The organism is Methylobacter marinus A45 (assembly GCF_000383855.1).
GTDB classification, from domain to species: Bacteria; Pseudomonadota; Gammaproteobacteria; order Methylococcales; family Methylomonadaceae; genus Methylobacter; species Methylobacter marinus.
This window is the reverse complement of record NZ_KB912877.1, coordinates 1244316-1301846: the sequence shown is the minus strand read 5'-3', so window position 1 is coordinate 1301846 and position 57531 is coordinate 1244316. Positions and strand designations below refer to the sequence as shown.

The 57531-nt window shown below is 50.0% G+C and carries 55 protein-coding genes, 1 tRNA gene and 1 pseudogene (2 of these 57 running past the window's edge); 32 read left to right on the top strand and 25 right to left on the bottom strand.

Going from position 1 to position 57531, the window contains the following annotated elements:
* From pilQ to METMA_RS0105895, 9 genes are all read left to right on the top strand, one after another.
* Positions 1-832, top strand: the 3' portion of a protein-coding gene (gene pilQ, locus METMA_RS0105935; RefSeq protein WP_020158155.1) for a type IV pilus secretin family protein. Its footprint begins 1469 nt before the window's first position; the window shows 832 of its 2301 coding nt (coding positions 1470-2301); its start codon lies beyond the left edge, outside the window; the stop codon is at positions 830-832.
* A 77-nt stretch (positions 833-909) separates the two neighbouring features.
* A complete protein-coding gene (gene aroK, locus METMA_RS0105930) occupies positions 910-1443 on the top strand; it encodes a shikimate kinase AroK (RefSeq protein ID WP_020158154.1) in 534 nt (177 codons plus the stop codon).
* Positions 1440-2519, top strand: a complete 1080-nt coding sequence (gene aroB, locus METMA_RS0105925; RefSeq protein WP_020158153.1) for a 3-dehydroquinate synthase — start codon at positions 1440-1442, stop codon at positions 2517-2519. The genes aroK and aroB overlap by 4 nt, the downstream gene beginning before the upstream one ends.
* Positions 2509-4101 carry an ATP-binding protein gene (locus METMA_RS0105920; RefSeq protein ID WP_020158152.1) on the top strand — a complete coding sequence of 531 codons (1593 nt, stop codon included), beginning with the start codon at positions 2509-2511 and terminating at the stop codon, positions 4099-4101. Before aroB ends, METMA_RS0105920 begins: the two co-directional genes overlap by 11 nt.
* Before the next feature lie 148 nt (positions 4102-4249).
* Positions 4250-5314, top strand: a complete 1065-nt coding sequence (gene hemE / locus METMA_RS0105915) for a uroporphyrinogen decarboxylase (protein WP_020158151.1) — start codon at positions 4250-4252, stop codon at positions 5312-5314.
* A 574-nt stretch (positions 5315-5888) separates the two neighbouring features.
* On the top strand, positions 5889-6350 hold the full coding sequence (locus METMA_RS0105910; RefSeq protein WP_020158150.1) for a DUF411 domain-containing protein: 462 nt from the start codon (positions 5889-5891) through the stop codon (positions 6348-6350).
* Positions 6347-7345: a glucokinase gene (gene glk / locus METMA_RS0105905; protein ID WP_020158149.1), complete on the top strand. Its 999-nt coding sequence runs from the start codon at positions 6347-6349 to the stop codon at positions 7343-7345. Before METMA_RS0105910 ends, glk begins: the two co-directional genes overlap by 4 nt.
* 12 nt (positions 7346-7357) lie before the next feature.
* Complete coding sequence (gene ald, locus METMA_RS0105900) at positions 7358-8458, top strand: alanine dehydrogenase (protein WP_020158148.1); 1101 nt, start codon at positions 7358-7360, stop codon at positions 8456-8458.
* 25 nt (positions 8459-8483) lie between these two features.
* A tRNA-Thr gene (locus METMA_RS0105895) sits at positions 8484-8559 on the top strand.
* Between the two features lie 63 nt (positions 8560-8622).
* Here METMA_RS0105895 and METMA_RS0105890 read toward each other — a convergent pair.
* Entirely contained in the window at positions 8623-9060 is a 438-nt protein-coding gene (locus tag METMA_RS0105890) for a hypothetical protein (protein ID WP_027147074.1), read from the bottom strand.
* Between the two features lie 291 nt (positions 9061-9351).
* Here METMA_RS0105890 and amoC point away from each other — a divergent pair, with 291 nt between their 5' ends.
* The 5 genes from amoC to METMA_RS0105855 all read left to right on the top strand — a co-directional run bounded on the left by amoC (position 9352) and on the right by METMA_RS0105855 (position 13376).
* Entirely contained in the window at positions 9352-10104 is a 753-nt protein-coding gene (gene amoC, locus METMA_RS0105880) for a bacterial ammonia monooxygenase, subunit AmoC (RefSeq protein WP_020158145.1), read from the top strand.
* A 117-nt stretch (positions 10105-10221) separates the two neighbouring features.
* Complete coding sequence (gene amoA, locus METMA_RS0105875; RefSeq protein ID WP_020158144.1) at positions 10222-10965, top strand: bacterial ammonia monooxygenase, subunit AmoA; 744 nt, start codon at positions 10222-10224, stop codon at positions 10963-10965.
* A 104-nt stretch (positions 10966-11069) separates the two neighbouring features.
* Positions 11070-12314, top strand: a complete 1245-nt coding sequence (amoB, locus tag METMA_RS0105870) for a bacterial ammonia monooxygenase, subunit AmoB (protein WP_020158143.1) — start codon at positions 11070-11072, stop codon at positions 12312-12314.
* A 425-nt stretch (positions 12315-12739) separates the two neighbouring features.
* Positions 12740-13024, top strand: a complete 285-nt coding sequence (locus METMA_RS0105860) for a helix-turn-helix domain-containing protein (protein ID WP_152564991.1) — start codon at positions 12740-12742, stop codon at positions 13022-13024.
* A gap of 145 nt (positions 13025-13169) precedes the next feature.
* Positions 13170-13376, top strand: coding sequence for a hypothetical protein (locus tag METMA_RS0105855; RefSeq protein ID WP_040590400.1), 207 nt, complete (start codon positions 13170-13172; stop codon positions 13374-13376).
* A gap of 209 nt (positions 13377-13585) precedes the next feature.
* On the opposite strand, the pseudogene METMA_RS24055 reads toward METMA_RS0105855, so the two are convergent.
* Positions 13586-14825: pseudogene (locus METMA_RS24055) on the bottom strand (IS256 family transposase).
* Positions 14826-15074: 249 nt separating this feature from the next.
* Here METMA_RS24055 and METMA_RS0105840 point away from each other — a divergent pair.
* Positions 15075-15305, top strand: a complete 231-nt coding sequence (locus METMA_RS0105840) for a hypothetical protein (protein WP_040590397.1) — start codon at positions 15075-15077, stop codon at positions 15303-15305.
* 472 nt (positions 15306-15777) lie between these two features.
* Here METMA_RS0105840 and METMA_RS0105835 read toward each other — a convergent pair whose 3' ends face one another.
* Entirely contained in the window at positions 15778-17682 is a 1905-nt protein-coding gene (locus METMA_RS0105835) for a DCC1-like thiol-disulfide oxidoreductase family protein (protein ID WP_020158136.1), read from the bottom strand.
* A 149-nt stretch (positions 17683-17831) separates the two neighbouring features.
* Complete coding sequence (locus tag METMA_RS28000) at positions 17832-17963, bottom strand: hypothetical protein (protein ID WP_006890565.1); 132 nt, start codon at positions 17961-17963, stop codon at positions 17832-17834.
* A 221-nt stretch (positions 17964-18184) separates the two neighbouring features.
* On the opposite strand from METMA_RS28000, the gene METMA_RS0105825 reads away from it, so the two are divergent.
* Together METMA_RS0105825 and METMA_RS0105820 are read left to right on the top strand one after the other, a co-directional pair.
* Positions 18185-18571, top strand: coding sequence for a hypothetical protein (locus tag METMA_RS0105825; protein ID WP_020158135.1), 387 nt, complete (start codon positions 18185-18187; stop codon positions 18569-18571).
* A gap of 22 nt (positions 18572-18593) precedes the next feature.
* Entirely contained in the window at positions 18594-19022 is a 429-nt protein-coding gene (locus METMA_RS0105820; protein WP_020158134.1) for a hypothetical protein, read from the top strand.
* Positions 19023-19351: 329 nt separating this feature from the next.
* Here the strand turns inward: METMA_RS0105820 and METMA_RS0105810 are convergent, their stop codons facing one another.
* Entirely contained in the window at positions 19352-19543 is a 192-nt protein-coding gene (locus tag METMA_RS0105810; RefSeq protein WP_020158132.1) for a DUF2970 domain-containing protein, read from the bottom strand.
* Positions 19544-19662: 119 nt separating this feature from the next.
* On the opposite strand from METMA_RS0105810, the gene metH reads away from it, so the two are divergent.
* The 4 genes from metH to METMA_RS0105790 are packed head-to-tail and all read left to right on the top strand — an operon-like array spanning position 19663 to position 25496.
* Positions 19663-23331, top strand: coding sequence for a methionine synthase (gene metH / locus METMA_RS0105805; RefSeq protein ID WP_027147073.1), 3669 nt, complete (start codon positions 19663-19665; stop codon positions 23329-23331).
* Between the two features lie 23 nt (positions 23332-23354).
* The gene (locus METMA_RS0105800; protein WP_020158130.1) at positions 23355-23861 is read left to right on the top strand and encodes a TIGR00645 family protein; all 507 of its coding nucleotides are present in this window, start codon (positions 23355-23357) and stop codon (positions 23859-23861) included.
* On the top strand, positions 23861-24118 hold the full coding sequence (locus METMA_RS0105795; protein ID WP_020158129.1) for a glutaredoxin family protein: 258 nt from the start codon (positions 23861-23863) through the stop codon (positions 24116-24118). Before METMA_RS0105800 ends, METMA_RS0105795 begins: the two co-directional genes overlap by 1 nt.
* The gene (locus METMA_RS0105790) at positions 24111-25496 is read left to right on the top strand and encodes a class II fumarate hydratase (RefSeq protein ID WP_020158128.1); all 1386 of its coding nucleotides are present in this window, start codon (positions 24111-24113) and stop codon (positions 25494-25496) included. Before METMA_RS0105795 ends, METMA_RS0105790 begins: the two co-directional genes overlap by 8 nt.
* A gap of 637 nt (positions 25497-26133) precedes the next feature.
* On the opposite strand, the gene METMA_RS24050 is transcribed toward METMA_RS0105790, so the two are convergent.
* The 6 genes from METMA_RS24050 to METMA_RS0105755 form a co-directional block, all read right to left on the bottom strand.
* Positions 26134-26574: a hypothetical protein gene (locus METMA_RS24050; RefSeq protein WP_020158126.1), complete on the bottom strand. Its 441-nt coding sequence runs from the start codon at positions 26572-26574 to the stop codon at positions 26134-26136.
* 110 nt (positions 26575-26684) lie between these two features.
* Entirely contained in the window at positions 26685-27437 is a 753-nt protein-coding gene (locus METMA_RS0105775) for a lysophospholipid acyltransferase family protein (RefSeq protein WP_027147071.1), read from the bottom strand.
* The gene (gene gmhB, locus METMA_RS0105770; protein ID WP_020158124.1) at positions 27403-27942 is read right to left on the bottom strand and encodes a D-glycero-beta-D-manno-heptose 1,7-bisphosphate 7-phosphatase; all 540 of its coding nucleotides are present in this window, start codon (positions 27940-27942) and stop codon (positions 27403-27405) included. The genes METMA_RS0105775 and gmhB overlap by 35 nt, the downstream gene beginning before the upstream one ends.
* Positions 27943-27951: 9 nt before the next feature.
* Positions 27952-30021, bottom strand: coding sequence for a glycine--tRNA ligase subunit beta (gene glyS / locus METMA_RS0105765; protein WP_020158123.1), 2070 nt, complete (start codon positions 30019-30021; stop codon positions 27952-27954).
* Between the two features lie 2 nt (positions 30022-30023).
* The gene (glyQ, locus tag METMA_RS0105760; RefSeq protein WP_020158122.1) at positions 30024-30938 is read right to left on the bottom strand and encodes a glycine--tRNA ligase subunit alpha; all 915 of its coding nucleotides are present in this window, start codon (positions 30936-30938) and stop codon (positions 30024-30026) included.
* A 131-nt stretch (positions 30939-31069) separates the two neighbouring features.
* Positions 31070-32239, bottom strand: a complete 1170-nt coding sequence (locus METMA_RS0105755) for a PilT/PilU family type 4a pilus ATPase (RefSeq protein ID WP_020158121.1) — start codon at positions 32237-32239, stop codon at positions 31070-31072.
* Between the two features lie 124 nt (positions 32240-32363).
* Between METMA_RS0105755 and METMA_RS0105750 the strand changes: the two genes are divergently transcribed.
* From METMA_RS0105750 to METMA_RS0105730, 5 genes are read left to right on the top strand one after another with little or no spacing between them, the layout of a single operon-like run.
* Entirely contained in the window at positions 32364-33410 is a 1047-nt protein-coding gene (locus tag METMA_RS0105750; protein ID WP_027147070.1) for a tRNA (5-methylaminomethyl-2-thiouridylate)-methyltransferase, read from the top strand.
* Positions 33407-33634 (top strand): sulfurtransferase TusA family protein, encoded by a 228-nt coding sequence (locus tag METMA_RS0105745; RefSeq protein ID WP_020158119.1) that lies wholly within the window; start codon positions 33407-33409, stop codon positions 33632-33634. Before METMA_RS0105750 ends, METMA_RS0105745 begins: the two co-directional genes overlap by 4 nt.
* Positions 33634-34779, top strand: a complete 1146-nt coding sequence (locus METMA_RS0105740; protein WP_020158118.1) for a cation diffusion facilitator family transporter — start codon at positions 33634-33636, stop codon at positions 34777-34779. Before METMA_RS0105745 ends, METMA_RS0105740 begins: the two co-directional genes overlap by 1 nt.
* A gap of 13 nt (positions 34780-34792) precedes the next feature.
* Positions 34793-36013 (top strand): bifunctional glutamate N-acetyltransferase/amino-acid acetyltransferase ArgJ, encoded by a 1221-nt coding sequence (argJ, locus tag METMA_RS0105735; RefSeq protein ID WP_027147069.1) that lies wholly within the window; start codon positions 34793-34795, stop codon positions 36011-36013.
* 48 nt (positions 36014-36061) lie between these two features.
* A complete protein-coding gene (locus METMA_RS0105730; RefSeq protein ID WP_020158116.1) occupies positions 36062-36991 on the top strand; it encodes a Nudix family hydrolase in 930 nt (309 codons plus the stop codon).
* Here the strand turns inward: METMA_RS0105730 and yacG are convergent, their stop codons facing one another.
* From yacG to METMA_RS0105685, 9 genes are all read right to left on the bottom strand, one after another.
* A complete protein-coding gene (yacG, locus tag METMA_RS0105725) occupies positions 36992-37198 on the bottom strand; it encodes a DNA gyrase inhibitor YacG (protein ID WP_020158115.1) in 207 nt (68 codons plus the stop codon).
* Positions 37198-37968, bottom strand: coding sequence for a cell division protein ZapD (gene zapD / locus METMA_RS0105720; protein ID WP_020158114.1), 771 nt, complete (start codon positions 37966-37968; stop codon positions 37198-37200). The genes yacG and zapD overlap by 1 nt, the downstream gene beginning before the upstream one ends.
* 13 nt (positions 37969-37981) lie before the next feature.
* Complete coding sequence (coaE, locus tag METMA_RS0105715) at positions 37982-38578, bottom strand: dephospho-CoA kinase (RefSeq protein WP_020158113.1); 597 nt, start codon at positions 38576-38578, stop codon at positions 37982-37984.
* A gap of 4 nt (positions 38579-38582) precedes the next feature.
* Entirely contained in the window at positions 38583-39488 is a 906-nt protein-coding gene (locus METMA_RS0105710) for a prepilin peptidase (RefSeq protein WP_020158112.1), read from the bottom strand.
* A 49-nt stretch (positions 39489-39537) separates the two neighbouring features.
* The gene (locus METMA_RS0105705) at positions 39538-40758 is read right to left on the bottom strand and encodes a type II secretion system F family protein (RefSeq protein WP_020158111.1); all 1221 of its coding nucleotides are present in this window, start codon (positions 40756-40758) and stop codon (positions 39538-39540) included.
* 2 nt (positions 40759-40760) lie between these two features.
* Positions 40761-42476 (bottom strand): type IV-A pilus assembly ATPase PilB, encoded by a 1716-nt coding sequence (pilB, locus tag METMA_RS0105700; RefSeq protein ID WP_020158110.1) that lies wholly within the window; start codon positions 42474-42476, stop codon positions 40761-40763.
* Positions 42477-42580: 104 nt separating this feature from the next.
* Complete coding sequence (locus METMA_RS0105695; RefSeq protein WP_020158109.1) at positions 42581-45388, bottom strand: valine--tRNA ligase; 2808 nt, start codon at positions 45386-45388, stop codon at positions 42581-42583.
* 51 nt (positions 45389-45439) lie between these two features.
* Positions 45440-45895 carry a DNA polymerase III subunit chi gene (locus METMA_RS0105690; protein ID WP_020158108.1) on the bottom strand — a complete coding sequence of 152 codons (456 nt, stop codon included), beginning with the start codon at positions 45893-45895 and terminating at the stop codon, positions 45440-45442.
* A gap of 6 nt (positions 45896-45901) precedes the next feature.
* Positions 45902-47392, bottom strand: coding sequence for a leucyl aminopeptidase (locus tag METMA_RS0105685; RefSeq protein WP_020158107.1), 1491 nt, complete (start codon positions 47390-47392; stop codon positions 45902-45904).
* Positions 47393-47460: 68 nt separating this feature from the next.
* Here METMA_RS0105685 and lptF point away from each other — a divergent pair, with 68 nt between their 5' ends.
* The 3 genes from lptF (at position 47461) to METMA_RS0105670 (ending at position 51590) form a co-directional block, all read left to right on the top strand.
* Positions 47461-48657 carry an LPS export ABC transporter permease LptF gene (gene lptF / locus METMA_RS0105680; protein ID WP_020158106.1) on the top strand — a complete coding sequence of 399 codons (1197 nt, stop codon included), beginning with the start codon at positions 47461-47463 and terminating at the stop codon, positions 48655-48657.
* Positions 48654-49721 carry an LPS export ABC transporter permease LptG gene (lptG, locus tag METMA_RS0105675; protein WP_020158105.1) on the top strand — a complete coding sequence of 356 codons (1068 nt, stop codon included), beginning with the start codon at positions 48654-48656 and terminating at the stop codon, positions 49719-49721. The genes lptF and lptG overlap by 4 nt, the downstream gene beginning before the upstream one ends.
* Positions 49722-49880: 159 nt before the next feature.
* Positions 49881-51590: a hypothetical protein gene (locus tag METMA_RS0105670; protein ID WP_020158104.1), complete on the top strand. Its 1710-nt coding sequence runs from the start codon at positions 49881-49883 to the stop codon at positions 51588-51590.
* A gap of 27 nt (positions 51591-51617) precedes the next feature.
* Here the strand turns inward: METMA_RS0105670 and METMA_RS0105665 are convergent, their stop codons facing one another.
* Together METMA_RS0105665 and METMA_RS0105660 are read right to left on the bottom strand one after the other, a co-directional pair.
* Entirely contained in the window at positions 51618-51896 is a 279-nt protein-coding gene (locus tag METMA_RS0105665) for a hypothetical protein (RefSeq protein ID WP_020158103.1), read from the bottom strand.
* Between the two features lie 207 nt (positions 51897-52103).
* Positions 52104-52754 (bottom strand): TFIIB-type zinc ribbon-containing protein, encoded by a 651-nt coding sequence (locus METMA_RS0105660; protein WP_020158102.1) that lies wholly within the window; start codon positions 52752-52754, stop codon positions 52104-52106.
* Between the two features lie 208 nt (positions 52755-52962).
* Here METMA_RS0105660 and METMA_RS0105655 point away from each other — a divergent pair, with 208 nt between their 5' ends.
* On the top strand, positions 52963-53502 hold the full coding sequence (locus METMA_RS0105655; RefSeq protein ID WP_020158101.1) for a gamma carbonic anhydrase family protein: 540 nt from the start codon (positions 52963-52965) through the stop codon (positions 53500-53502).
* A gap of 229 nt (positions 53503-53731) precedes the next feature.
* Here METMA_RS0105655 and aroE read toward each other — a convergent pair whose 3' ends face one another.
* The 3 genes from aroE to hemB all read right to left on the bottom strand — a co-directional run bounded on the left by aroE (position 53732) and on the right by hemB (position 56182).
* Positions 53732-54565: a shikimate dehydrogenase gene (gene aroE / locus METMA_RS0105645; protein WP_020158099.1), complete on the bottom strand. Its 834-nt coding sequence runs from the start codon at positions 54563-54565 to the stop codon at positions 53732-53734.
* On the bottom strand, positions 54562-55095 hold the full coding sequence (locus METMA_RS0105640; protein ID WP_020158098.1) for a hypothetical protein: 534 nt from the start codon (positions 55093-55095) through the stop codon (positions 54562-54564). Before METMA_RS0105640 ends, aroE begins: the two co-directional genes overlap by 4 nt.
* Before the next feature lie 73 nt (positions 55096-55168).
* Complete coding sequence (gene hemB, locus METMA_RS0105635; protein WP_020158097.1) at positions 55169-56182, bottom strand: porphobilinogen synthase; 1014 nt, start codon at positions 56180-56182, stop codon at positions 55169-55171.
* A 163-nt stretch (positions 56183-56345) separates the two neighbouring features.
* Between hemB and METMA_RS0105630 the strand changes: the two genes are divergently transcribed.
* Entirely contained in the window at positions 56346-56993 is a 648-nt protein-coding gene (locus tag METMA_RS0105630) for an MlaC/ttg2D family ABC transporter substrate-binding protein (protein WP_020158096.1), read from the top strand.
* Positions 56994-57142: 149 nt separating this feature from the next.
* On the top strand, positions 57143-57531 hold the start of the coding sequence (gene cmoB / locus METMA_RS0105625) for a tRNA 5-methoxyuridine(34)/uridine 5-oxyacetic acid(34) synthase CmoB (protein ID WP_408605830.1). 583 nt of this gene lie beyond the right edge of the window; the window shows 389 of its 972 coding nt (coding positions 1-389); the start codon lies at positions 57143-57145; its stop codon lies beyond the right edge, outside the window.

The window sequence follows — 57531 nt, the reverse complement described above, 5'->3', positions numbered from 1 at the left end:
AAAACGATTGGAAGAGATAAAGAAACTGATCCGAAAACTGGACGTGCCTGTGCGTCAGGTAATGATTGAATCAAGAATAGTCATTGCTACGAATGAATTTGCGAAGGAACTGGGCGTACGGTTTGGTGTCGCAAAGCAGGCTGAAGTGGGTTCCGGTAAAGTCTTCGCGGTTGGCGGCCGAGGCACGCAAGGCAATGGCAATGCCCAAGTGGATGAGGAAGGTAACATAGGCGTGCTCAATGATGCACTGGTGGAACTGGCGACATCTTCAAACCCTTATGGAGCTTTAGGCATGACCCTGGCAAGGGGCGCGGATTACGTGTTGAACCTCGAACTATCGGCATTACAGGATCAAGGGCGTGGTGAGCTTGTTTCCAACCCCAGAGTCATGACTTCCGATCGCTGCCAGGCGACGATCAAGCAGGGTTTTGAAGTGCCATATCAAAGCTCAAGCGCTAACTTAGGAACAAACATTCAGTTTAAAGAAGCCTTATTGCAATTGGATGTAGTACCACAAATAACACCTAGCGGCAGTGTCATCATGGCTTTAAGAATTTCCAAGGATTCTCCGGAATTTACCGCCGGAACAAGCGTGCCTTCCATTAATACTCGAGAAATTGAAACGAATGTGCATGTGATGGATGGTGAGACGATAGTACTGGGAGGCGTGTTTGAAGGAGAGCAAAATAATACAACTAATAAAGTACCGTTTTTTGCAGACCTGCCGGGGATAGGTTTCCTGTTTAAACGGACATTCAATCAGGATGATAAAAGAGAATTGCTGATTTTTGTCACACCTAAAATCATCAAGGACACCTTATCATCTTATTGATAGCTTCTACTCGGAGCAAAAAGGGGGCATAATGCCCCCTTTTTTTATATTTAAATTTATATAGAATCAAATAACTCATGATGCAATCAGAAAATATCTATTTAATTGGCCTCATGGGTGCCGGAAAAACCACTATAGGCCGGCAGTTGGCGAAGGCCCTCAAACTGCCTTTTTATGACAGTGATAAGGCAATTGAAGAAAGCACCGGTGTTGATATCCCTACTATTTTCGAATTTGAAGGCGAAGACGGATTTAGGGACCGCGAACAGAAAATGATTCAACAGCTGACCCAAAAAAAAGGTATCGTACTGGCTACTGGTGGCGGTGCGATTTTGCGGGAGCAAAATCGCAAACTCTTGAAGGAAAATGGATTTATTGTCTACTTGCAATGTTCGGTAGACAGGATTCTGGAACGAACGCGCAGAGATTCGCAACGACCGTTATTGCAAATAGAGAACCCCAAAGAACGTCTAGAAAGCCTGTTTGCACAGCGGGAGCCCTTATATTTGTCTTGTGCCGATTACAAAATCGACACAGGGGTAATGCAAAGCAAAACGGTTGTCAATCATATCCTGGAAAAATATAGATCAGTTAATCGTTTACACAAATGAAAAAATTACTAGTACAGCTGGGTGACCGCAGCTACCCCATTTATATTGGTTCTGAGTTATTGAGTCGAGCTGAGCTGTTCTCTCAGCATATAAAGTCCAGGCAGGTTCTGGTCGTTACCAATGACACTATAGCGCCGTTATATCTGGACGCGGTTTTGAAGAACCTGCGGGATTATACCGTTGAAACAGTGATTCTGCCTGATGGTGAGCAATACAAAACATTAGACTTCGTCACTAAAATTTTTGATAAATTATTGGCCGGCAAGTTTAGTCGAAACGCGACGCTGATCGCTTTGGGCGGAGGTGTTATCGGTGATATGGGCGGCTTTGCCGCGGCTTGTTATCAGCGGGGTATTCCTTTTCTGCAGATACCTACAACCCTGTTGGCGCAGGTTGACTCTTCGGTAGGCGGAAAGACCGGCGTTAATCATGCGCTAGGGAAGAACATGATCGGGGCTTTTTATCAGCCTCAATGTGTTATTGCCGATGCCGATGTTTTGGATACGCTCGATGACAGGCAGTTGTCGGCGGGGCTGGCGGAAGTGATTAAATATGGCCTGATTAGGGATTTGGAGTTTTTTATCTGGCTGGAAAATAATATTGATGCATTGCTGGCAAGAGATAAGCAAGCGCTGGCCTTTGCGATTGAAAGGTCATGTATTAATAAAGCTGAGGTTGTCGCTGAAGATGAAACAGAGGCCGGCATTAGAGCAACGTTGAATTTAGGACATACTTTTGGACATGCGATTGAGACCGGTGCAGGCTATGGTCAATATCTGCATGGTGAAGCCATAGCTATCGGAACTTGTCAGGCTGCCGATCTTTCGAGGCGATTAGATTGGTTAAACGATGAGGATGTGACCAGAATTACTACGCTTTTCAAAAGGGCCAAATTACCGGTTAAACCGCCGGAAGAGATTGGTGCAGAGCAGTTTTTTGAATTAATGGCGGTTGACAAGAAAAATGTAGACGGACAAATAAGGTTGATTTTGCTAAAAAAAATCGGTGAAGCAACCTTGCCGGTCAGTATAAATCAAGAACTATTAGAAGCTACGCTTAAAATATATGGTAGATAATGATACCTTTACGTATCATCTGAAAAAGTCGTTGAATACGCCAGTAGACACGGCTGTTCACTCTTTGATAACGCAAGAACGAACACAGAAGCTTGAATTATTAATTCATCTTCTTGCTAATTTAACCCAGCCCCTTATTGTTTGCGGCCCGGAAGGTATCGGCAAAACAACGCTATTAAAAGTCTTGCAGGACCGCAAGGTTGAGTCATGGTTGTATTGTCCAATACAAGGTAATGCCGGATTAAGCTTTGAAAAAATTCAGGAACATCTATCCGAAACCATTGCGCACGATAGGCCTGAAAGATACAGTCAGGCTTTAACAGCGGCTTTGGGGCAGTATGAATGCCAAAACAAAAACATAATTCTGATTGTTGATAATGCAGGTCAGCTGGTGCCAGGCCTGATAACAACCATAATTCGCTATGTTGAGTCAAATCCGGTTTTAAGAGTAGTCTTCGTGTTAACGCATGATGAATTGCACGTTAAAAACAGATCGGACCGCGTTATTGATGATTGTCACTTTGTAGAAATACCGCCTTTATCAGAAAAACAATGCGGTGAGTTTTTACAACATTTATCAACAAAGTCTTGGACGCAAATTTCGTTTAATGCGATCAATGAAAATATGATAGAGGCTGTTTATCGGGAAACGCATGGAATTCCAGGGAAAATTATCGCTGAATTGCCTGTTTTAGCCAGTAATCCCAAGCCAAGCGTCAACGCCAGATGGATACTGACGGCCGCTGTGGCCGGATTAATTAGCATAGCACTCTATGTGCAGTGGGCGACTTCTGAACAGCATATTGAGAATAATGAGGTTGCTATATCCTCTGTCGGATCGAGGGGCGGCAATGAGAAAACACCATCATTAACCGCTTTGCTGCCGCCGGCCCCGGCTGAGATTTCCCAGAATGAACACGCTGTGCCGCCAATTCAACAAGATGCATTGCAACAACAATCGTTGATGAATGAAAAGATTTCGACGCTGCCTGGAGCAGAAGGTATTGTAGATAATCTGGATGAATTAGAAACGTTTGCACTGGCGCCTGAAAATATGCCGGGGAAAAATGATGCGGAATCCCCCAGTGTTAATATGGAAAACAAAAGGCTTTTGAATGCTAGGCAGTCGCAAGATACTGATCTGCATTTGGATAAAAACGGCAAATTTGATGAAGCGAAAAAAGGTAAACCAGTTGATCATGTCGAGCCGGTTTTGGCTGAAGAATCTGGCATAACTGACAAGAAAAAAAGTGTAGAAGTAACAACGGTATCGAATGAGCAAGCGGTAGCCGTGCCAGCTGATCAAGACAGCGGAAGGCAATGGCTGGCAACGCAACCGGCTAATAATTTCACGCTGCAGCTCATGGTATTATCGAAGCAACACTCGGTAATGAATGTGCTGAAAAAATACTTGGCATTAGGAATGGAAATCAGATATATCCCAAAAATAACCAAAGGCAAGGAAAGGTATGTTTTGATGTATGGTTCGTTTTCCAGTTCTGCTCAAGCGAGCCTGGCCAGAAATTCATTACCTACTGAGTTTCGCAAGGCGATACCGGTGAAGATCAGTACGATTAAATAAAGGCCGGCGGCCAGCCGTTTAATTGAGCAACCGTTTTTATTAAAGTCCTTATGCCTCAGTGCTCGGAGTAAAAGGGCATTCTTTAAGTGTTAGCGTCTCGTGGCTGAAGGAAGACACGATCAATTTTAACCGGAAAATTAAAAAAGTGATGACAGAATTAAAAAATGACACCTTGATCAGAGCCCTTTTAAAGCAACCAGTCGATCGGACGCCGGTCTGGATGATGCGTCAGGCGGGGCGATACTTACCTGAATACAGAAAAGTCAGGGAGCAGGCTGGCAGTTTTTTAAATCTATGTACTAATCCCGAGCTAGCATGCGAGGTCACACTACAGCCTTTAAGACGCTTTGATTTTGATGCTGCCATTCTGTTTTCAGATATATTGACCATACCTGATGCGATGGGTTTGGGGCTTTATTTTACCGAAGGAGAAGGGCCAAAATTTAACAATCCGGTAAGAACAGCGGTAGATATCAATAAATTGCCAATTCCAGATCCGGAGACGGAGTTGCGCTATGTAGTCGATGCCGTTCGGCTAATAAGGAAATCACTACAAGGTAGTGTGCCTCTCATCGGGTTTTCCGGCAGCCCTTGGACCCTGGCAACTTATATGGTTGAAGGTGGTTCTAGCAAAAGCTTTCATAGAGTAAAGGGTTTAATGTATGAACAGCCCAAGCTGATGCATGTCATGCTTGATAAGTTGGCCCGTTCCATAGCAGCTTATTTAAATGCTCAGATTGAAGCGGGTGCTCAAGCTGTCATGTTATTTGATACCTGGGGGGGCGTATTAACTTCCGAAGACTATGCCGAGTTTTCCTTATATTATGCCAAGCAAGTCAGATCATTACTGAAGACCAATATGAACGGACAGCAGATTCCTAGCATTTTGTTTACCAAGGGGGGAGGGCTTTGGCTGGAAGCGATGGTGGATGCCGGATATGATGCGCTGGGTCTGGATTGGCAGACGGATATAAAGCAAGCTCGCGCCAGAGTTGGTGACCGGGTTGCTTTGCAAGGCAACATGGATCCTGTCTCACTTTATGCGAGTCCTGATATTATTACCGAAAAAGTAAAAGCTATTTTACATAAATATGGCTCGGGCTCCGGTCACGTGTTCAACCTGGGTCATGGCATTTTGCCCGACATAAACCCCACTCACGTTAAAGCAATGGTTGATGCTGTACATAAGTACAGTCCGGCATATCACTCATAATCCATATCATTGGTAATGAAGCGTTTTAGTTAAAAGACGGAGCGTGAACTTTCCGTTTATTGAAAGACATTTGCAAGCGTCAATAAAAGATGTAACGAGCAATATCCTGTGTTGTCGATGAGATTCGGGCGACGGTACTGCATGTTATGCCCTGTCTGGGCTAGTGGCTGGTAATGGCTATTTTTTCTGAATCTTAAGTACTCCAGGATACAAGAACCGTTCATTTGGTCTAAGAAAACAAGTTTCTGGGAGAAGTCGTGAGATTTTCAGGGCGAGGTCCAATGATCTCAGAAATGAAGGTCTGGACAATCTGACTCCCTATTCATCAGTGCGCTTTGGGTTTGGGTGGATTTTACTGTGTGGAAAGACAAGGAAACATGATTTTTCGAAAATGGTATCGAACAATGAACTTTCCTTCTAAACAGTTGAAATCTACCATTTCACCGATACTGAACTGTTATAGAGTTGTATGGCGGGGCATTTGCCTATGCGGATATTATTATGAATACGTCGGTAAGTAAAAAATCATTGTCGTGCTCACCACAAATAGTTGAGAGATTAAAGAGGTTGTATTATGAAATTATTTAAGTTACTTCCGGTTATAGGTTTGTTCATTGTCAATGCTGCTGTTAAGGCTGATGATGAAGTAGGCAAACCGGTTGATATAGTTGTTTATAGAAGTCCTTCATGTGGTTGTTGCGGAAAATGGGTGGGACATTTGAAGAATAATAACTTTAACGTAAAGGATATCGTTACGAGTGATGTTCAGGCTATAAAAAGTAAATATGGTGTTCCAGGTACGATGGCTTCTTGCCATACGGCTTTAGTCGAGGGATATGTTATTGAAGGGCATGTGCCTGCAAATGATATTAATACACTTTTGAAAACGAAACCGAAGGTTACTGGAATAGCCGTTCCTGATATGCCGGCGGGTACGCCAGGTATGGAAATGGGTGGTAAGAAAGATCCCTATCAGGTAATAAGCTTTGACAGTGAAAAACGTTATCAGGTATTTAACAGTTATGAGAGCAAATGATGATTCTCGCTGGCGATATAGGCGCTACTAAAACGATTCTTGCGTTATACGAGTTTGGTGACGGAAGTTGGCGCTGTTTCCAAAAAAAACAGTTCTTTAGCTCCGGATATCAAACATTTGCCGAACTGCTGAAATTGTTTCTAGGCGATGTTGAAAACATTCACCTATCAGCCGTTTGCATCGGTGTGGCCGGCCCCGTAATTGATGGTAATTGTAATGCGACAAACCTTCCCTGGGTGTTGAATCAAGCGAAAATCAGTGCACAATTACATACCCCAAATGTCTGGTTGCTAAATGATTTGGAAGCTACCGCATGGGGTGTGCTGGGATTGCCGGAGCAGAGTTTTATTGACTTGAATTCAGATGCGGAAAAGCGGGAGGGCAATGTTGCCATCCTGGCTGCGGGGACTGGTCTGGGTGAGTCTATAGTTGTATGGGATGGTGCTAAGCATCATGTTATAGCGACAGAAGGCGGACATGCGGATTATGCGCCTGTTACTGATCAGGAAATAGCGTTATTCAATTATTTAAGGGAAAAATATCCTGAACATGTCAGTTATGAAAGGTTGCTATCCGGCGAAGGTGTGATAAATATTTACCAATTTCTCAAAAAAAATGCATGGGCGCCGGCGCAACCTGAGACTGAAAAGTTGATGGCGGAACGGGATCCGGCCGCGATTATCGGTGAAGCAGGCGTTGCGGGAAGTGATGTTTTGTGCGAAGAAACGCTGAATGTTTTTTGTAGAATATATGGATCGGAGTCGGGAAATCTTGCGCTTAAGTGCCTACCATATGCCGGTATTTATTTGGCCGGTGGCATAGCTGTAAAAATTTTACCTTTTTTGCAAAAAGGGGTATTTATGCAAGGGTTTCTTGATAAAGGCCGCTATCGTCCGATTTTACAGAAAATTCCGGTCAAAATATGCGTAAACCCTGAAGTGGCTTTATTAGGTGCAATGAGTCATGCTATAAAACAGCTAAATGAGAAAAGTTAATAGTTCATAATAATGAAGATCGGCATTCCTAAGGAAATTAAAGAGAAAGAAAACAGGGTAGCGATTACGCCTGAAGCTGCAAAATTTTTGGTTCAAAAAGGACACTCTGTTCTGGTTGAAATCGATGCCGGACTAGGATCCGGTTTTAGCAATGAACTGTACGAGCAGGCCGGTGCGCAGTTAGTGTCTACAGTTGGTGCATGGGCTGTAGACATGGTTGTAAAGGTCAAGGAGCCTTTGGCGTCAGAATATCAGCATCTGGATAGGCAAATCGTTTTTACATTTTTTCATCTGGCTGGTGTGAGGCCGGAGTTAACTTTGGAATTATTGAAAAAGGGAGTGACTGCAATTGCCTATGAGACGCTGGAAGATGAGCAGGGGCGACTGCCAATTCTTGCGCCGATGAGTGCGGTCGCGGGCAACATGGCAACATTAATGGGCAGCTATTATCTGGCAAAATTTAATCAGGGCAAGGGAATGCAATTAGGCAGGGTGTTAGGAAAAAAATTTGGCAAGGTTGTCATTATCGGTGATGGTGTGGTTGGGCAGCATGCTGGTCAGGTCGCCTGCGCGATGGGCGCTGATGTGTTTATTGGGGGTATCGATCAGCAAGGGATGCATAAATTGAAAAAGTCCGTATTGCCAGAAGCGAGTTTTTTCCTGTCCAATAAAGAGAGCATTCAAAAGCATGTGATAGATGCTGATTTGGTGGTGGGGGCTGTGCTCTGCAGAGGAGCCAAAGCGCCTAAAATCATTAGTGAAGAAATGATAAGGTCAATGTCTGAAGGCTCAGTTGTTGTTGATGTCAGTATTGATCAGGGGGGCTGTATAGAGACGTCAAGGCCGACAACTCATTCGGATCCTGTATTTATAAAGCACGGTGTGGTGCATTACTGCGTGACCAATATGCCAGGTGCTTATCCCAAAACATCAACTATTGCATTAGTTGATGTGACATTGCCGTATATCGCAAAAATAGCAGATGCTGGACATACATTGTTAAAATCTGATCAGCAACTTGCCAAGGCCATTAATGTATTTGATGGAAAAATTACATGTAAAGCAGTCGCGGAAGGGTTGGGAATGATGAATAGATATCAGCCCTTAAATTGATTCAAAACTTTCTTGCTTAATTAAAGCCGATGTAGCTCAGTCGGTAGAGCAACTGATTCGTAATCAGTAGGTCGCGGGTTCGAATCCCGCCATTGGCTCCATTCGCAAATAGTACCGGCCTGTTCGTTCAGTGTTAACTGCTAGCGCAAACAGGCCGGCAAATCCTAAATATCATCTAAACCCGATAAGCCATAAATAGTCCAGTTAGAAAAATCGAATGCGCCTTCTTCGTCGCTTTTATTTTTGTAATTGATCCGACATACATATTTTTTGGTAACGGTATTTGATGCATTTCTAGTGATATCGATTTCAGCGTTAACCACATATTGATAATCGCCAAGGCTCCAGGCATTAAGAGGCTTTTCCGGAAAGTTAATTGACACTTCCGAACCGAGTTCAGATTTGATGTAGTTATTGCAATGTGTAAAAGCAAGTCCGGTTAAAGGGGTCGAAACAGGAGATACGCTACCTTGATCTTCGCTATCCACAAGAAATAAGTCAGATTGGATAACTTTATTGACCAGTGGCATTATGACTTCTCGCTGGATCAAAATCAGTGCAATTAAGCCGAGCATAAGCACTAAGACAGGGTGTTTTTTCATAAATTTCGAATGGGTGAGTCAGAAAAAAAAGAAAGAGCCAGCGGGAATTTTAACAGAAATCAAAGTTTTAAGAGTAAGGAAATTTAATAAGACTGGCATGGGTTTAAGACAAATAAAATTCAAAATTGTTTTTGACTTGACAAGGTTGATCGAACTGGTAGACTGAGCGCTCACTAAATAGACTTGGTGGCACCCCGATTCTAATGTAATTAGTAGGGTGGGAAAATGGAGTTGTAACTATAGACTCCCGGTTTAATAGACTGGGGATTTGATAATTTTTAGGAGGTAGAAATGGCAGCTACAACTGAATCAGTGAAAGCTGATGCTGCGGAAGCACCGCTGTTAAATAAGAAAAATATGTTTGCCGGAGCAGCATTATACATAGTGTTCTACGGCTGGGTTCGTTGGTATGAAGGTGTTTATGGCTGGTCAGCTGGTCTGGACTCATTCGCACCTGAATTCGAAACATATTGGATGAACTTTCTTTATGTTGAGCTAGTTCTTGAAGTTGTAACCGCATCAATTCTGTGGGGTTATATCTGGAAAACTCGTGATCGTAAAGTAATGTCAATCACTCCAAGAGAAGAACTGAGAAGACATTTCACTCACTGGACTTGGTTGGTAATGTACGGTATCGCTATTTATTATGGCGCTAGCTACTTCACTGAGCAAGACGGTACATGGCATCAAACAATCGTTCGTGATACTGACTTTACACCAAGCCATATCATCGAATTCTATTTGAGCTATCCTATCTATATCATTACTGGTTTTGCTTCATTCCTGTATGCAAAAACAAGACTGCCTACATACCAACAAGGTCTGGCGTTACAGTACATGGTATCAGTAATTGGTCCTTTCATGATTCTGCCAAACGTTGGTTTGAACGAATGGGGTCACACTTTCTGGTTTATGGAAGAACTCTTCGTTGCTCCATTACACTACGGCTTCGTATTCTTCGGATGGGCTGCTTTAGGTGTACTGGGTGTTATCAACATCGAAGTTGGTGCTATCTCTAAACTGTTGAAAAAAGACTTAGCTTAATAGAGTCTTCGGTTGTAATAACTATCTCCTAGCTGTTTTGCCTCTTTCTAAGGCAAAACAGCATAGAGAAAGATAGTCATTAATAAAAATAATTTAAATCCTTTAGGAGGTAAGCTAATGAGCGCATCTCAATCAGCTGTTCGTTCACGTGCTGAAGCGGTTAAAGTTTCACGTACGTTCGACTATTTGATTCTCTTTACAGCGTTTTTCGTTATTCTAGGTGGTTATCACATCCACTACATGTTGACTGGTGGTGACTGGGATTTCTGGACAGACTGGAAAGATAGACGTCTATGGGTAACTGTAGCACCTATCGTTTCAATCACTTTCCCTGCGGCTGTTCAAGCATGCTTGTGGTACCGTTACCGTCTGCCTTTCGGCGCGGTTGTTTGTGTCTTAGGTCTGCTCCTGGGTGAGTGGGTTAACAGATACCTGAACTTCTGGGGATGGACATATTTCCCAGTTAACTTCTGCTTCCCTTCAAACCTGATGCCAGGCGCTATCGTTCTTGATGTTGTTTTGATGCTGTCTAACAGCATGACATTGACAGCGGTTGTTGGTGGTATGGCTTGGGGTCTGTTGTTCTATCCTGGCAACTGGCCAATCATCGCGCCATTACACATTCCTGTTGAATACAATGGCATGATGTTTACTCTGGCTGACTTACAAGGTTACCACTACGTAAGAACTGGTACTCCTGAGTACATCAGAATGGTTGAAAAAGGTACACTAAGAACTTTCGGTAAAGACGTTGCTCCAGTATCAGCATTCTTCTCTGCTTTCGTGAGTATCTTAATTTACTTCTTGTGGCATTTCTTCGGTAAATGGTTCGCAAAACCAGACTTTGTTCAGTCTGCGTAAGAATCATTACAGAAAACTACACTAAAAGACTAGAGGCAGTCGTTTATTTTAGTTGCCCTAGATACTCTGAAAAACTATAGATTCTCTATTATAGAGGAGGATATATGAAATTGATTAAAGACAAAGTTGCTAAATTATCCTTTGTCGCACTGCTGATGACTGTTACAGCAGCGATGTTCTACACGCCAACTGCATCTGCACACGGTGAAAAGTCACAGGCCGCTTTCATGCGTATGCGTACTATTCACTGGTTTGACTTAAACTGGTCAAAAGAAGAAGTAGCAGTTAACGATACAATGACAATTTCCGGTAAATTCCACGTATTCGCTGGATGGCCTGAAACTGTTGATAAACCAGAAGTATCATTCTTGAACATTGGTATCCCAGGCCCTGTATTTATTCGTGCAGGATCATGGATCGGTGGTCAATTGGTTCCTCGTTCAGTAACTTTGGAGCTGGGCGAAACTTATGAGTTTAAAGTATTGTTAAAAGCACGTCGTCCAGGTGACTGGCACGTTCACACTATGATGAACGTTGAAGGCGGTGGTCCAATCATTGGTCCAGGTAAATGGGTAACTATTACTGGTTCAATGGGATCATTTGTTAACCCAATTACAACTTTGACAGGCGAAACTATCGACCTGGAAAACTTCAACCTGGGTAACATCTACTTCTGGCACGCTTTCTGGTATGCTCTTGGCTTGGCTTGGTTGGTATATTGGGCTCGTAAACCAATGTTCGTTCCTCGTTCAATCGCTGTTGAGTCAGGCAAAGGTGATTCTTTAATCACTGCTACCGACAAGAAAGTTGCAATGGGCTTTGCAGCTGGTACTATCGCTATCGTTGCTTTCTCAATGGGCAGCACAAACGAACAGTATCCTGTAACAACTCCTCTGCAAGCTGGTTTGATGCGTGGTATGAAGCCAATTGAAATGCCTGCAACTACAGTTAGCGTTAAAGTTGAAGATGCTTCTTACCGTGTACCAGGTCGTGCTATGCAAATGACACTGACTATTACTAACAACGGTGATTCAGCTATTCGTTTAGGCGAATTCAACACAGCTGGTGTTCGTTTCATGGATCCAGCAGTTGCTGAAGATGAAACTAACTATCCAGATGACTTGTTAGCTGAAGAAGGTTTGACTGTTAGCGATAACAGCCCAATCGCTCCAGGTGAATCAAGAACTGTTGAAGTAACAGCTTCTGACGCTGCATGGGAAGTTTACCGTTTAGCTGACTTGATCTATGATCCAGACAGCCGTTTTGCTGGATTGTTATTCTTCTTTGATGAAGCTGGCAACCGTCAAATGACTATGGTAGATGCACCATTAATCCCAACATTCATCTAATGAATAATTAACTGACAGCTTTGGCTGTAAGTTAAGGGTTAAAAACCCCCGTTACCGAATAGGTGACGGGGGTTTTTTTTTTGAAAGTGCGATCAAATAAAATACTCTATTTGATCCAAAAATCGTCTATCTTTTAAGGCTACTGAAAAATTGAATTTAAGGACCATGTATGATCCGTAGAATACGTCTTCAGAGTCTGGCGCCGCGCAAGGTCGGAAAGCTTGGCGGAAACGGTATTATGAACATCAAAGGCGTTAGTCGCGTAGACGGCTTTGACGCTGAAAGCCATTTGGGATGGGCGGAGCCTTGTTAGTTTGCTGTCAACCAGAGGTGCGTCAGTAGATGCTGGTGCATTGGCTCTACATTTATTACCGGCGGCTTTAATAATTGTTTGAGCGGGCCCCGAGGAGCATCGGGAACAATATTTGTCCGAACAGAGACAGTGTATCGTGCGCTATATGATGCTGCATAAGATGTCGGCCAATTATGTCATCAATAGCTATCAATGGACGGTGGAACAGGTGCGCGCAGTGATCGAGCGCAAGTGGCGCATCAAGATCAGCGGTGCGCGCTTGTATCAACTGTTCGAACAATGGGGTCTGTCGCTACAAAAAGTGAGCCACGACTGCGGTCATGCTGAAGCACAAGCGCAGGCTCCTTTTTATCGCGGACTTAAAAAACGGCACAGATCAGTGACGATGCCGCAGTGATTGTACTGGACAAGTTTGTTTTACAGAGTGTGTCCTATACGTATTAAGCCTGAGCTAAGAAAAATACCAAGCCCCGGCTTCCTGACAGTCGATGTTCAAAGCGGAACGGAAACACGCGTGTTGACTTTTAACGGGCAAAGCATTAATGAACAGGCGGATCATGGGCGTCGTGCTCACTGTGTTCCTGTTTCTGCAAAAAGGCTTCAACCGGCTAACTTTTTGCTCGATAATGCCAAAATTCATGGCCGGCGAATGGAGACCGATGTTGCTTGCCGAAACCGCACAGTTCATGTCGTTGCCGGCGCTTGGTCTTGGCGCACACCAGCTATTCGCCCCTACTCAATCCTGCTGAATAACGGATTCACTAGGTGCGGCGAAAGGGCTTGTACAATGAGCTTTATACATTAACCGTACACGAAAAGCCCGAACATATTCGAAATTTTAAATAGCACTTGGTTCGGTCATGACCGATGTGCAAATATATAGCGCACTCTAAAGATAAACGGTTTTAGGGAATAAGTGGTTAAAGAAGAGCTATTGTCAAATCTGGTGTATAGAGAATCAAGCGGCGTCCTGTTGCTGATCTCCGGTTTGTTTGATGCCATTGACGAATTTCAAGCTGGTAATGACATCGGCTAACTGCTGATAGCCTCTTAAGCGCAGCCATTTTTTCTGGGCCGTTTCCATCAGCTTGAACGCCATCGCCAGGGTAGTTGTCCGGCTGCCGCAATGCTTGGTTCTGGTCGTTCTCAGCCTGACGGTGGCAAAAACCGACTCGATTGGATTGCTGGTCCGGATGTACTGCCAGTTTTCGGCCGGATAATCGTAAAAGGCCAGCATGGCCTCCTTGTCTTTCGCCAAACACGCCATCGCTTTCGGGTATTTCGGCTCGAACCGCTCAAGGCAGTGGTCAAAGGCTTTATAGGCCTGTTCCCGAGTTTCCGCCTGCCAGATCGCGTGCAGCGCCTCCTTGACCTTGGGCTGCATGGCTTTCGGCAGTTTTTCCAGGACGTTGGCCGTCTTGTGCACCCAGCAGCGCTGCTGATCGGTTTCCGGCCAGAGTTTACCCACCGCTTTCCAGAACCCCAGCGCTCCATCACCATTGGCCAGTTTGGGCGCCGTCTTCAGTCCCCGCTGCCGCAAATCCGTCAGCACTTCTTCCCAGCTTGCCGCCGATTCACGGTAGCCGTCGGATAAAGCCACCAGCTCCTTGCGGCCGTTTTCATCGGAACCGGTGATCACCAGCAGGCACAGCCTGTCGTCCATGCGCACATGACTGTAAACACCGTCGGCCCAGACATAGGCGTAGCGCTTTTGGTTCAGGTCTCGCCGGGTCCAGTCCTGGTAATCCTGCTCCCAGTCCTGTTTTAAACGGCTGATCGTAGCCGCTGACAAGCCCGGCGCTTCCGGGCCCAGCAGGTGCTTCAGCGTTTCCGAGAAATCCCCGGTTGAGATGCCTCGCAGGTAAAGCCAGGGCAGAAATTCCTCAATATTCTTGGTGCGCTTCAAATAGGGCGGCACCAGGCTGCTGTTGAACTTGATACCCGAGCCGGAGCGATCCCGTACTTTCGGCACTTTGACCGCCATGTCGCCGAGCCCGGTGTTTGAATCGAACGCTCAGGCAGATAACCGTTCCGGACCACGGCGGCTTTATGTTCATCGGTTTTTAAGGCGCTGTGCTGCGAGAGAAAGGCGGCGACCTCGGCTTCAATGGCGGCAGCCAGTAGTTTTCACGCAGCACTTCCTGCAACGGATCATTCTGTTCTGGCTTATTCAGGTTAATGACATTACTATCTGTCATGGCGGTGTTTTCTTCATATTGGTGGTTGATCTGGCGAGATCTTTACCAACAGGTTACACCGCTTTCATCTCTAAGTCATACACCAGAAATGAGCATAGCTCAAAAGCCGCTGATATTGGGTAAGATTCAGCACGGCGTGCCAATGATCATTAAGATATTAAAAAATGTCCGGCAAGCGACTATCCTGCCCCCATTATTCAAAACATGATAGCGCCGGGTACGCCGTTTACATCAATGAATAGGCGATTTATGACCGTCTGGAGTCATGGGGATGCGCTCGAAAAAGCGCGTTTGCCATGGTGCCGGGAAATTGCGCGCGATGGATTTTATGAGGTGTATGTGAGCGATGGAAGGTTTTTGATCAAAGTTGAGTTCCTGGTTATGCTTGCCTTGCGCGATTTCTCAAGCGCATCAGCCCATTTATTTAGGCTTCTTCGAAGTTTGTGCATAACGCAACTAAACGCGGTCAAGCATTATTAAGTTCACTGCTGGAACTGATTACCAGAGAGTTCCCTGGAATCCATTATGAACCTAAACACTTATAGCCAAGGATCAATAGATTTGGTTAGAAGAAAATAGGCGATGGAGTGGGGGCTTTATGGCTTGATAGGTGGCTGTGCCAGAACGTATGTTAAATGGCATGCCAAAAGGGCAAAAACAAAGAACCCGGCGTTAAGCCGGGTTCTTTGATTATACGGGCTCTATTTCTTAAAGTTCGATAGAGCTGGAAACTTTTTGTTTAGTGCCATCTGGATCATCGATGCAGCCAGTTAAGCCAACAATCATTAATGCCATAGCTAAAAGTGATAATACTTTCTTCATAATAATATCCTCCAATGGGGTGTGAATTATTTTTAATTATTTTTGCGCCAGTTTTTTTAAGCACAGGCAATTTATATCATGACTACATTGATGATGCAATAATAAAATATTTCTAAATTTCTCTGTAAAGTTATAGCTCATTGATATTCTCAGGCAGTTCAATGGCTACAGTGCCATTATTCCATTTGACTGTGCCAATCGTACTCCATGGAGATGAAAAGTTTTTATGTAGTTGGTCGTGAACCCAATATGCGGGCGCGTCAATTTTCTTAAGCTTTATATGGAATAACGTATCGTCAAGATCCAAGCCAATTTTTTGCCCCCAAAAAGCGGTTACTTTCATAATAAATTTGTGTAAACGCTTGTTATCTATATTAGGTGTGACAGCAATATTTGCCCACATGGAATGGACTCTGCCCCAATTTGGCGCTAATAATCGGCCTTCCTCGTTAACGAAAGGCAACCAATGTTCGGCGTTATTTTTATCGATATAAGTAATGCCCAAAATATGGTCATAGCCGGCAAAATGATCGTGTAGATAAAGTGCATGAGGTGTAATGCCGGAAAAGTTTTGAGAGAGCAATAATGATGAATTGCTTGCCTGAGCAAGAGTCGAGGCAATAATGTTCTGCTTTGTATCTAGATTAAACCTGTAGATTAGACCGTAATGTATGGTGCTGTTTAATTGCAAAAATAATATGACGATGAGTGCTTTTGAAAGTCGGGTCGAAAACACCTTTGGTGTGCGAGTTGCGAATTGTTCAAAAAAACGATGATAAAAACTATTATCAGATAGTGGTGTCGTTACAATGCAATCGGATGAGCAGGAAATACGGGTGCGCGAATCGGCAATGGCTCGGTATTTGTTTGAGGCATAATGGTAAATGCCGGGTAGGCGCATAAGTACGCTAATGGGGAGCAGATAGCGCATTTTTGCAAAAATTTGAATATAAGTGTCAATGCCGGAGTAGATGCGGCTATTATTATCTAACGCATATAAGTCAGTGAGTAAGGTTTCGTTGGTTAATGATGCAAGGACGGGATAGTCGGAAGCGTATTCTTGAGCCGATTTAAAATCGATATTTTTAAAAATATCGAAATGGTTGAGGGTGAGGACGGTTCGATTGCATAGTGGACATTGCTGATCATAAAAGACAATAAGCGAGGGGTGTTTTGAGATAACCAGTTCGCCAAGGGATCTCCACCAGCTAAATGGAATGAGTAGCGTATAAAATATAAGCATGCCCATACCAAAAGGATAGATATTAAAAGACAGAGTAATGCCTAAGTGAAGCCCGACCCCGACTAGTAAATAAACTATGCGTAAATGAGGGTTAGAGAAGAAAAATATAAAAGTAAACTGAAAGACTAGAATAGTATAGCCGATGGTCTTTTCCAAAAACTCATTGTTTAATAAAAAGGACATATCAATTGCCGAAACATAGTAGGGCTGCGTGGATGGTAACCAGGAGCCAAGGCCATTGCGCCAGTGTTCGGCAAACATTTTATGAATTGCGGAGTCGAAATAAAGGAGTCCAAGACAAATGGCAACAGGCAGGTAATAAGCAAGAGCTGAAACAGTTGGCTTGGAATGAGTGCTGTAGTGGGTAAAAGGTGTGCTGAGCTTTTGTCTGAGACTGTCTATGGAAAAGGCGCGGTTGCCAGGCATAAAAAGCAAGAAAAATCCTGCGCCTATCATGAATACATCAAAGCCGCCGTCAAAATCCCGTTGCATAGGCGTAAAATTCACAAAAACTATCCAGAAGATATAATTGCAAATAACTGCAAATTGATAGCGATAGCCGATGATGATAAAAAAGGCAATGATTCCCCATAGGCATAAAAAAAAGGGAATCATAGGGAATTCCACATCGATATAGGGTATCGGATCAAAAATCAAGTGATTGAAATACAAGAGGAAAATAATTTCCTGGAAGGTGACCAGTCCATAAAATAATCGAAACAGGCCTATACCTATAGCAGGTGCTTGTTTGGAATGAAGATCCCAAATCTTGGAGGATAGTAATTTATACATTTTAAAATTCGAAAAACGAAGCAATCAATGTATAAATTATAAAATAAATATGCGTCTTGCGGGGGGGAAATATGGGGCTAAACTGAGGCCGCTACAAACGCTAGTGAACCAAGCGTGAGCGGCCCAAGTAGGGACGAATTTGTTAAAACTTACTTTTCGTCGTCTGGGTGCTCAGCGAAAACCCATTTTACGAGGAAATAGCCAGCGGCTATAACAACAACTGCGCCGACCATGCCAGCTGGCTCTTTTAACATTTCGGTGATATCTAAGATCGCTCCCATGAGTGTCCTACCTATAATTTGTAATTTAGAAACTGCTAATGATATAGCAAACGGAAATCGTATGATACTTTAGGTAAAGTTAATGTCAAGGGTTAATTGTTATAGGATTTCTAAGGGAGATGATCTGTTGGCGTTGCGCTTGGCTGAAATTTAAAGCTCGATAGCCGCTGTGTTATACTTTAAAATCTAGGGCCTGAAAGCAGATATATTGAGATAAAAAGATGAAGAAATACATTAAACTATTACCGCTGGCGGCAATTTTCTTTGCGCTCTCTGCGAATGCCGATGTCCTATTAAAGGACAAATCCGAGATCTTGGGAAAATGGAACTTGTATGCGGAAGCGATTAAACTGGACGGAGAAAAAAAGGAAATTACCGTTGAGTGGGATTTCAAGGATGATGGTACGCTGCAAACAACAGCAACTGACTCTGTCGGGCGCACCAGTGAATTTAAGGCAGCCTTGAAGTATTCCGTGGAGGATGGCGTACTGAAAAAGCAATCTACACCTGGACGAGAAAAGTACGAATCATGCAGGGTTGTTGAAAAAGACGGCGCCAACATGGTTTTGAAATGCAAATATCTTTTCTTCTTCCTGACAAAAAAATGATAATTAAAAAAGAGGTATAACGATGATAGGCGGTATTATAATGATTATTGCGGCTCTCTGGGTTTACCAGTCAGCCATGAGAGCAAAAATAAATAATGTGCTGATGTGGGTCGCGATCAGTGCGGCGGTCTTTTTTGCGGTGCAAATGCTATTGGTTCAGTTCAATATCTATATTTTAGAGGCGATCAAAGGCAGTGAGAGCAACGCAGGTTATGAACGAGATTTATTGAGTATTGGCGATAGAAAAAATGAAAGTGGTTTTCAAGGAGTAGGCGGTATTTTATTATCGATATTTTTTGAATTGATGCCTCCAATTGCCGGTTTTATGGCCGTTGCAGTGGTTCGCAATAAGTTCGTTCTTAAAGAAGAATTTAATTTGGCTAATCTATTCAGTGGTCTCAAGGAACTGTTTCAAGGCATAAAACAGAGCTTTAAAACAACAGAAAAGTAAAAATAGTTCCCTTAAAATTAAAGCTCAAGCGCAGCTTGGGCTTTTTTTATGGCTGTAGGCGCAGTTTTGTTACGGCATGGAGGGCAACACAGCTGGTTTGAAGCCAATTGAAAAATATCAGAACCTTTTTTTTCAGACAGAATCAAATGAGAATGGGGAGATGCTCGGTTTCGCCATCAATTCAAGAATAAATACAAGTCTTTTAGGCATGTAGTTAATGGAATATGACGGTTTTATTGTTAATTGAAGCTTAATCTATGCCGATACCATCTGGTCTTATCAATGATGTTTAAAAAATCGCCATGATAAAAATTAAGAGAGAAATGCCCTTAGTTACCTGTGATAAGGGAAACAAGGAAAATAAGGCCGGAAACAAAAAGAACAATAAAAATTAGCCCTACGACAACATAAGTGGAAAGCGATCCCTGTTCGAAGTCTTTTTGTCTATCCTCCTCGCTCCGCACACCGATGACCGCAGACAGAACGCTCTTAATTACTTGAATAACCGTTGGCTTTGACATGTCCTTCTCCAAATAAAATACCAAAATAATAGTGGTTGATCGCTTTTTAAGCAATGATTATATTCAAGGCGATTATCGCTACTAATGTTTATTCCAACTGATACACCTTGGCAGTCTCAATGAGCAAAATACAATTACTAAAGCAGCAATTATCCCAACGAATCTTATTTCTCGATGGAGCGATGGGGACAATGATCCAAAGCTACAAGTTGGAAGAAAAAGATTACCGGGGAGAGCGTTTTGCGGACTGGGCTGTGGATCTTAAGGGCAATAACGATTTGTTGTCGATTACTCAGCCCGATATCATCAAAGCTATTCACCAGGCTTATTTTGAAGCCGGTTCCGATATTGTTGAGACCAATACGTTCAATGCTACCCGCATTGCCATGGCCGATTATGAAATGGAAGCGTTGGTTTATGAGATTAACGTCGAATCGGCCCGTCTGGCAAGACAGGCTGCCGACGAGTTCACCAAAAAGACACCGGAAAAACCCCGATTTGTCGCCGGCGTTTTAGGCCCCACCAATCGCACTGCCTCCATGTCTCCCGATGTCAATGATCCGGGATTTCGCAACATTTCCTTTGACGATCTGGTTGAGGCCTATACTGAAGCGACGCGCGGACTTGTCGATGGCGGCGCTGATATTATCCTGATTGAAACCATTTTCGACACGCTCAATGCCAAAGCGGCCATTTTTGCGGTTGAGCAGTATTTTGAACAAATCGGTTACAAGCTACCGGTCATGATTTCCGGTACCATTACCGATGCCTCGGGCAGAACGCTGTCCGGACAAACCGTGGCAGCGTTCTGGAATTCACTCAGACATATCGAGCCGGTTGCGTTCGGTTTTAACTGTGCGCTAGGCGCTAAAGAATTGCGCCAGCATATTGATGAATTATCAACGATTGCGGATACGCATGTTTCTGCGCATCCGAATGCCGGCCTTCCTAACGAGTTCGGTGAATATGACGAATCGCCGGAAGCGATGGCCGAAGAACTGGCAGACTGGGCTCGTAGCGGTTATTTGAATATTATCGGCGGTTGTTGCGGTACTTCCCCGGCGCATATCAAGGCGATAGTCGAAGCCGTGCGGGAATACCGCCCTAGACCTATTCCGAACATCGAGAAGCAATGCCGGTTAGCCGGCCTGGAACCCATGAACATAGGTCCTGATTCTTTATTCGTGAATGTGGGCGAGCGCACTAATATAACCGGCTCAGCGTTATTTAAACGATTGATTGTCGAAGGTAACTACGAGACCGCACTGGACATCGCCAAGCAGCAAGTCGAAAACGGTGCCCAGATTATCGATATCAACATGGATGAAGGCATGTTGGACTCGAAACAAGCGATGGTGCGCTTTCTTAGTCTGATCGCCTCCGAGCCTGATATCGCCAAAGTGCCTATCATGTTGGACTCATCCAAATGGGAGATTCTGGAAGCCGGCCTTAAATGCATCCAGGGCAAAGGTATCGTCAATTCCATCTCGCTCAAGGAAGGCGAGGCGGCTTTTATACAGCACGCCAAACTGGTCCGTCGTTATGGAGCGGCGGCTATCATCATGGCTTTCGATGAAGAGGGCCAGGCTGATACGAAAGAAAGAAAAGTCGAAATCTGCCGGCGGGCTTATAAAATTCTTACCGAGCAGGTCGGCTTCCCTGCTGAAGACATTATTTTTGATCCGAATATTTTCGCGATCGCGACCGGTATTGACGAACACAATAACTACGGGCTGGATTTCATTGATGCCACGCGCGAAATCAAACAAACGTTGCCGCATGCGCTGGTTTCAGGCGGTGTGTCGAATGTATCGTTTTCTTTCCGCGGCAATAATCCGGTGCGGGAAGCGATTCATGCGGTATTTTTATATCATGCCATCCATGCGGGCATGGATATGGGCATCGTCAATGCCGGCCAGCTCGCGATTTATGCCGATATCCCCGAAGATCTGCGCGATGCGGTCGAAGATGTGGTATTGAATCGTCATGCGGGCGCAACGGAAAAGTTGCTGGATCTGGCCGAGAAATATCGCGGCGACGGCAGCACTGCGGTAAAACAGGAGGATCAGGAATGGCGCAGTTGGCCCGTCAATAAACGCTTGGAACATGCTCTCGTCAAAGGTATCGCCGATTATATTGATGAGGATACTGAACAAGCGAGATTGGAAGCCGAAAGGCCTCTGCATGTTATTGAAGGCGCATTGATGGATGGCATGAATGTGGTCGGCGATCTGTTCGGCGCCGGTAAAATGTTCCTGCCTCAAGTCGTCAAATCCGCGCGGGTCATGAAAAAAGCCGTCGCTTATTTAATGCCGTTCATGGAAGCCGACAAATCCGGTGACATCAGGACTAACGGTAAAATCCTGATGGCCACGGTCAAGGGCGATGTGCACGATATCGGCAAAAATATTGTTGGCGTCGTGCTGCAATGCAACAACTATGAAGTTATCGATTTAGGCGTCATGGTGCCGGCGGAAAAAATCCTGCAGACTGCGCGTCTGGAAAACGTCGATATTATCGGTTTAAGCGGCCTGATTACACCGTCCCTTGATGAAATGGTGCATATGGCCAAGGAAATGGAGCGCCAGGGATTTGTTATCCCGTTGATGATAGGCGGTGCCACTACATCGCGCGCGCATACGGCGGTAAAAATCGAACCTAACTACCACGGGCCTACCGTTTATGTGACCGATGCGTCCCGAAGTGTCGGTGTAGCCAGCAATCTGCTGAGCGATGAGCTGAAAGATGATTTCGTCAAAAAAATCCGTGCGGAATACGCAGAGGTCAGAGAGCGGCATAAAGGTCGTGAGGCGAAAACCAAGCAACATACGCTGGCTGCGGCAAGGCGCAATAAATACGTGTGGGGTAATTATGAGCCGGTCAAACCCACGTTTCTGGGTACCAAAGTCATCGATCATTTCCCGCTGGACACGCTGGTCTGGTATATCGATTGGACACCGTTCTTTCAAACCTGGGAAATGGCTGGCAGTTATCCGAAAATATTCGACGATAAAGTCATCGGCAATGAGGCCAGAAAATTATTTGACGATGCCCAGGTCATGCTGAAAAAAATCATTACCGAGGAATGGCTGTCCGCCCGAGCTGTTATCGGCTTTTTTCCAGCCAATAGCGATGGCGATGATGTCATTGTTTATACGGATGATTCGCGCCGACAAATACTCGAGACCTTGCATCACTTGCGGCAACAGAACATGAAGGCGCCGGGCCGGCCAAATTTCTGCCTGTCCGATTTTATCGCGCCGGTCGATAGCGGCAAAGCCGATTATATTGGCGCATTCGCCGTCACAACCGGTATCGGCATAGAAGAAAAACTGCGGCAGTTTGAGCAGGATCATGACGATTACAGCGCCATTATGCTCAAGGCCCTGGCCGACAGATTGGCGGAAGCGTTTGCCGAATACATGCATCAAGCAGTCAGAAAGGATTACTGGGGCTATGCCAAAGATGAGGCCTATGCCAATGAACAGTTGATCAGCGAGGCCTATCAGGGCATAAGGCCGGCGCCCGGCTATCCAGCCTGTCCGGATCATACCGAGAAAGCCAAGTTGTTTGAAATGCTGGATGTAACCGAAAGCACCTCAATAGAACTGACCGAAAGCTATGCGATGTACCCCGCCTCTGCGGTGAGCGGCTGGTATTTCTCTCACCCCGATGCGCAGTACTTCAATGTCGGTAAAATCGATAAGGATCAACTGGCGGATTATGCGCGGCGCAAAGGTATCGCTGAAGACGAGGCTGAGCGCTGGCTGGCGGGACATTTGCACTAATAATCACCAGGAATAAAACACGCATGACAATAAAACAGAAAATCGAGCGATCATTGGAAAGGCTCATGTATGCCAGTCGCTGGATATTAGCACCGATTTACGTAGGCATGAGCCTGGCGTTGTTGGCGCTTTCGATCAAATTCTTTCAGGAATTTTATCATTTCATTCCGCATATTCTAGAAGTTGACGAGTCGGATTTAATCCTCAAATTGCTGACATTGATTGACTTGACACTGGTCGCCAGCCTGATCGTTATCGTTATGTTCAGCGGCTATGAAAACTTTGTTTCGCGCATGGATCTGAGCGAGGAGACCGAGAAACTCGACTGGCTGGGCACGCACGATTATAACTCCCTGAAAATGAAGGTTGCCTCATCGATAGTCGCCATATCCTCGATCCATTTATTGAAGGTTTTTATGAATATACAAGCGACCGATAATAGTAAAATCATGTGGTATGCGCTGGTTCATATCACCTTCGTGGTATCCGCCTTACTCATGGGCTATCTTGACAAATTGACCAAGCACTGATGGTAAAACTACTGCTGCTGGGTACGCCGGGTTGTCATCTGTGTGAAGAGGCGGAAGCGATTATTGAAACATGTCGAGCGCAAGATGTCGCCCAGCTGGTCATCGAAACGGTGGATATAGCCGAGCAGACGCAATGGCAGACCGATTACGCGGTACGGATTCCTGTTTTATATCATCCGGCCACTCAACAAGATCTGGGGTGGCCGTTTGATCGCAACGATGTTAACGAATTTATTAGCGGATTAAGCAATGACTGAACACTTTAGAATAGAAAAAGACAGCATGGGCGAACTGGAAGTGCCGGCGGATGCCTTGTATGCCGCGCAGACGCAGCGCGCGGTCAATAACTTCCCGGTCAGCGGCTTGACCATGCCGCCGGCTTTCATCAAGACCGTGGCGTTGATCAAGCAAAATGCCGCCAGGGTCAACTTGGAACTGGGGGAACTTGACACCGCTATCGGCCAGGCGATCGTGCAGGCGGCCCAGCAAGTCATCGACGGCGATCATCTGCGGCATTTTCCTATTGACGTGTTTCAAACCGGCTCCGGCACCAGCACCAACATGAACGTCAATGAAGTGCTGGCTAATTTGGCCGGCCGGATCGCTGGTCAGCCGGTCAATCCGAATGATCATGTCAACATGGGGCAGAGCAGCAACGACGTGATCCCGACCGCTATTCATGTCAGCGCCGCGCTCGAATGCCAGAAAGTATTGCTGCCGGGGTTGGCGCATCTGGCCCAGGCCCTGGAAGACAAAGCCGCTGCTCTCGACCACATTACCAAAACCGGGCGCACGCATTTGATGGATGCAATGCCTGTGCGCCTGAGTCAGGAACTCGGCGGCTGGGCGCTACAGATCCGCAACGGCATCGACCGCATCAATGCCGCGCTGCCCCGGGTCTATAAGCTGGCTCAGGGCGGCACGGCGGTCGGTACCGGCATCAACGCGCATCCCGGGTTTGCGGCGAAATTCGCGCAGGCGCTCAGCGAAGAAACCGGGCTGCCGTTCGAGCCGAACGCATCGTTTTTCGAAAGTCTGAGCGCGCAGGACGCCATGGTGGAATTATCAGGCCAGATGAAAGTCATAGCGGTCAGCCTGATGAAGATCGCCAATGATTTGCGCTGGATGAACAGTGGCCCGCTGGCGGGCCTGGGAGAGATAGAACTGCCGGCGCTACAGCCTGGCAGCAGCATTATGCCCGGCAAAGTCAATCCCGTTATTCCCGAGGCGACGGCCATGGTGGCGGCCCAAGTGATCGGCAACGATACGACGATCACCATCGCGGGCCAATCCGGCAATTTCCAGCTGAACGTGATGCTGCCTGTGATCGCCTACAACATTCTGCAAAGCATAGAACTGCTCGGCAACGTCAGCCGCGTGTTGGCCGATAAGGCGATTGCCGGTTTCACTGTCCGGGAAGACAATCTGCAGCAGGCTCTGGCAAAAAATCCGATCCTGGTGACGGCGTTGAATCCGATCATCGGTTATTCAAAAGCCGCCGAAGTCGCCAAAGCCGCTTATAAACAGGGCCGGCCAATTATCGACGTTGCCGCTGAAATGACTGAACTGGGCCGGGATGAGCTGGAAAAATTACTAGAGCCTGCGCATTTAACCTGCGGCGGCATTAGCGAATAACCCGGCCCCGGCACAGGAAAGCGAGCCGAATAGCGCTCATCGCCCGACCGGTGCGCTCTCGATCTGTCGGTGTTTTGCGCAGTCTGATTCAAGCGGACTCTGAATCAGGCTGTGCAACCCAGCGCTCGATGATGATTCGATACATTCATGGAAGCGGTTTTAAGCCGTACCTAACCGGTTATGCATAAAGAACGTTCAGATCATATAGGTATACCGGTTTCCGCTGCCATCAGCCACAAGGCTCAGGTGGCTGACATCAGGTTTGGCGACAACCAGAATGCTTGTCGCAGTTGACGGTGCGGATTGCCGAGGCGCATCCGGTGTTGATCAATGGTGTGTCCGGCAAGTTCGATAACAGGGGCGTGCATGTGATGGCGGCGATAAGTTGATGGTCTCGCCGGTAGCGGATGGATAGGCCGGGGAACCGGTCTTCTGCGGCAAGCGCAGCACTCACCGTGAAGTAACGCGATCTGTTGCACAAAGAAACCGGATCGTGCAACGCCGTATTTTTGCAACAGTAGTCGGGGGGCAATGCCATTGCCCCGATTCAATTTACAGCCTGTTTTTATGATTACTATCCGCGCAATCCGTTGGCTTGATGCGGCATTTTTGATCGCCTCCATCCTTGAGGCGACTGTTAGTTTTTAGGCGGCTCCGCCTCCGCTGGCTTCGGTTCTTCCGCGGCCGCTTCTTCCTCGGACTCCATGATGACGGCGGAGATGCAGTTCATCATGCTTTCGGTATAGTTGCTATGTGCGTCGGCAAGCGCCTTGGCCGAGCCGAAATCGTTGCGCAATTCTTCCAGTGTTTTCCTGGGATCTTCAGAATCCTTCAACTTCAGCATCTTGGTATAGTTACGGTAAGCGGTCATGCGGTTGGGGTCGCCAGGGAAAATGCCGGGCATGTTTTTTGATGTCAAATCAACCACACAGTCGGCCATGTGCTGGGGCTCAATGTTATAGTCCTGGATATCTTTTTCTTTCTTCATTTGTTCCAATACAGCTTGTTCATATTGATTTTTGTCAGCACAAGCTGAAAGAAACAATGCGGAAAAGGAAATCAGCAGTAGTTTTTTCATGGAAGTGTTACCGTTATTCTGTCTTAAATTGAAATAGCAAGGCCGTCATTATACGCATATTGCCTACTCTGCGTTTTATGATTGTATAAAATGAAGTGCAAGTCCGTTTCCTAACGAGAGCTGATGTCCTTCATGGCCTGCCTGATCCAGTCTTCGGCTTCGGCGTTGATGTCAGCGGCTTTGCGCCCCTGGCTCTCAATGACCGGGCCAATCCTTACCTTGATCGTTCCCGGATATTTTAAAAAACTGTAGCGAGGCCAAAATTCCCCGGCATTAAGCGCAATCGGTATGACAGGATAGCCGGATTTTTGCGCCAGCATGGCACCGCCGGCGCCGAATTTCTTTTCTTCGCCGGGCGCCGTGCGCGTGCCTTCCGGAAAAGTCACCACCCACAAGCCGTCATGCAGGCAAGCAGTGCCTTCGTCTAATAATTTCCGCAAGGCAGCACGTTGGTTTTCGCGATCTATGGCTATCGGTCTCAGTGTCGCCAGGGCCCAGCCCCACAGCGGCATCCAAAGCAACGAGCGCTTTAGCAGGGTGGTTTGGGGTGGCAGGATATGCCGTAACGCCAGCGTTTCCCAGGCCGACTGATGCTTGCTCAATACAATGGCTGCATCCAACTCCTTGATATGCTCCAGTCCCTCAACCTCATAGCCGAGGCCGCAGAAGAACTTCGTCATCCAGACTACAAGCGAGCACCAGGCGGTGGCGACTTTATAGCGTAAGGAAAAAGGTCCCAGTATGCATAAAAAAATCAGCAGGGCCACGAGAGTAGCGGTCGTGAAAATACAGATAAACAACAGGGCCGAACCGAGATAAAGCCGGATTTTACTGCCTGGATACGAGGTACTTTGCTGCGTCATAGAGATTTTCAAAAACAGGAATGTTGAGATCGGGATTATCCGTCAGGGTTTTTTTACCCTTGCCGGTCTTGACCAGTATCGGGCTGGCGCCGACAGCCTGAGCGGTTTGGATGTCGCGTAGCGCATCGCCGATAAAAGGTATGCCTTGCAGGTTGACTTGTTTGTCGGCGGCAAATAATTCCAGCAGGCCCGGCTTGGGTTTGCGGCAGGCGCAACCGTCAGCAGGGCCGTGCGGGCAGAAATAAAGGCTGTCGATTTTGCCGCCTTTATCAGCGGCCAGTCTATGCATTTTGGCGTGGATACGGTCCAGCGTGGCCTGATCGAACAAGCCGCGCTGAAGTCCTGATTGGTTTGTGATGACGACGACCTTATAACCGTGCCGGTTGAGCAGGGCAATGGCTTCAAGGCTGCCCTCGATCGGACGCCATTCTTCCGGCGACTTTACATAGTCGTCCGAATCGTGATTAATGACACCGTCACGGTCCAGCAGAACGTATCGATCCATGCCTGATGTTTACGATTGCAATCTGGATATGTCGGCACAGGTCAAAAATTGTTCGGACACCAGCGTCAGCAGGGCCAAGCGGTTGGCGCGCAGGTCCAGGTCATCGGTCATGACCATGACGTGATCGAAAAAGGCATCCACATCATTTCTGAGCTGGGCCAGACGGTTCAGCGCGGCCTGATAGTCGCGATCCGCCAGTAAAGGCTGGATATCCCGGGCCGATTGCAAGGCAGCAGCTAACAGCTGTTTTTCTTGCGGATCCCTCAATTCGCCGACGCTGCCGGCCGCTTCGGTATCCGATTTTTTCAGGATATTGCGGATACGTTTGTTGGCCGCGGCCAGGCTTTCGGCTTCCGGCAGTTGCCGGAATGCTTTAACGGCCTGCAGGCGCTGGATAAAGTCCAGCGGTTCCGCGGGCGTCACCGATATAACGGCGTCAAATTCATCGGCACTATAGCCCTGATCGAGGCAGTAGCCTTTCAGGCGGTCGAAGACGAAATCGACGATCAGTTTATAAACTTCATCGTGCTCGAATTCGTGCGTGAACTGCGTCAGCGAGAACGCGATCAATTCCTTGATATTCAGATTCAGCCGGTTCTCGATAATGATGCGCAGCGTGCCCAGTGCCGCTCTGCGCAGAGCGTAAGGGTCTTTGTCGCCGGTCGGAATCAACCCCGCGCTGAATATGCCGGTCAGCGTGTCGATTTTTTCCGCGATGGCCAGAATCTGGCCGGTCTTGCTGGCCGGCGTCGGGCTGCCGGATTGTTTCGGAAAGTATTGTTCCTCAAGCGCCCAGGCGACCTCGGCCGGTTCATGGTCGGCCAGTGCATAATAGCGGCCCATGATACCTTGCAGGTTGCCGAATTCGCCGACCATTTCGGTCATCAGGTCGGTCTTGGCCAGTAATGCCGCGCGTTTGGCCAGTTCGGTATTCTCATTGAGGTTGTCGGCAATATACTCGGCGATCGTGACGACGCGTTCGGTTTTGTCGGCCAACGTGCCCAGTTTTTCCTGGAAGACGATGCTGGACAGGTTTAATAAACGCTCTTCCAGGGTTTTTTTTCTATCCTGTTTCCAGAAAAACTCGGCGTCGGACAAACGCGGCGTCACGACACGCTCGTTGCCGTGCTGTATCGATAGCGGATTGCTGCTTTCGATGTTACTGAAGGTGATGAAATGCGGCAGCAATCCCCCTTTGGCGTTTTTGACCGGGAAATATTTCTGGTTGGTCTGCATGGTCGTGATCAGCACTTCAGCCGGCAGTGCCAGAAACCGTGGATCGAAATTGCCGGTGATCGGAACCGGCCACTCGTTTAAAGCGGCGATCTCTTCGAGCAGGTCTTCTTCGATGTGCGCAGTGCCGTGAACGGCGGCGGCCGCCTGTTCGGCAGTCTTTCTGATCATGGTTTTGCGCTGCTCGAAGTCGACAATGACCTTGCCTTGCTCGAGCAGGATTTGGGCATAGTTCTCAGGCTTGTCGATAGTCAATGGTTGCGGCGCATGGAAGCGGTGGCCGTGCGTGGCGGCGCCGGTTTTCAGCCCCAAGATCTCGGTATCGATGACGGCATCGCCATATAACAGGACGGCCCAATGCACGGGCCTGACAAACTCGGTCGTGCTGCTGCCCCAGCGCATGCGTTTGGCGATCGGGAGCCCGGCAATGCTGTGCCGGATGATGTCCGGGATCAGGTTTTCGGTGATCTGGCCCTGGATGTGCTGGGTGAAGGCCAGCCATTCGCCCTTGTCGGTTTTCAACCGTTCCAGCTTGTCGAAAGTCGTGCCGCAGCTGGCGGCAAAACCCTGGGCCGCCTTGCTGGGCGTGCCGTCCGGCGCAAAGGCCGCCTGTACGGCAGGGCCGCGTTTCTCGACCGTCTTGTCAGGCTGCGCCGTGGCCAGGTTTTCAATCAGTACGGCCAGGCGCCGCGGCGTCGCATAGAAGCGGCTGCCGCTGAAATTCAGTTCGGCGTCTTTCAGCCCCTGCGTGATGTTGTTGAGCAGGGCGGTCGCCATTTTCAGCAGGGTGGTCGGGGGCAGTTCTTCCGAGCCCAGTTCGAACAGTAAATGTTTGCTTGTCGCCATGGTTATGCTCCTTGTCCTGTCAGCATCGGGAAGCCCAGCGATTCCCGGCGTTGGTAATAGGCTTCGGCTACGGATTTGGACATGTTTCTGACTCTTAAGATGTAGCGTTGGCGTTCCGTGACCGAAATGGCGTGGCGCGCATCCAGCAGGTTGAAGGCATGCGAGGCTTTCAGCACCATTTCATAAGCCGGCAGCGGCAGGTCAAGTTCTATCAGCTTGCGGCATTCCTGCTCGTAGGTGTCGAAGCAGTGGAACATGAACTCGACGTTGGCCTGCTCGAAATTGTAGGCCGACATTTCCACTTCATTCTGATGGAACACGTCACCGTAGGTGACCGTGCCGAACGGGCCTTGGGTCCAGATCAGGTCATAAACGCTTTCCACGCCCTGCAGATACATGGCGATACGCTCCAGGCCGTAAGTGATTTCGCCTGTGACCGGCTTGCATTCGAGGCCGCCGACCTGCTGGAAGTAGGTGAACTGCGTGACTTCCATGCCGTTCAGCCAGACTTCCCAGCCCAGTCCCCAGGCGCCCAGTGTGGGCGATTCCCAGTTGTCTTCGACGAAACGGATGTCGTGTTCGAGCAGATCCAGCCCCAGATGCCGCAGCGAATTCAGGTACAGTTCCTGAATGTTATCCGGTGACGGTTTTAACGCTACCTGAAACTGGTAGTAATGCTGCAGACGGTTTGGGTTTTCGCCGAAACGGCCGTCCGTCGGCCGGCGCGAGGGCTGGACATAGGCTGTGTTCCAAGGTTCGGGGCCTATGGCGCGCAGGAATGTGGCTGGATGAAAGGTGCCTGCCCCGACTTCCTGATCCAAGGGCTGCAATAAAATACAGCCCTGACTCGACCAGTATTTCTGTAAGGCCAGGATAAGTCCCTGAAATGTGGATACATCGTTATTTATACTCGACACGGCAGCAAAACCTGTTGGGCAATAAAAAGGCGTCAATTATAGCTTAAAAATGCCGGTGGAGTAGGTCCTTATTGCTGAGCCGTGATCACATCAAGTGCAGGCGTGCCTGTCTCAATCCGTATCAGGGGAAATTATTCCGCCGATTCCTGTTCCTCGTCTTCTTCCTTCTCGATAGCCTCCAGCGCAAAGCCCGCCAGACTGCTAGCCGCGTCCGGCGATTTGGCGGGCGAAACCGAACCGAGCCCTTCGCTCAGGTTGATTTTCAGCTTGAGGTTGTTGGGCGAGTCGGAGTTGCTCAGCGCTTCTTCAAGCGAGATCGTGCCCTCCTTGAATAGCCTCAACAGATGGCTGTCGAAGGTCTGCATGCCGACGTTTTCCGATTTTTCCATGGCCTCTTTGATGGAATGGATATCGCCCTTCTGGATCAGGTCGCGGACCAGTTGCGTACCCAGCAGGATTTCAATGGCGGCCGTGCGCTTGCCGTCGACGGTAGGCACCAGGCGTTGCGAGACGAATGCCTTCAGGTTCAGCGACAAGTCCAGCAGCAGTTGATTGCGGCGCTCCTCGGGGAAGAAGTTGATGATCCGGTCCAGGGCCTGGTTGGCGTTATTGGCATGCAGCGTGGACAGGCACAGATGGCCTGTTTCGGCAAAAGCCAGCGCGTGTTCCATGGTTTCCTGGCTGCGGATTTCGCCGATCAGAATGACGTCGGGGGCCTGCCTCAGCGTGTTTTTCAGCGCGTCTTCATAGCTCAGCGTGTCGACGCCGACTTCGCGCTGGTTGACCAGCGATTTTTTATGCGGGTGGATATACTCGATAGGGTCTTCGATGGTAATGATATGACCGGATGCGTTGCTGTTGCGGTAATCGATCAGGGCCGCGAGCGAGGTTGACTTGCCGGAACCTGTGCCGCCGACGAACAGGATCAGGCCGCGCTTTTCCATGATGGATTTTTTCAGCACGGGCGGCAATCCCAGTTTATCGGCATTGGGAATATCAACCTTGATGTTGCGGATGACCAGCGCCAGACTGTTGCGCTGCTTGAAAATATTGACGCGAAAGCGGCCGATGCCGGGTTCGGAAAGCGCCAGGTTCATTTCGGGCACCTGTTCGAACGCCTTTTGCTGTTCTTCATCCATCAGGCTGTAAGCGATTTCCTTGATACGTTCCCGGGTCAGCTTGATGTTTTCCAAAGGCTTCAGCGAGCCTTCGAATTTGGCGGCCGGCGGCGCATCCACGGTCAGGTAAAGGTCGGAGCCGTCTTTGTGGACCAAAATTTTAAGGTAGTCTTTGAATTCCATATTGCAATCGATGCCGAGAATAATGATTAAACCTTAAAGTTTAGGTGATGACTTACAGAAGTTGAAGTGGCATTGCCGAATAAACGGGTATAATAGGCCCATTTTTTAATATTTTTTGAGCGTTATGAGTCAACAAAGAAAAGCGGTAGCGTTGATTTCCGGAGGACTGGATTCAATGCTGGCGGCGAAGACAATTCTGGAGCAGGGGGTGCAGGTTGAAGGCATCAACTTCTTTACCGGTTTTTGCGTGGAAGGCCACACGCATGCCATCCGGGCAAAGGACAAGGCCAAGCCCAAGCGCAATAATTCATTATGGGTTGCGGAACAGCTGGGCATCAAGCTGCATATCATCGATGTGATCGAGGAATACAAAGATGTGCTGATCAATCCGAAGCACGGCTATGGCGCCAACATGAACCCGTGCCTGGACTGCAAGATTTTCATGGTCAACAAGGCCAAGCAGTGGATCGCCGAGAACGGCTTCGATTTCATCATTACCGGCGAAGTGATCGGCCAGCGGCCGATGTCGCAGCGCAAGGAAACCATGCCGATCGTCGCGCGCGAGTCCGGCGCCGACGACTTGCTGCTGCGGCCTCTGTGCGCGAAGAATCTGCCGCCTACCTTGCCGGAGCGCGAGGGCTGGGTCGATCGTGAAAAACTGCATGATTTCAGCGGCCGCTCGCGCAAGCCGCAGATGGCGCTGGCCGAACACTACGGCTTCAGCGAGTACGCGCAGCCGGCCGGCGGTTGCTGTTTTCTGACCGACGCCAGCTATTCGGCCAAACTGGTCGATTTATGGCAGGCCCGCGACAACAATAAAGCCTATGACTTGGACGATGTAATGCTGCTGAAAGTCGGCCGCCATATCCGGCCCAGGCCGAATTTCAAAATGATCGTCGCCAGGGAAGAGGGCGAGGGCCGCTTTCTGCAGGGCTATAAAAAAGAATTCATGACCATGAGCAGCACGAGCCATAGCGGGCCATTGGTGCTGATCGACGGCTCGCCGTCCGACGAGGATTTGCAATTGGCGGCCGCCATTACCGCGCGCTACGGCCAGGGCCGTGAGGCCGATCGCGTCGATGTCAGCATCACGGACAAGGACGGCTCGACAAGAACGGTTCAGGTCAAGCCGTTGCCCGCCGATCAGATTCCGGAGGCATGGTTCATATGACGAGAGAGACGTTAAATGCTCGGCGCCTGCTGTGCCCCTTGCCGGTCATCCGCACGCAGGACAAGGTCAAGCAGCTCAAGGCCGGCGATCAGCTTGAGGTGATCGGCACCGATCCGGGCGTCATGCAGGACATTCCGGCCTGGTGCCGCATCAATGGCCACAAGGTGCTGGAAACCCAGGCCGATGACGGCGAATACGTCATTGTGCTGGAAGTGGGCGGCTAATGGCTGAAGTCTGTGATGCGGCAACTGCGGATAAGCTGAAAGCCCGGGCGACCTATGTCGGGGCGCTGGTCAATATTATCCAGACCGGTATTAAAATCGGTTTCGGCATCCTGGGCCAATCGGCCGCATTAATCGCCGACGGCATTCATTCCCTGTCGGATCTGCTGAGCGATCTGCTGGTGATTATCGCCATCAAGCTGGGCAGCCGCGAGGCGGATCATGAGCATCCTTACGGCCATCGCCGTTTTGAGACCATAGCGACGGTCATTCTGGGCATCGGCCTGATCGCCGTCGCCGGCGCCATCGTCTGGCATGTGCTGGAGCGCATCGCGGCGCCGGAAACCTTGTTGGTGCCGGATGCCACTACCTTGGGGGTCGCGGCCATTTCCATTCTGATTAATGAATGGCTGTATCACTACACCAGGCGCATCGCCAAAAAGACCCGTTCGAAGCTATTGCTGGCCAATGCCTGGCACCAGCGTAGCGACGCCCTGTCTTCGGTAGTCGTGCTCGGGGGCATAGCAGCCGTGCTGCTGGGTTACCCTTTCGCCGATGCGATTGCCGCCGTGCTGGTCGCGCTGATGGTGGCCAAGATCGGCTTGAATCTGGTGTTCGAGAGCATTAAGGAACTGGTCGATACCTCCTTGCCGCCGGAAATGGTCGCCGAAATCCGCGCGGCAATCCACCGCGTCGACGGCGTCGAGGGCATTCATCTGCTGCGCACGCGGCAAATGGGCGAGGACGCCTATATCGATGCCCATATCGTCGTCGATCCGCGCATAACCGTGTCGGAAGGCCACATGATCGGTGATGCGGTCAGGGATGATCTGGTCAGGCGCTTCGATGATGTCATGGATGTGCTGGTGCATGTCGATCCCGAGGATGACGAGGGGGTGCAGGATCAGTCCAGGCCACTGTTGCGCAGCGATGTACAACGGCTGTTGGAACACTATCTGGCCGACATCAAGCCGTCTATCGAGGATTTCAGGATCCATTATCTCGATGGACAGATTGAAGTTGAAGTCATCTTGCCTTTTGCTATCTGCGAGCAGGCGCAGCGTCTGGAGCAAATCAAAAAACAGTGCGCGCTGATGAGCGCGGACATTAAAAAAATTGATCAAGTTTTCGTTTTTTTCAAAACCTAAGAAGGACTAAATCATGGCAGTACTCCCTCAGGGGCACCATTTTCCGGATATGCGTGAGGTGGCAGGGATCGCGCTGGGCACCGCCTGCGCGGGCATCAAACAGACCGAACGCGATGATATTTTAGTGATACAGATGCCGGAAAACACAAGCTGCGCGGCGGTATTCACGCAAAATGCCTTCTGCGCCGCACCCGTGCATGTGGCGAAAGCGCATCTGAATAATGCGCCGCGCTGGCTGCTGGTCAATTCCGGCAATGCCAATGCCGGCACCGGCGATCAGGGCATGCGCGACGCCCTGGCGACCTGCGCCGATCTGGCCGAGGCGGCGGGCGGTGCTGCCGGTCAGGTGCTGCCTTTCTCAACAGGGGTCATCGGCCAGTCCCTGCCAGTCGATAAAATCAAAGCCGCCTTGCCGGTCGCCGTGCACAATCTTTCGCCTAAGCACTGGGACAAGGCCGCACGCGCAATCATGACCACCGACACATTTCCCAAAGGCGTATCCAAGGTCTGCACGATTGCCGGTCAGCCGGTCACGATCAACGGCATTTCCAAAGGCGCCGGCATGATTCAGCCGAACATGGCGACGATGCTGGGTTTTATGGCCACGGATGCGAAGATAAGGCAGCCGCTTTTGCAGCAGTGTCTGGTCCAGGCTGTGGAGCAGTCGTTTAACCGTATCACCGTCGACGGCGACACTTCGACCAACGATGCCTGCGTCCTGATTGCCAGTGGTTGTTCAGCGGCGCCGGAAATCGAGGAAGATAGCGATCATTACCGGATTTTTGCCGAGGCCGTCATGGAAGTCTGCAAGCAACTGGCCGAAGCCATCGTCAGGGACGGCGAAGGGGCCACCAAGCTGATGCGTATCGTGGTCAAACAGGCGGCAACTGATGAGGAAGCCGTGCGCGTCGGCAAGACCATCGCGCATTCGCCGCTGGTCAAGACCGCTTTTTTCGCCAGCGATCCCAACTGGGGGCGGATTCTGGCTGCCGTGGGCCGGGCCGGTGTGGAAAACATGGATCTGGACAAGGTGGAGATTTATCTGGACCAGGTCTGTATCGTCAGAAACGGCGGGCGGGCTGACGACTATACCGAGGAAGCCGGCCAATGGGTCATGGACCAGCAGGAAATCACCGTGACGGTGGCGCTGGGGCGCGGCGAAGCCAGTCAGGAAATTCTGACCTGCGATTTTTCCTACGATTATGTCAAGATCAATGCTGAATATAGAACTTAACGAGCGGGATCATGCGTCTTTATACTCGACGAGTAGCGATAGGTTGATATGAAGCCTCTTCAGGTTGCCGTTGGCGTGGTAAAAGACACGGCAGGACGGATTCTGATTTCGCTGCGGGACCGGTCCTTGCATCAAGGCGGTCTGTGGGAATTTCCGGGCGGCAAAATTGAGCCCATGGAAACGGTCGAACAGGCGTTACGCCGCGAGCTCAAGGAGGAGCTCGATATTGCCGTCGAGGTCGCCTGTCCGCTTATTTCCCTAGAACATCAATACCCTGATTTGTCGGTCCAGCTGCATGTCTTTCTGGTGGAGCAGTTCTCGGGCCGCGCCAGAGGCTGCGAAGGCCAGCCGTTTAAATGGGTCGCTCCCGATGAACTGGATAATTATGCGTTTCCGGCAGCCAATGGCCCCATTATCATGGCGGCCCGGTTGCCGGCGTATTATGCGATTCTGGATGATGCCGATGAGTCGAAGTTGCTGGCCAATCTGCAAAAAATATTGAACCGGGGCGTCAAGCTGGTACAGGCGCGCCTGAAGTCCTTACCCTTTGTTGCCGTCCAGGCGTTTACCGATCAGGCTTACCCTTTGTGCAAGCGGCATGGCGCTCTGTTACTGATGAATTCGGCTGTGGAGGGAGCCTATGAACTCCCTGTCGACGGCGTCCATTTGACCGGCAGGCATTTAATGGCGCTGGAAAAACGGCCTGCCCACATCAAATGGCTTGCGGCTTCCTGCCATAGTCTTCAGGAACTGCGGCATGCGCAGGCCATCGGCATTGATTTTGCCGTTTTGGCGCCCGTGTTGCCCACTCAAACGCATCCGGGGGCGCCGGCGCTCGGCTGGCGGCAATTCAGCGAGATGGTCTCCGAAGTGAATTTGCCTGTTTACGCCCTGGGCGGCATGTCATTATCGTGTCTTATGACGGCGCGGCAGGCTGGCGGGCAGGGGATTGCCGCGATCAGGGGATTTCTGGATTAATCAGTGCCGGAATGTATCATCGTTATCGCCGTCGTCCTCGGACAAGGGTTCTCCAGGAATCTTTTTTTCTTCCATGGCCCATTCTCCCAGATCGATCAGTTTGCAGCGTTCGCAGCAGAAGGGTCTGAATTTCTGCTCCGGCGTCCAGGGCACGGGGCGTTTGCATGTGGGACATTTGACGATAAGCGGTTTGTCGGATGTTGGCATCAAAACAGACAGCAGGTTAAGGAGAAAGGAATGTCATCAGGCGTTTGAGTCGGGCGCTTGTTATCGGAAGACGGCGCCATGAACCGAATGGTGCAACGGTGTTTGCCGCCGCTGATTTCCGCAAAACAAGGGATGGATTTATCCACGCTCACTTTCAGCAACTGGAAAGGCTGGCTTCTGTCCAGCGATAACTGAAAAAAGCCGGCTTCAGCAACTTCCCGGGTCGGTGCGTTGCTGTTGCGTATAAAGCCGAGTATCAGGTCGATGGCCGTGTAAATGTCCATGAACGGCCGGCTCCATTGCTCCAGGTCTTTCAAACGTATGGGTTCATCCTGTTCCAGCCAGTAATGGAATTCAGGCAGATCGAAACAACAGGTGCCCCCGGGGATCGAGCTGCGTTGAGCGATGCTTTGGAACAAGTCGCTTTCCATGACGTTAATGCCGATTTTGCCGCTGACGGCATAAAGCCGCTTGCTGGTCTGGGTGACTTGTTGCAACAGCTGTGTCAGTTTCTCCTTATCTACGCCATCGCTGTTGGCGACTTTGTTCAATACTTTGGCATGACGGTCCAGTTCCTTCAGAATTTCCGATTTCAGGTCGTTGCGCCTGAAAATCATCATGATGTCAAGCAGGACGTTAAGTGCGGCACGTTTGTCATCGACTGTCGGTCCGACCAGAAAATGACTGAATTGTTGGAACAGCTGTTCAAGCCGTATGAAAACCCGGATTCGTTCATTGAGTGGAAATTCATAGGTAATATTGGTATTCACGAATAGGTGTATCCTAGCTGGCGCTTAATAAGAGGTATAAATTGTGCAGTTTTTTGACCTGTTCTGCAAGTCCGTAATCAGATACGGAATTGTCGATAAGATCATCCGCATGCGATTTTCTATAGGCGCGTGATACTTGGCTGTCCAGGATGGATTGGATTCTTTCGAGGGTAAGATGGTCGCGTTTTTGAACGCGTGCTATCTGTATTTCGACCGGGCAATCGACCACCAGTACCCGGTCGACAAAATGGGCCATATTGGTTTCGAACAATAAGGGTATGGCGATGATGCAGTAGGGCGCATTCAGTTTTTCAAGTTCCGCTTGTATGGATTGGTAAACCAGCGGGTGAAGAATGGCTTCGAGTTTTTGTTTTTGGGCCGGATCGGAAAATACGATTTCCCTGAGCCGGGCTCTGTTCAGTGAACCATCCGGATGAAGTATATCGGCGCCGAATTGGTGTCGTATCTGCTCGAGCGCGGGCTGGCCCTTGCCGACCAGTTCGTGCGCTATCTGATCGGCATCGATAATGGGACTGCCGTGTTCGGCGAACAGGTGCGCGACGGTTGTTTTGCCGCAACCGATACCGCCGGTCAGACCGATTTTAAGCATGTCTCTATAAACCTACTGTTGCAAGATAGAGCCGGTTGATGTCATTGCCCCATAGCAAGGCGATCCATCCCGCCATTGCCAGGTAAGGGCCGAACGGGATCGGGATCCTATGGTCGCGTTTGACAAAAACGACCATGGCAATGCCTATGACCGACCCCACCAGCGATGACAATAAAATAATAACGGGCAGGCTCTGCCAGCCCAGCCAGGCGCCGAATAAAGCCAGTAATTTAAAATCGCCATAACCCATGCCTTCTTTACCCGTCGCCAGTTTGAACAGATGGTAAACAGTCCACAGCGCCAGATAACCGGCAATAGCTCCTATGATACTGGCGTGCGTGTCGGCAAATAGTGCAAACAGGCTCAAAAATAATCCCACCCACAATGTCGGTAAGGTGATGGAATCCGGCAATAACTGGTGGTCGATGTCGATAAAGCTCAGTGCAATCAACGACCAGGTCAGCGCCAGGGCAAAAACGGTCTGTGGCGTATAACCGAAATGCCAAGCCACAATCGCCGAGGCAATGGCCGTGAAAGTTTCAATAAGCGGATAGCGCAAGGAAATGGGAGTCTGGCATTGCGCGCATTTGCCTTTAAGAAATACATAGCTGATAACCGGGATATTTTGGTAGGGCTTGATAGGCGTATTGCAGTTTGGGCAGCGCGATAAGGGCAGGGACAGATTAAAGGGCTCCGTTTCAGATTCTTCATCCTGCTGTAGTTCCAGGTAATCCATGCATTCCTTTTTCCAGTTGCGCTGCATCATGATCGGCAACCGGTAAATGACGACATTGAGAAAACTGCCGACCATTAAGCCGATAATACCCGCCAGCGCGGATAGGATATAAGGTGAATTTAAAAGGGTACTCAGCTGCTGCATCATGTGTTTCAGGAAAAAGATACGCTCCATGTGCTGGAGCGTAGGTTGAACGGTTATCGTTTTTTTGCGGCTATAAATGTTAGCCCACAGCGGCGCCGAGTTTGAAAATAGGCAGGTACATGGCCACGATCAGGCCGCCGACCAGAACGCCTAAAACCGCCATAATGATCGGTTCCATCAGGCTGCTTAAATTATCGACCAGATTGTCGACCTCCTCTTCATAAAAATCGGCGACTTTGGACAACATGGCGTCGAGGGAGCCTGATTCCTCACCGATGGCGACCATCTGTATGACCATGTGAGGGAAAAGCTCGGCCTGCTGCATGGCAAATTGCAGCCGTTGCCCCATGGCCACTTCCTCGCGCATTTTTAACACGGCGTCGGCATAGATGATATTGCCGCAGGCGCCGGCTACCGATTCCAGGGCTTCCACCAGCGGCACGCCGGCCGCCGACATTGTGGACAGGGTTCTGGCAAAGCGGGCGATGGCCGATTTATTTAAAATCATGCCAACTATGGGTATTTTCAATAACATCTTATCCATGAAATGATTGAAGGGGCGAGAGCGTTTTTTGAAAAAAATAAACGTGTAGATTGCCCCGCCGATGCTGCCGAATAACAGCCACCACCATTCCTGCATCCATTCCGATATGCCGATGACAAATTTTGTGAAAGCCGGCAAATCGGCGCCAAAGCTCTGAAAAAGTTCTTCAAACACAGGCACGACGAAAAGCAGCAGAATAGCCGTGACAATAAACGCCACGACCAGCACCGCAATGGGATACGTCAGCGCCTTCTTGATCTTCTTTTTCAGGGATTCGGTTTTTTCCTTGTAGGTCGCGATCTTGTCCAGCAGGGATTCCAGCACCCCCGCCTGCTCGCCGGCCTCAACCAGGTTGCAGAACAGCTCATCAAAATGCAGCGGCCTTTTATTGAGCGCTTCGGCCAATGTAGAGCCGCCCTCGATGTCGGCTTTGATTTCCAGCAGCATCTTCTGCATGCTGGGGTTGTCGTGCCCCTTGCCGATAATGTCGAAAGACTGCACCAAAGGCACGCCCGCTTCCAGCATCGTCGCCAGTTGCCGGGCGAAGACCGCTATATCGCCCGGTGTGATTGACTGGACTCTGGCGGTGAATAAGGGCTTGGGTTTTTTCTTGAGTTTGGTTACGCGTATACCCATGCGCCTCAGGTCGGTTCTGGCTATTATCTCGCTTTTCGCCGTGATCTGGCCTTTAGTCTTTTTTCGGGCTTTATCGACGCCTTCCCAGATGAAATCCAGTTGTTCAATTTGTTCTGCCATAGTTATTCCTTCGTTACGCGGTCAATTTCTTCCAGAGTAGTAATACCCATACGAACTTTGTTCAATCCCGATGCGCGCAAATCATTAATACCTTCGGACTTGGCCTGCTCAGCCAGTTGCATGGCATTGCCGCCTTCAAGAATCAGCGCGCGCATTTTTTCACTCAATGTCATCACCTGATAAATGCCGACGCGGCCTTTATAGCCGTTGGTGCAATGGTCGCAGCCTACGGAATTGAAAATCTGGAGTCCGTCCAGTTCTTCTTCTTTAAAGCCGGCGGAAATCAGGACCTTGGCCGGATAATTGGCCGGTTTCTTGCAGTGTTCGCATACGCGCCGCGCCAGGCGTTGCGCCATGATCAGGTTAACGGCGGAAACGATATTGAAGGGCGGAATACCCATTTGCATGAGCCGGTTCAGTGTTTGCGGCGCATCGTTGGTATGCAGGGTCGATAATACCAAATGCCCTGTCTGCGCGGCTTTAACGGCGATTTCCGCGGTTTCCAGGTCGCGAATCTCGCCGACCATGATGATATCGGGATCCTGGCGCAGAAAGGCGCGCAGGGCTGAAGCGAAGGTCAGGCCGGCCTTGACATTCATATTGACCTGATTGATGCCTTCCACCGTGATTTCAACAGGGTCCTCGGCCGTGGAGATATTGCGTTCAATGCTGTTAAGAATATTCAGGCCGGTGTACAGCGTGACCGTTTTACCGCTGCCGGTCGGACCGGTAACGAGGACCATGCCGTAGGGCCTGTGGATGGCCTCAAGAAACAGTTTTTCCTGTTCCGGTTCAAAACCCAGCTTTTCGATGCCGATTTGAGCGCTGGTCGGGTCCAGAATACGCAGAACGACTTTTTCACCGAACAGTGTAGGGCAGGTATTGACACGAAAATCAATCGCCCGGTGTTTCGATAAAGTCATTTTAATGCGGCCATCCTGCGGGACCCTGCGTTCGGCAATATCCATCTTGGCCATGACTTTGATGCGGGAAATGATGCGGGTCGCGATACTGGCCGGCGGACTGGCGACTTCATGCAGGATGCCGTCAGACCGGAAACGTATGCGGAAGTTTTTTTCATAAGGTTCCAGGTGAATGTCCGAGGCGCCTTTTTTTATCGAATCCAGCAGGATTTTATTAACGAAGCGGACAATGGGGGCATCGTCAACGTCGGAATTGCCGTCATCCTTAGCCATGTCCTCATCGCCAGCGGCGATGTTCAGGTTGTCCAGATCCTCGTCGAGAAGATCTTTCATGGATAAATCCGCCGCGGCATCCAAAGACGTTTCGATCGCCTTGACGAGCTTGTTTTCCTCAACCAGTATGGTTTCGGGATTAAGCCGGCTTTGGAACTTGATGTCATCCAGCGCCTGGAAGTTAGTCGGATCGGAGACGGCGATAAATAGCGTTTTGCCGCGCGTAAAAAGCGGCAGGACATGATGCTGGCGTATCAGTTTTTCGCTGATCACTTTGACCGGCAGGCTGCGGCAGTCTATGGCGTCAAGATCAAAGAAAGGGATGCCGAACTCAAGAGACGCTTTTGTGGCGACGGCTTTGCTGTCAATAAGATTGTTGGACACCAGGTAGGTTATGAGCGGGATTTTCTTTTTTTGCGCTTCCTGGAGATGGCTTTGGGCTTCGTTTTCGGATAGCAGGCCGCCTTGAATTAAGCACTTTGCGAGACCATTGAATTGTAGATCGGTTAATACGGTAGCCATGCGATGATTGGGTTAATGCAACTGTATAGGCAAATATAGATGAAATAAGAGGTTTGTCCAATAATAGGCACGGGCGGAAGCGCTTTCGCCCGTGCCTGGCGCTTTTATAAAGCCTGGATTTTGCGGTGCTGTTCTTCGAGATTGTTCAGCGAGGAGCGTAAATCGGCCAGTTTGGCTTTTTCTTTGTCAATGACATCGGCCGGCGCTTTGTCGATGAAGGCCGGATTGCTTAATTTGCCTTCGATTCTGGGCAGTTCCTTGATGATTTTCTGAATTTCCTTGTCCAGTCGCGCCAGTTCGGCTGCCTTGTCGATCAGGCCGGCCATCGGAATCAGGATCTTCATCTCGCCGACCAGCGCGATAGCCGATTCGGGCGCCGTTTCGTCGGCATCGAGCCAATTGATCGATTCGAGACGGCCCAGCTTCAGCAAATAGATTTGATTGTTGGCTAAGCTGGTTCTGTCAGCATCGGAACCGTTCTGCAGCAGGACCGGCAGCGGTTTGCCCGGCGCGATGTTCATCTCGCCGCGGATACGGCGCACGCCCAGGATAAAGTTCATGACCCAGTTGATTTCAGCAATGGCAGTCGTATCGATCTGAGCTTCATCGGATTTCGGGTACGGCTGCAGCATGATGGTTTCGGCCTCGATTCCGGCCAATGGCGCAACGCGCTGCCAGATTTCCTCGGTAATGAACGGCATCAATGGATGCGCAAGGCGCAGCACGTTTTCCAGTACCGTCAACAGCGTACGGCGCGTGCCGCGTTGTAGCGCCTCATTGTCAGACTGCAGCGAAATCTTGGCCAGCTCCAGATACCAGTCGCAGTATTCGTTCCAGGTGAACTCATAAATGGCCTGGGCCGCCAGATCGAAACGGTAGTTGTCGATGGCGTTGGATGTTGTCGCGATGACCTGATGCAGTCGGGCGGTGATCCAGCGGTCGACCTGCGTGTATTCGCAAGCGCCTGACAGGCCGTTATCCTGGCCTTCGGTATTCATCAGCACGTAGCGTGCGGCGTTCCAGAGCTTGTTGCAGAAATTGCGGTAGCCTTCGGTACGTGCCAGGTCGAAGCGGATGTCGCGGCCGGTCGAAGCCAGCGAGGCGAACGTGAAGCGCAAGGCGTCGGTGCCGAAAGACGGAATGCCGTCCGGGAACTGTTTGCGCGTGGCCTGCTCGATCTTTTTGGCCAGATGCGGCTGCATCATGCCCGAGACGCGTTTGGCGACCAGGGTTTCCAGATCGATGCCGTCGATGATGTCGATGGGATCGAGCACGTTGCCCTTGGATTTGGACATTTTCTGGCCCTCGGCATCGCGTACCAGGCCGTGAATGTAGACTTCCCGGAACGGCACATCGCCCTGGAATTTCAGCCCCATCATAATCATGCGCGCGACCCAGAAGAAGATGATGTCGAAGCCGGTGACCAGCACGCTGGTCGGATAATGCCGGGCCAGTTCGGGCGTGTTGTCGGGCCAGCCCAGCGTCGAGAACGGCCACAGGGCGGACGAGAACCAGGTGTCGAGCACGTCTTCATCCTGCTTCAGCGCATAGTCGGCCGGCAGATTGTGCGTGGCGCGGACTTCCTGTTCCGAGCGGCCGACATAGGTGTTGCCCTGATCGTCATACCAGGCCGGAATCCGGTGCCCCCACCAGATCTGCCGGGAAATGCACCAGTCCTGAATGTTGCGCATCCAGTCGAAATAGGTGTTTTTCCAGTTGTCGGGCACGAATTTGATCGCGCCGGTTTCGACGGCCTCGATGGCCGGCTTGGCCAGCGGCTCGACCCTGACGTACCACTGATCGGTCAGCAGCGGCTCGATGACGCTGCCGGTGCGGTCGCCGCGCGGCACCATCAGCTTGTGGTCGACGATTTTTTCCAGCAGGCCCTGGGCGTCCAGGTCGGCGACCATCTGCTTGCGCGCCTCGAAGCGGTCCAGACCGACGTATTTCGCCGGGAGCAGGTCCCCTTCCGTGTCCAGATTGGCGCGCACGGTGGCGTCGACCGTGAAGATATTGATCAGGCCGCCGTGCGGCAGTTCGCTGATGGCTGATGCATTACGGTGCCTTGTCCACACCTCGTAGTCGTTGAAATCATGCGCCGGCGTGATCTTGACGCAGCCGGTGCCGAACTCGGGGTCGACATATTCATCGGCAATGATCGGGATGCGGCGGCCGGTCAGCGGCAGTTCGACAAACTCGCCGATCAGGTGCTTGTAACGCTCGTCATTCGGATGAATCGCGACGGCGGCATCGCCGAGCAGGGTTTCGGGGCGCGTCGTGGCGACGATCAGGTGGCCCTGGCCATTGGACAGCGGATAGCGCATGTGCCACATCGAGCCGTTTTCCTCTTCCGACAGCACTTCCAGGTCCGAGACCGCCGTATGCAGCACCGGGTCCCAGTTCACCAGGCGCTTGCCGCGGTAGATCAGGCCTTCTTCATACAGGCGGATAAAGACTTCCTGGACGGCTTCGGACATGCCCTCGTCCATGGTGAAGCGTTCCCGGTTCCAGTCCAGCGACGAGCCCATGCGGCGCAGCTGGCGTGTGATCGTGCCGCCTGATTGCTCCTTCCATTCCCAGATTTTTTCGATGAATTTTTCGCGGCCGTAGTCGTGGCGGGTCTTGCCTTCGGCATCGATCAGGCGCTCGACGACCATCTGCGTGGCGATGCCGGCATGGTCGGTGCCGGGCTGCCACAAAGTGCTGTAGCCCTTCATGCGGTGGTAACGCGTCAGCGCATCCATGATCGTGTCCTGAAACGCGTGCCCCATATGCAAACTGCCGGTCACATTGGGCGGCGGGATCATGATGCAATAAGATTCACCGTCCTCTCTGGCTGCAAAATAGCCTTTTTCTTCCCAGGTTTGATACCAGCGTTGTTCGATTGAATGGGGTGCGTATGTTTTTTCCATGGATGATTGTTATTTCTCGTAAGGGTAATTTGTTTAAGACGCAAGGTAACGTTATACCTTATGCCTTGAGTTTTCATGCTCAATTTTATGTGTGCTAATGGCCAGTCCCCGCTGTTGGTATTGGCGATAGCGCTGCCTGCCGGCGGCCTTGGTTGTTTCGCTGTTGTCGAGAATTTCCAGCAGGCGTTCGATCCGGTCAAGCTCCCGCGGGCATTGCGAGGACAGATTAATCAAGGTTCTCTGCCAGCTTTCAGGCGCCTGTCGAGAACCGATCAGGATCACGTTGTCAAGATCTGGCCGTTCGCCTGCATAGACCTGATGGGGTATGAAACTACCTGCCCTGAAAGTCCAGAGCAGGTTGTCCATGATTTCGCTTTGTTCGTCCGAGTCGGTCAGCACATAACAGAAATGGCCGCTGCGATAGGCTTTCTCTATCAGTTTGCAGGCGAACAGATAGCGTTCCTGTAACGAAAGAGACGGCAATATATAGAAGCTGACTTCCGGCATGCGCTTTTAAGCCTTGGGCGTGCGGTTGATCAAGTATTGGCACAAAAGCGGAACAGGGCGGCCGGTCGCGCCTTTGGTCTGGCCGGTGCGCCAGGCGGTGCCGGCGATATCCAGATGCGCCCAGCGGAAGTTTTCGGCGAAACGCGACAGAAAGCAGGCCGCCGTAATAGTGCCGGCATCCTTGCCGCCGATATTGGCCATGTCGGCGAAGTTGGATTTGAGCAGCTCCTGGTATTCTTCCCACAGCGGCAGGCGCCAGAGACTGTCGGTGGCCGTCTCGCTGGCCGCGAGCAGTTCATTGCACAATCTGTCGTCGTTGCCGAGCAGGCCGCTGGGCACGCGGCCCAAAGCCACCAGGCAGGCGCCGGTCAAGGTCGCCAGGTCGATCACGACATCGGGGTTATAGCGTTCCGCATAGGTCAGCGTATCGCAAAGAATCAGGCGGCCTTCGGCGTCCGTGTTCAGGACTTCGATGGTCTTGCCGGACATGCTGGTCAGAATGTCGCCCGGCTTGTTGGCATTGCCGTCGGGCAGGTTTTCCGATGAGGGGATCAGGCCGACGATGTTAAGCGGCAGATCCATTTGCGCGGCGGCCAGGAACGTGCCGAGAACGGCCGCGCCGCCGCACATGTCGTATTTCATTTCATCCATGCCCGCCCCCGGTTTCAGGGAAATGCCGCCGGCATCAAAGGTGAGCCCTTTGCCGATCAGAACGATGGGCTTGCCGTTTTTGTCGCCGCCATGATATTCCAGCGCAATCAGCTTGGCCGGCTGGCGGCTGCCGCGCGAGACCGACAGCAAAGCCCCCATGCCCAGCTTCTCCATGTCGGATTCTTCCAGCACGCTGACCGTCAGTTTGTCGAATTTTTTGCCTAATTCGGCCGCCTGGCCGGCAAGAAAGGTCGGGGTGCAGATATTGCCCGGCAGGTCGGCCAGGTGTTTGGCCAGATTCACCCCGTCGGCAATCGCGCGCCCTTGTTCCATTCCCGCTTGCGCCAGGGCGCTCTCGCTTTGCGGCGCGCAGATGGCTACCCGTTCAATCTTGCTTTCCGTTTCCTTGTCGGATTTCAGTTCTGTGAATTGATAGGCGGCATCGCTGAAGACTTCGATGATTTGACGGGTTTTCCATTGCCAATCGCCGGCTGTCACATCACATTCGGCCAGGCAACAGGCGACGGATTTTATTTGCGGCTTTTTCAGGCTGTTGATGGCCGCCGCCAGCGCCTTGCGGTAATTCTTGCCCGATAAAGACTCTTTTTTGCCCAGGCCGACCAGCAAAATGCGTTCGATAGAGCTGTCGGGGATGACGTTGATCAAGAGCGTTTCACCATTTTTTCCGCTGATATCGCCGCGGCTGACGATGTTGCTGATGATTCCCTGAGTGCTGTTGTCAAGGGTCATGGCCGCCGGGGTCAGTTGCTGGTCCTCGTAAACGCCGACAATGATGCAGTCAGATTGCAGTTTTTCTAAAGGCGTGATTTCTATAGAATAGTCCATAATTTTTATCGTGTAGTTGCGAGAGAATGAGTATCTTGACAAGGGGCCGTCTGTACGCCGTTTTCAAGATGGGCTGTTTAGTTTTGAATTATACAACACAAATTTATTTTGATGGGGAGACAGGCTTGGGAGCAGATTGGCCGCAAGGCTATAAAAGGGAACGGCGTCCGTTGATTACCGTTCTGGACCGATTGATTATGCGCGATTTGATCAAAACATTGCTAGCTGTTTTGACCGTGATTGTCGTGATTATCGTCAGTCGGAGGTTTATCAAAATCCTGGATAAGGCGATTGAAGGACAGGTGTCGAACGAAACCCTGCTGAGCATCCTGGGCCTGAAAATGGTCGTTGCCAGCATTTCTTTCCTGCCGGCCGCTTTATTCATGGCGGTGTTGATGGTATTGGGCCGCATGTATCGGGACCAGGAAATGTCGTCGATTGCGTCCGCCGGAGGCGGGGCCGGCACTATTTACCGGGCCGTGTTCCTGCTGGTTTTCCCGTTGAGTGTCGTGTCCGCGGGGTTGTCGCTGTATGTGGCTCCCTGGGCCGAAGCCAAGACCGAGGAAATAATGCATCAGGACGAGCAGTCCGCCGATATCAGGGGCGTCGCGGCTGGCAAGTTCAGCGAATACAGCCAGGGCGACCTGGTTTTTTATGTGGAAAAGATCGGTGACGATAAAAAAATGCACAAGGTGTTCGTGCAACAGAGGCAGCTTAACGGCAAGCTGGCCACTATCAACTCTGAAGCCGGCCGGCTGGCGGAACTGGAGGGCGGCCGCTACATGATACTGGAGCATGGCGAGCGTATCCTGGGGATGCCGGGCGCGTTGGATTATGTGATTGAAAATTTCGTCGAATATGCCGTCAGAATCGAAGAGAGAAGCTCGGTCATCAATACCAGCCGGGAAGCGGTGGCGATGGATGTGCTATGGAATTCCGAAGTCATACGCGATGTCGCCGAGCTGCAACGCCGCTATTCGATCCCTTTAAGCATGATTTTTCTTAGTTTCCTTGCCGTGCCGTTGGCACAAAGCGCGCCGCGGGGCGGTGTTTACGGTAATATGACGATCGCCTTTTTAATCTATTTCAGTTACGGGAATCTCATCCGCGTCAGTCAAAGCTGGGTCATCAATGAAACGATACCGGTTTGGCTGGGAGGCATTGGGGTGTATTGGATATTGGCGTTGGTCGGTGTGGGACTTTTGATAAAGCTGTATGGATGGCAGTGGGTGATGATGAAACTCAGGGAAAAGGTGGCGAGATGAATGTCCTGACTCGGTATATCGTCATAGAGATTTTAAAAGGCTCGCTTATTGCCATTTTGTTACTGTTGACCCTGTTTAACCTGTTTACCTTCAGTGATGAATTAAAGGATCTGGGCAAGGGCCATTATGGCCTGAATGAAATTTTTTCTTATCTGGCCCTGACTTCGCCGCGGGTCTTTTATGAATTGATGCCATCGTCGGCCTTGCTGGGCAGCCTGTTCATATTGGGGTCCATGGGTAATAACCGTGAATTGATTGCCATGCGCGCGGCGGGTCTGTCCGTTTTGGGCATCATTAAAGCGGTCATGCTGTCCGGTGCGATTTTAGTGATGATTTCCATCGTCGTCGGCGAATTTGTGGCGCCCCTGGCTGAACGCACGGCGCAGATGATCAAGTCCACGGCCCAGCATGAGCAGGTGACCATGGATTATCGCTATGGCCTTTGGCTGCGCGAAGACAGGAAGTTCATTAATGTCCGGCAAATTGTCGATGACGGGCATCTTGTGGATATCACTATCCATGAGCTGGATGATCAAGACCGTTTGCGCCAGACCCTGCATGCGGATAAGGCGACGTTTCTGAAGGGGCAGCAATGGAAACTGGAAGGTATCAGGCAATCGGTGATTTCAAAAGAATTAATGACCGCCAGTACCCGGGGCGAACTAGTCTGGCAGTCCTCGATCGCGCCGGATTTATTGAAAATTGTGGTGGTAAGTCCCGATAACATGTCGCTCTATGATCTGGGCAAGTACATTGGTTTTCTGAAGGAAAATCATCAAAAAGCCCATATCTTTGAAATGGCATTCTGGGGCCGCGTAGTGAACCCTTTGGTCACCTTTGTCATGCTGCTGGTTTCCGCGCCGTTTGTGATTGGCGTTAAACGGGGCGTCAGTGTCGGCGCCAGGATGATGATAGGGGTCATTATCGGTATGGGATTTAACATTTTCGACAAAATTGTCGGTCATGTCGGGCTGATCTACGATCTCAACCCCCCGCTCATGGCGATTTTACCCAGCCTGACGGTCTTGGCGCTGGCGCTGTCGGCCCTGCGGCGCGTGCAATAATGAGTGCGCGGGGCAGCCTGCATGCAGATGCTGTCCCGCTTCATATCACTCTCCGAAGGTTTTCCATAAGCGGCGAGGAAGCGCCAAAAATATTATAAAAAACACGACTATACTGATACGTCTTGCTAGTGAATATTTTGTATATTGTGAGGATGTAAAATGGAAAATCCAAGATTCAGGACGGCGCCGGATATAACCGATTATAAAATTCCTTTTGCGGTGAATGAGCAAGCGCTCACCGAGTGGTTGCAAACCTTGTCCATGCGGCAGGATTACAATTCCTGCAAGGAAATCTTCTGTACCTTGCAGGCTTTTACCCGCATCGAAATCGATCCTCGGCAGCACTTGGCATATCTGCAAAAGATCAACACTTGCCTGGAACAACTCGTTAGGCAGTTGGAAAGAATTTATCTGGATGCCGGGTTTCCGCTCAGTAAGGAAGAGCGGGCTCATGTCGATATTGTCACGTTTGCCTTCGTGATGCTGGCTGAAAATTACTCGCTTCTGGGCGACAGACTGATTGCCCGTTCTGATGCGCCTGAGGCGGCTTTCTATCTGGCTTTACAGGCGGCAGGCAAAGCGTTAAAGCATATGTCGCAAGTTTACATGCAACCGTATGAAGGATTTTGGCTTTTCTGCTATCGGATTTATTCGGTAGCCGAGCAGGCAGGGTTTCTGGATACGGAAATTGAAGTCGGGGACGATAAAGGCAAAACTGTCCATGCCGCTTTCAAGCATATTCTGGTATTCGAGCTGTCCGGCATCAACCAATTCAGACCTCGGGAAATGGAGGCAATTCACCAGTTCTTGGAACGCTTTTCCGTCGAGGCCCCCATCGTGAAAAAGATTGCCCAAGGCACGGCACAAGGTTTGTGCGCCTTCAACCTAAAGCAGGACCGAGAGCCTGTGCATTTGGCACGGGCTGAAATGGACGATGCCGACCGTTATATTTCGCCGGTCAGAGTCGCAAAGAATCTCTATCAATTCTTGCAGCAGGAATCAACCGGCCAGGGAGCGTTAAAGTCGATAAACCGCTCATTGTTCATGCGTGTGATAAGGTCTTTAAGTTTGGCGCAAAAAAGAAAATATACCCGCGTTGCCGAACATCGGGAGGGGCTGGGAATCGTCGGCTTTAATAATTTGATAAGTTTCTTATGCAAGAATAATGACGACGTAAATGAAAATTTAGCTCCAGCCCGGAAAAAGGATCCCAGAATCAGTGGCAACTGGGAGGTGCCTGACCTGGATCTGGTGCCGGAAGGCAGTGAATGGATGCACCAGATGGCGTCGCGGTGCAACAACGGGAATGCCGGAAATTCCCAGATAAACAGGATCTTGGAGCTGAGCCGGGAAGCTTCATGCGACGGCCGGGTCTGGGAAGCATCGAATATCGGAAAAAGTCAGGGACTGGAAGATATCCCAACCGGGACCTTTGAAGTTATTAACAGCAGTGCTCAGGGGCTGTATATTTTATGGAAGGCCGTTGACTTAAAAGTTAGGGTCGGCGATGTCTTTGCCCTGCTTTCGGCTCAGGATGAGAGAGTGGAGATAGGTTTGATACGCAGAGTCGATAAGCCAGCGTTACAAGGCATAGGCCTGGGAATTGAAATGATTGGCTTTGAATCCGAACTGGTAGGACTGGCGCGGCCCGGACAGAAAGAACTGACGTGTTGGGCTGTCCTGCTGCCGGGAATCAAGGCATTAAACCAGCATGACAGTCTCGTCTATGGCACGAGTGATTTTTCAGCGGGTGAATTTGTTGATATGCGGCATGGAAAAAAAACGGTCTCATGCCGATTGCATAAATTAATCAATTCGACTCCCGCCGTTAGCCATGTGGAATTGTTTTATGCCCCGGATTCAATGTGATTGCGTATTGCCGGCTGATTATCACAATCAGGCTCTGTATCTCGAATCAGTTGTATCGGTAAGTTTTTGTTTATAAGCGGCAGGCCTCTCCCTGCTTGCATGTCGATTACTTGTAATCATTTGCAGGTAAATGAAACACATCCCAAAAACCATAGAATAGGACATGATGATGAAAACCAGAGAAATTGTAATGATAACTTTGTTCGGTTTGGCTTTATTGACCGGATGTGAAAAAACGAACGAATCCACCCCCGCCACGGGCAGTCCGTCCGGACAGACAATGACGGAAACCGCGCCTGCATCCACTATGCCTTCTCCTGCGGCGACGGCCCCCGCTCCCGCCGCTACTGAAGGTAACGAGTAAATAACATGGCCGAAAGTACGCCAGGTATTTTCGGCGGTTCATTTTTATAGAGAGTGCCGGGCATGGTGTATGCCAGGCACTCCGCATTGATCCGTCAATTCGAAATGCCGGTGTTTCAGATCAGAACTCAAGGGCTGCGGAATGCGCGATCAATAAAAAAGTCTTCCAATCAGTGAAGTAACCGTTTCGAATAAATCAATTTCCGGACTGATGACCGGGTAACCGGATGGTGCGGCAGTGTATTCGTGAACTGTTTGAGAACGGTTTTTTCTTTTTCCGGTTATTTGCTCGTGCAGTAACTGACCACCAGCCTTTTTCCATTCCATCAGGTGGGTTATCTCGCCGTTATCGAGCCAGATGCCATGGCTTCCGCATTGATCGATCACAACGCCGCTACGCGATGCGAATACGCGCCGGTTCATAAGGACACGACAAACCGGGCATTTGAGGTACTTGACTTTTTTATCCGCCCGGTAGCGATCCCGGTTGATAGTGTCCAGATGTTGCCTGTTGATGGCGAAAACGTTCGAGACTGTGCTTTCAAGCAAAATATCGATTTCCCCAGGATCGAAGAACAAGCCGAAACAGTTTTCGCAGCGTTCGATCAGGAATGCACTGTTAAGGTTGAGATCAATAGTTTGTAAGGGTATCTCACAATGTGGACACAACCGCTCCGATTGTTTAAGGGTAATCGAATAGGGATGCCGGCTTTTCAGGTCCACGTCATTATGCGTGCCGCAGTATAAGCATTTGTTGGTGTTTGCCGGCAGCGGCGCTGCGCAACTAATGCATTTAGCCATAATTTAGCGTCTATCGAGATTCTTTTTTATTCCCTGTCCGCGATCGATTGCCTAGCGCATATTTCCTGCCGGGCGATTCTTGGGGCGGATACCGTGCATTGCCTGACAGCACACAGTCACAGGTCAGTGTAAAACATCAATATTTGGCCGAGCCTTTGATGTATTATGCGTTCAGTCCATCAATTATAGTTAACAATCAGGAGGTAGTGTGGCCATTAGAAAGTTTGATGATAAGTATCCCCGCATCGGCAACTCCGTCTACATCGATGACAGCGCCGTGGTTATCGGCGATGTAACGCTTGGCGATGATGTATCAATATGGCCTGCGACGGTGGTCAGAGGCGATGTCGAGCGCATCAAAATCGGCGAGGGCACCAATGTTCAGGATGGTGCCGTATTGCATGTGTCGCATGCTGGTCAGTTTTCACCGCAAGGGCATCCGTTGACGATCGGCAAAGGTGTAACGATCGGGCATCGGGCGGTGGTTCATGCCTGCACGGTCGGAAATTATTGTCTGATAGGCGTCGGCGCCATCATCATGGACGACGCCGTGCTCGAGGATTATGTCATGCTCGGGGCCGGGGCGCTGGTGCCGCCCGGAAAAATACTGGAAAGCGGCTATCTCTATGTTGGCGCGCCCGCCAGGCAGGCACGGCCCCTAAAAGAGTCGGAAAAGGAATTTCTGGAATATTCTTACCAGCATTATATGCAGTTGAAGGACCAGTATTTGAAGCAGGCGAAGGCGTAGCGGAGGCTGGGAACAATTAGTGCATAAAAAATGCCATTGTTCGCCACGAAGTACACGAAGGCTTTTCAATTCAATTATTTGCAAATATTTCATAATGAACTCATGAAGTTATCGATGAGAAATGATAATGCCATGATTTTCTTCGTGTTCTCTGTGGTTCTATGAAATATCAGGATTAATTACATTTTGTTTAGCGTCTGCGACAGTTCCGGCCTTACTATTGCCTGCTTCATGCCCGGCGTTCTGAATTGAGCAATTCAATAACGGGCCGGGTTTCGGGGCGGGCGCCGCGCCAGATGAAAAACGCCTCGGCCGCCTGCTCGACCAGCATGCCAAGCCCGTCAAGACTCTTGGCCGCGTTCTGCCTGAGTCCCCAGCGCACGAAAGCGGTCGGTTCGTTGCCGTAGGCGAGGTCGTAACAGACGCCATTTTCAGCCAGTATGGCATCGGGCAAGGGCGGCAACTGATCGCTGAGGCTGGCCGAGGTGGCATTTAAAATCAGGTCGAATTGCTGATTTTGCAAGTCGCCAAATCCGCAGCCGCTGACGACGCCCTTGTTTTGAAAAGCTTGTGCCAGGTCGATGGCTTTGTCGACAGTGCGGTTGGCGATGACGATGGTGCACGGAGCCTGCTCAAGGAGCGGCCCCATGATGCCCCGGCTGGCGCCGCCCGCGCCCAGGATTAAAATTCGGCGGCCTGTCAAAGTGATGGCATGGTTGACGGTCAGGTCCGTTACCAGACCCTGGCCATCCGTGTTATCGCCGAGGATAGCGCCGTCCGCTTGCACGGCGAGCGTATTGACCGCCTGGCTCAGCTGAGCCCGTTCGGTTTTGCGGTCGGCAAAGGCCCAGGCCAGTCCTTTTAGCGGTACAGTACAATTTAATCCTTTGCCGCCTGCGGCGAAAAAGGATTGAACTGCGGTGTTGAATTGTTCGGCGGGAACATCCTGGGCGGTATATTCAATCGACTGTCCCGTTTGCTCGGCAAAAAGCTGATGGATTCTTGGCGATTTGCTGTGTTTAATTGGATGGCCAAAGACGGCATAGCGGTCTGTTTTTATCATGCCTGCGCTCTTTTTTCCGTCCAGTATTCCCACAAGATCGTTAGCAGCACTATGCCGATGGCTATCAATATTTCTATCCACAGAAAGTGTTCCGTGTATGAGGCAATAACGGCGGAAGAGCCCATGAACAGCCCGACCAGGCTGAAGCGCCAGCCTACCCGCAGGCCATCGAGAATGGTCGACAGCGACAGAATCAGCAAAATAACCAGGCCCGCGCCCTCGGGACTGATCTGACCGGACTTTTGCACTAAAAAAGCGCCGCCAACTACCAACAGGGAAGTGAGCCAGTGCAGGGATTGTTCGCGTAGTATTTTTTTGAAATCGTCAATACGGTGTTTAGACTGCAGCCAGCCGATCAGGATCGCAAACAGGGCGAACACGAACACCATGATGATCCAGTAGCCAAAACCGTCGGCCGGAGAAAAATCGGTAATGCCGATGCCTACCAGCGACAGAATCAGCAGCAGGACCAGGATAGCTTCTTCAAAGTGAAATCTTCTCTGTGGGGTAATTAGGTTGTCTTCTGACATGGTACGGGTTCCAGTTCGGCGTTATAAATAAAGTAAATACCTATCTCATCAGTGATGGCGAGCTAATAAAAAGTTATTCCTGCAGCCACTGCGCCACGGATTTGGCGAAATAAGTCAGAATCGCATCGCCGCCAGCGCGTTTGAAGGCCAGCAAGGACTCCAGAACCACCTGTTTTTCATCCAGCCAGCCGTTCATGGCGGCGGCTTTGAGCATGGCGTATTCGCCGCTGACCTGATAGGCGAACGTCGGCACGCCGTACTGATCCTTCACGCGGCGGATGATATCCAGATAAGGCATGCCGGGCTTGATCATGATCATATCGGCGCCTTCCTGCAGATCCAGCTGGATTTCGCGCAGGGCCTCGTCGGAATTGGCCGGGTCCATCTGATAGCTGTATTTGTTGCCCTTGCCCAGGTTGCCGGCGGAACCGACCGCATCGCGGAAAGGTCCGTAGAAGCTCGATGCGTATTTTGCCGAATAGGCGAGTATGCGCGTATTGACATGGTTCTGGCTTTCCAGGGCTTGTCTTATCGCGCCGATACGCCCGTCCATCATGTCCGAAGGCGCGACGATATCGGCGCCGGCTTTGGCATGGGACAAGGCTTGCCTGACCAACACAGCTATCGTTTCGTCGTTCATGACATAGCCGTCCTGATTGATCAGACCATCCTGTCCATGCGATGTGAAGGGATCCAGGGCAACGTCGGTAATAATGCCCAGTTCAGGAACCGCCTCTTTTAAAGCTCTTACACTACGCTGAGCCAGGCCGTCAGGATTATAGGCCTCGGCGGCATCATCGGATTTTTTATCGGCGGGCGTTACCGGAAACAGCGCAATGGCGGGAATGCCCAGCTCATAAAGCCCGCGCGCCTCTTCCAGCAGCAAGTCCAGGGACAGCCGCTCGATGCCCGGCATGGAGGCGACGGCTTCTTTCCGGTTCGAGCCTTCCGTGACGAACATCGGGTAAATCAGGTCGTCAACGGATAAACGATTCTCGCGCATCAAGCGGCGGGAAAAATCGTTATAACGCATTCTTCTCATGCGTGTGCGGGGAAAATTGATGTTATTATATGTCATCTTATCCATAGTCATGGGTTTGGAAATTATCAGAGCATCCGGCCCCGGTCTCGCGGGTTCGTTGAGGACACTTTACGGGCGATTTGACGGGGATTTATTTTATCAGGGAATGTGGATCACTGATATTCGAAATATGGAAAGTGTTCGCTGGTTTCAATTTTAGAGGGGTTTTATGAAGGCTAAACAATATACGGTATTTATCTTTTTTGCGGTAATGCTCGGTTTGATGCCGATGACGAAAGGCATGGCGGCCGAGCTTTTGCCTCCACAACAAGCGATTGAAGAAGCGTCGACAAAATTACAGGCAAAACTGCAGGATGAATCGTTCATTCAGGACTTTGTTCAGGTTGCGGGATTTGTTAACGAAGTCATTTTGCCACATACCGATTTCGACAGAATTTCCGCATTAGTGCTGGGACAGAACTGGAAAGCGGCGACTAACGAAGAACGGCAACGTTTTAAACAAGAGTTCCAAACGCTGTTGGTAAGAACTTATTCCAGAGCCTTTGTCGAGTTTCGCGACTGGTCGGTGCGGTTTTTGCCGCTGGACATGGAGCCCGGAGCAACAAAAGTCATCGTCAAAACAGAAGTGTTACAGCCCGGCATACAGCCAGTCGCGGTAAATTACCGCATGGTGCTGAGCAAAGGCCAATGGAAAGCCTACGACATCATGATTGAGGGCGTCAGTCTCGTGACCAACTACCGCACGACCTTCAGCAATGAAGTCAAAACCAAAGGGTCTTTAAACGCCGTAATTGACGGTCTGGCCAAACGCAATGCCGAAGCGCTTGCATCAGGCAAAACCGCTACCCACTCCTGATTGCTTGCCTTGTGTTTTAGTTGATTGCCACGAAGCATGCAGACTTCGTGGCAATACTCAAATAGCCCTGACTGACCCTACACCTTCCCGTTTTTTCTCAGATCATGCTGTGTTCGGATACCAACAGCGCCTCTTTCTTTACCTGAATGATTGATTATCAACCATTAATTACCACACTGCTCGATGCCAGGGCCGATGCCTGGACCCAACTTCTACCGCAACAGCTGGCACGCGCGTTCGAACCGGCCAAGCACGGTACATTGTTCCAATGGCAGGCGCTGATCGAGCAACTGCCGGAAGCAAGATGCGGCGACTCGGTGCTCGATGCCGATGCCGTGCGGATAGGACGGCCCGAGGATCTGGGCGACGAGGCCCGAAAACAGCTGGAAGCCCAGCTCAAGATCCTGCATCCATGGCGTAAGGGCCCTTATGACTTGTTCGGCATTCACATCGACACCGAATGGCGCTCGGACTGGAAATGGGAGCGCCTGAAAAACCACATCTCGCCGTTGGCCAATCGCCTGGTGCTGGATGTCGG

Coding starts and splice junctions, on each gene's coding strand:
- METMA_RS0105695 (WP_020158109.1), bottom strand. CDS start 45,388: ATGGAAAAAACATACGCACCCCATTCAATCGAACAACGCTGGTATCAA.
- aroK (WP_020158154.1), top strand. CDS start 910: ATGATGCAATCAGAAAATATCTATTTAATTGGCCTCATGGGTGCCGGA.
- coaE (WP_020158113.1), bottom strand. CDS start 38,578: ATGCTTAAAATCGGTCTGACCGGCGGTATCGGTTGCGGCAAAACAACC.
- METMA_RS0105795 (WP_020158129.1), top strand. CDS start 23,861: ATGGTAAAACTACTGCTGCTGGGTACGCCGGGTTGTCATCTGTGTGAA.
- amoB (WP_020158143.1), top strand. CDS start 11,070: ATGAAATTGATTAAAGACAAAGTTGCTAAATTATCCTTTGTCGCACTG.
- lptF (WP_020158106.1), top strand. CDS start 47,461: ATGGGCTGTTTAGTTTTGAATTATACAACACAAATTTATTTTGATGGG.
- METMA_RS0105750 (WP_027147070.1), top strand. CDS start 32,364: ATGAGTCAACAAAGAAAAGCGGTAGCGTTGATTTCCGGAGGACTGGAT.
- METMA_RS0105685 (WP_020158107.1), bottom strand. CDS start 47,392: ATGGACTATTCTATAGAAATCACGCCTTTAGAAAAACTGCAATCTGAC.
- METMA_RS0105630 (WP_020158096.1), top strand. CDS start 56,346: ATGAAGGCTAAACAATATACGGTATTTATCTTTTTTGCGGTAATGCTC.
- glyS (WP_020158123.1), bottom strand. CDS start 30,021: ATGGCGACAAGCAAACATTTACTGTTCGAACTGGGCTCGGAAGAACTG.
- METMA_RS0105670 (WP_020158104.1), top strand. CDS start 49,881: ATGGAAAATCCAAGATTCAGGACGGCGCCGGATATAACCGATTATAAA.
- METMA_RS0105890 (WP_027147074.1), bottom strand. CDS start 9,060: ATGAAAAAACACCCTGTCTTAGTGCTTATGCTCGGCTTAATTGCACTG.
- metH (WP_027147073.1), top strand. CDS start 19,663: ATGAGCAAAATACAATTACTAAAGCAGCAATTATCCCAACGAATCTTA.
- hemE (WP_020158151.1), top strand. CDS start 4,250: ATGACAGAATTAAAAAATGACACCTTGATCAGAGCCCTTTTAAAGCAA.
- METMA_RS24050 (WP_020158126.1), bottom strand. CDS start 26,574: ATGAAAAAACTACTGCTGATTTCCTTTTCCGCATTGTTTCTTTCAGCT.
- lptG (WP_020158105.1), top strand. CDS start 48,654: ATGAATGTCCTGACTCGGTATATCGTCATAGAGATTTTAAAAGGCTCG.
- METMA_RS0105710 (WP_020158112.1), bottom strand. CDS start 39,488: ATGGAGCGTATCTTTTTCCTGAAACACATGATGCAGCAGCTGAGTACC.
- METMA_RS0105790 (WP_020158128.1), top strand. CDS start 24,111: ATGACTGAACACTTTAGAATAGAAAAAGACAGCATGGGCGAACTGGAA.
- METMA_RS0105745 (WP_020158119.1), top strand. CDS start 33,407: ATGACGAGAGAGACGTTAAATGCTCGGCGCCTGCTGTGCCCCTTGCCG.
- yacG (WP_020158115.1), bottom strand. CDS start 37,198: ATGCCAACATCCGACAAACCGCTTATCGTCAAATGTCCCACATGCAAA.
- aroB (WP_020158153.1), top strand. CDS start 1,440: ATGAAAAAATTACTAGTACAGCTGGGTGACCGCAGCTACCCCATTTAT.
- glk (WP_020158149.1), top strand. CDS start 6,347: ATGATGATTCTCGCTGGCGATATAGGCGCTACTAAAACGATTCTTGCG.
- METMA_RS0105705 (WP_020158111.1), bottom strand. CDS start 40,758: ATGGCAGAACAAATTGAACAACTGGATTTCATCTGGGAAGGCGTCGAT.
- METMA_RS28000 (WP_006890565.1), bottom strand. CDS start 17,963: ATGGGAGCGATCTTAGATATCACCGAAATGTTAAAAGAGCCAGCTGGC.
- METMA_RS0105800 (WP_020158130.1), top strand. CDS start 23,355: ATGACAATAAAACAGAAAATCGAGCGATCATTGGAAAGGCTCATGTAT.
- gmhB (WP_020158124.1), bottom strand. CDS start 27,942: ATGGATCGATACGTTCTGCTGGACCGTGACGGTGTCATTAATCACGAT.
- amoC (WP_020158145.1), top strand. CDS start 9,352: ATGGCAGCTACAACTGAATCAGTGAAAGCTGATGCTGCGGAAGCACCG.
- METMA_RS0105820 (WP_020158134.1), top strand. CDS start 18,594: ATGATAGGCGGTATTATAATGATTATTGCGGCTCTCTGGGTTTACCAG.
- amoA (WP_020158144.1), top strand. CDS start 10,222: ATGAGCGCATCTCAATCAGCTGTTCGTTCACGTGCTGAAGCGGTTAAA.
- METMA_RS0105920 (WP_020158152.1), top strand. CDS start 2,509: ATGGTAGATAATGATACCTTTACGTATCATCTGAAAAAGTCGTTGAAT.
- pilB (WP_020158110.1), bottom strand. CDS start 42,476: ATGGCTACCGTATTAACCGATCTACAATTCAATGGTCTCGCAAAGTGC.
- aroE (WP_020158099.1), bottom strand. CDS start 54,565: ATGATAAAAACAGACCGCTATGCCGTCTTTGGCCATCCAATTAAACAC.
- METMA_RS0105755 (WP_020158121.1), bottom strand. CDS start 32,239: ATGGAATTCAAAGACTACCTTAAAATTTTGGTCCACAAAGACGGCTCC.
- METMA_RS0105740 (WP_020158118.1), top strand. CDS start 33,634: ATGGCTGAAGTCTGTGATGCGGCAACTGCGGATAAGCTGAAAGCCCGG.
- METMA_RS0105855 (WP_040590400.1), top strand. CDS start 13,170: ATGAACAGGCGGATCATGGGCGTCGTGCTCACTGTGTTCCTGTTTCTG.
- hemB (WP_020158097.1), bottom strand. CDS start 56,182: ATGGATAAGATGACATATAATAACATCAATTTTCCCCGCACACGCATG.
- METMA_RS0105840 (WP_040590397.1), top strand. CDS start 15,075: ATGACCGTCTGGAGTCATGGGGATGCGCTCGAAAAAGCGCGTTTGCCA.
- METMA_RS0105690 (WP_020158108.1), bottom strand. CDS start 45,895: ATGCCGGAAGTCAGCTTCTATATATTGCCGTCTCTTTCGTTACAGGAA.
- METMA_RS0105835 (WP_020158136.1), bottom strand. CDS start 17,682: ATGTATAAATTACTATCCTCCAAGATTTGGGATCTTCATTCCAAACAA.
- METMA_RS0105910 (WP_020158150.1), top strand. CDS start 5,889: ATGAAATTATTTAAGTTACTTCCGGTTATAGGTTTGTTCATTGTCAAT.
- METMA_RS0105825 (WP_020158135.1), top strand. CDS start 18,185: ATGAAGAAATACATTAAACTATTACCGCTGGCGGCAATTTTCTTTGCG.
- METMA_RS0105810 (WP_020158132.1), bottom strand. CDS start 19,543: ATGTCAAAGCCAACGGTTATTCAAGTAATTAAGAGCGTTCTGTCTGCG.
- METMA_RS0105660 (WP_020158102.1), bottom strand. CDS start 52,754: ATGGCTAAATGCATTAGTTGCGCAGCGCCGCTGCCGGCAAACACCAAC.
- METMA_RS0105730 (WP_020158116.1), top strand. CDS start 36,062: ATGAAGCCTCTTCAGGTTGCCGTTGGCGTGGTAAAAGACACGGCAGGA.
- METMA_RS0105775 (WP_027147071.1), bottom strand. CDS start 27,437: ATGACGCAGCAAAGTACCTCGTATCCAGGCAGTAAAATCCGGCTTTAT.
- ald (WP_020158148.1), top strand. CDS start 7,358: ATGAAGATCGGCATTCCTAAGGAAATTAAAGAGAAAGAAAACAGGGTA.
- argJ (WP_027147069.1), top strand. CDS start 34,793: ATGGCAGTACTCCCTCAGGGGCACCATTTTCCGGATATGCGTGAGGTG.
- METMA_RS0105640 (WP_020158098.1), bottom strand. CDS start 55,095: ATGTCAGAAGACAACCTAATTACCCCACAGAGAAGATTTCACTTTGAA.